Genomic DNA, 57671 nt, shown 5'->3' with positions numbered 1-57671 from the left:
CAACAAGCTCTAATCTGCAATCGGGGAAGATGCCAATTAGCATCTTCCCTGATTTCTACAATACTTCCCGCAAAAAATCCCGTATTTCATCGGCTTCCATTTCCGATTCGTGAAAGACATGCTCGATATGTCCTTTTTCTGACAGCTCTTCTTTTCCCAGGAGGGCAAAGCGGTTCTCCTGCAGATGAATGACAATATATTTGTCCGGCTTTTCTTCACTTTTCATAAATGCAAAATCATAGCGCTTCAGTTTGCTCATGAAGCTAATGTACCTGATTTCTCTTGTCACAACCTCGTTTTTCAGAAACTCAAATTTATTTTCCACTTTTATACCCCCAGAATCTGGATGTTTTTCAAATTTGGGACAGAGTGTCAGACACCATGTCCCCCTAACCCGCAAATGTGGTATGATGTGTATACAAACAGATGGAGGGTTAGCGATGTATTTTGTTGATCGAAAAAAGATTGAAGAAACACTTCAATATATGGATAAGCTGCTGGAAGAAGTCAACAGGCACACATTTGATACGTTTGCGGACAAGCTGTACCTTGAACGCACCGTGCATATGGTGATTGAATCAACACTTGATGTTGGGAATATGATGATTGATGGTTTTATTATGCGCGATCCGGGCAGTTTTGATGACATTATTGATATATTAATCGATGAAAACGTTATTCCTGAACATGAGGAAGCGAATTACAAGGCGATTATTCAGCTTCGGAAAATGGTCGTTAAGGAATACTTGCAGACCGACCATCAATTGTTAGCTGATACGTTCCTGAAACATACAGATACATTAAAACTTTTCAGTTCACATATCAGAAATTATTTGGATAACGAACTGGGCGTTGCCAACGCTTTTACTAATAAATAGAAGGTGACATAGATATATGGATCGTTATTGTGCGTATTTAATCGACTTGGACGGAACAATGTATTGGGGTGATGAGCCAATTGATACTGCCGTCGAATTCGTTGATACATTGGCTTCCAAAGATATTCCATACTTATTTTTAACGAATAATTCCTCCAAAACACAAGTGCAGGTTTCCGATAAATTACAGAAAATGAATATCCCTTCCAGCCCTGAGCATGTTTTCACGTCGAGCATGGCAACTGCCAAGTACATCTCGCAGATGAAAAATAATGCCCGTTGTTTTGTCATTGGCGAAGAGGGGCTGTATGATGCCTTAGGGAAGGAAGGGCACACGATTACAGATGTTAATTGTGATGTTGTCGTGATTGGAATCGACAGGGAAGTCACCTATGAAAAATTGTCCAAAGCCTGCATGGCAGTACGAAACGGGGCGGCATTCATTTCGACTAATGCTGATGTGGCGCTTCCGACCGGGCGTGGACTGGAACCCGGTAACGGAGCTGTTACATCAGTGGTAACAGTCAGCACCGGTATACAGCCAACATTTATCGGAAAACCCGAATCCATTATCATGGAACAAGCGTTGGAGCAGATCGGAACATCAAAGAAGGAGACGCTGATGGTGGGCGATAATTATTATACCGATATTTTGGCTGGTATCAACGCCGGTATTGATACACTGATGGTGTTCACCGGTGTTACGCCGCACGCTCATTTATCAACTTTTGAAAAAATGCCTACCTATCATGCACAAAGCCTAAAAGAATGGATTCGTTAAATTTAAATGGATACGTTATGAGGGGAACACCAAACAAGACTTGGAATTAAACCAAGTCTTGTTTGGTGTTCTACCCGAGGGCAGCACTGCTTTCTCAGTCATCGAGCAACTCATCATCTGCTGCGGCATGTGCAAGCCGGCTTGAGGCTGCCGCTGCAATGGCGCCGACGATGTCATCGAGAAATGTATGGCACTCCTCTGTCGACTTATCATTCAGATGTTTCAAAATACCCGGTTTCTGTTTGTCGATATAGCCATAATTCGTAAAGCCGATTGAGCCATAAACATTGACAATTGAAAACGCAACAATTTCATCGATTCCATATAAGCTTTCATCGACTTCAATCGTTCGTTGAAGCGGCTCATCTAGTTTATTTTCCTCAGCCAATCTGTCCAGTTGAATGCCGGTTAAGATGGCATTTTGCACTTCACGTTTCCCCAGCACCTGTTCAACGTTGAACTGACAGTCTTCCATGCTTAAATCATCATGGTAATCCGCCTGGAGATAATATACAAGATCTCCTATATCTTCTATTGTGACACCGCGTTCAGAGAGCCATTCCCGTGCTTTAATTTCCAGTTTGGTTCTAGTCGTATTATTATCCATTATTATCACCTTTTCTTTTAATTAGTTAAAATGAAGAGCTTCCAAGCATATATATTTTAGTAATAGGACTGAAAGGAGTGACTGTATTGAGGGAATTTCTGGCAGCACATTATGGTATCCACCCGCAGGAAAAAACAGTTTGGGATGGCAGAGAAGGTTTTAAAGATGCGAATTATGTTTATTTTACCATTTCTGCTAAACAGAAGGAAGTAATACATATGGAGCAGGCGGCATTAGCGTACTATTTACAGGAAAGTAATTACAGACACATGTCCATTCCCATTCCAAACACTCAGGGCGAGTGGTATACGCAATATAACGACAGATACCACATGGTATTGCGGGTAAAGAATGCTTCCGCCGAGAGCCAGGCTGCACATGGCGAGCAGCTGGCAGCATTTCATACAACCGGTGCATTATATCAATATGAACCTCAGACCATTTCAAGTTATGGTCAATGGAAAACATTGTGGATTGAAAAGCTGACAGCCTTTGAGGAAGCTATCGGATCGGCGGCAAAAAATCATTCGAATGCCTATTACAGTTTGCTGATGGATTTTTTGCCATATGTCATCGGCTTAAGCGAAAATGCCATCCAGTACATGCAAGAAAGCGAGATTGAACAGCGATTCCATGACACTGACCAGGGCACAATTGTATTCAGTCGATATCGCAGTCAACTGAGAAATCATGTGCTGTGGATGAACGACTTGGCGTTTGACCATCCGACCCGTGACCTGGCAGAGTATATCCGGTTGAAATTACTTGAAGAAAACGATCCGATGAATGATATTCGAACTTTTTTGGATGATTACTTGCGCATACGGCCGTTATCCATCTTTGGCTGGCGTTTATTGTACGCACGCCTGCTGTATCCAATCCATGTATTTGATGTCATTGAACGCGGGTTTTTGACTGAAGATTATGAATCTGTGCACACAGAGCTGTCAGCCATCATTCAGCAGCAGTCTTTGTATGAAGAAAGACTTGGGTTATTTTTTGAAAATGCCGGCATTAATTGTGAAGAACTGCAGATTCCTGTGTTACACTGGCTTTAATGGATTAAGCATATAGACTGGAGTGTTGATGTAATGAAACCTGTTATTTATGTAACCAGGAAAATTCCTGATGAAGTGTTACAGCCATACCGGGATTCGTTTGAATTTCGTATGTGGGAAAAAGAGGATGTGCCGGTACCCCGGGATGTGCTGCTGAAAGAAGCTGCTTCGGCTGATGGTGTGCTGTGTTTGTTGACAGAAACGATTGACCATGAGTTTCTTGCTGCCGCTAAAAATTTAAAAATCGTTGCAAATATGGCAGTCGGATATGACAACATCGATGTGGAAGCCGCCCGTGAACATGACGTTGTGGTGACGAATACGCCCGATGTTTTGACAGAAACAACAGCAGATTTGACATTTGCGTTGCTGATGGCAACCGCACGCCGCCTGGTCGAAGCAGCCGATTATATTCGTGACGGCGAGTGGGAATATTGGACACCTTATCTGTTGGCAGGTTCCGACATTCACGGTAAAACAATCGGTATAGTCGGTATGGGCAGAATAGGTGAGGCGGTGGCCAGGCGCGCCAAGGGATTCGGGATGTCCATTTTGTATCATAACCGCTCAAGGAAGGAAAGTGCGGAACAGGAGCTGGGAGCTGTTTATAGAGAATTCCCGAAACTGCTGCAGGAAGCGGATTTTGTTATTTCACTTATTCCATTAACCGAACAGACGTCAGAAATGTTTAACCGGGATGCATTCAAGACGATGAAATCATCCGCAATCTTTGTCAATGCTTCCCGCGGCGGAACAGTGGATGAACAAGCGTTGTATGATGCTTTGACAAATAACGAAATACGGGCTGCAGGCCTTGATGTTTTCGTAAATGAGCCGATTTCTCCGGAGCATCCGCTTGTGGGGCTCGACAATGTTGTTTGTCTCCCGCATATCGGTTCGGCAAGTGCAGCGACCCGGACAAAAATGCTGGAGCTTTGCCTTGATAATTTGAAAGCTGTGCTTAACGGGGGCGAGTCGGTCACCCCGGTGAAATGAAAAAAATCAAACTCGCATTTTAAGTAGTTCACTTACGGCGGAAAAAATAACTTCTTTTATAAGAGCGAATTTAGCGTATATTGTACAAAGAAAGAGTTTTTAATGCTGAAGGTTTACAAGAACTAAGCCGATTCATTATATTAAGCGTTAACACTGAAATATAATGAAATAAAGAATAGGGAAAAGAGGATTAAAAATGGATGTAAGATACCCGATTGGCAAATTACAAGTTCCCGAAAAAGTAACATTTGAAAATATTCAAGAATGGTTAAACCAAATTGAAACTTACACGATTCGATTAGGAGAAACGGTCGACTCATTAAGCGATGAGGAATTAAGCAAAACTTATCGTGATGGTAGCTGGACAGTTCGCGAGCTTGTTCATCATATTGCTGACTCTCAGTTGAACATGTTTCAACGTTTGAAGCTGGCTTTAACAGATGAGAGTCCAACAGTACCAGCTTTTGATGAAGAGAAGTGGGCTATTCAACCGGATACAAAGCTTCCCGTAGAATGTTCTATAAAAATGTTGGAAGGTATAAATGAGCGCATCGTATCTTTGGGTCATAGTTTAACTGAAGAGCAATTGGATCGAACTTTTGATCATCAGATAAATGGTAAAATAACAGTTGCAACAAAGGTTGCAAAATTAGCATGGCATGAAGAGCATCACTTAGCCCATATAAAAATCGCATTATCAAAATAGCATAATATTTAAGGAATTGGTTTATCAAATCTTGATAAGCCAATTTTTTAAAATGGGGGACGAAAGAACTAAAGTTGTCATAGGTATAAAGCGGTTTAGAATTTGAGGAAGGACGTTTTCGTGCAAGTGTTCTACTTTTCGAAAATGTCTTTTTATTTTCATATGTCACATGTGCATAGATTTTTAAAGTTGTTTATGAATCATCATGTCATTTAAATAGTTATATTTCTGTGAATCTGGCATTTTTGCTATACTAGATGGCATTGAATGAAAACTGAGGTGACTTTGATTGATGAATGCTATGAAAATAGGACTTCATATCGGAGTATTATATGTTATGTATTTAATGGGAACATGGATTCAACAGGTATTTGACCTGTTTATCCCGGGAAGTGTTATCGGTCTGATTTTTCTGTTTATCCTGCTGATGACAGGTATCATGAAAGCTCCTTGGGTGGAGGATGGCGCACGGTTTTTTATCAAGCATCTGGCATTGTTTTTCATTCCTGCAACGGTTGGTGTCATCAATTACCTGGATTTATTTTCAGGGGAAGGCCTATTGCTAGTGTTCATTGGTCTTGTAAGTACATTGATGGTGATGGTATCTGCGGGACGTGTGAGTCAATTACTGATCGAGCACAAAGGAAGGAGTCACAGTAATGAGTAATCTTATCATCGGCTTAGCTTCAGTGATTGGGACAATTGTCTGCTATTTCATTGGGCTGAAGATTTACCAGCAATGGCGCTACACGTTTATGGCTCCTGTTATTATCGCTACATTCATACTGGTTTTGAGTTTGCTCCTCTTTCAGATTCCGTATGAGACCTATATGATTGGCGGGGGATGGATCAATCATCTTCTCGGACCTGCCGTAGTCGCCTTGGCTTATCCTTTGTATGAGCATCGGGATACGATGAAGCAACTGACTTTTCCTATTCTTACAGGAACCGTTATCGGTGCAATAATAGGCATCTCCAGTGGCATTCTATTAAGCAAATGGTGGGGTGTGAGTGAGAAAATCATCTACTCGATTATACCAAAAAATTCAACCACTCCAGTTGCAATGGAAGTGGCATCCGGGATGGGAGGGATCGAGCCATTAGCTGCTGTGTTTGTCATGATTGCGGGAATTGGCGGTTCTATGCTAAGTTCGTTTGTCTTTAAATTCACCCGCATCTATCATTATATCGGTACCGGTGTCGGTATCGGAAGTGCGAGCCATGCTATCGGGACGGCTATAGCCATGGAGCGCGATTCACTGGAGGGTTCGGTGAGTACCATCGCCATGGTAGTAAGTGCGATTGTGGTATCGGTGATTGCGCCATTGGTCGCTGGATGGTGGATGTAGGAGCTGTAATCCGAGTTCCTATCCGAAAGAAGTTTGACTGTCAATAATATCATACGTTTAAAATCTTTTTGTACTTCCAGGTCTTCTTTTCACATTTTGTTTGTAAAGAAACTCTTAGCATCGATATTGCTATCGTTTATACTGTGATTATTGAGGAAATCTTTGTCCTTTGTCAAACTGGGTTGTTTAACAATAAATAGTATAAAATGCGAACTGGCGCGATTGTTGAAAAATCAAATTAAATTAATAAAACAGCCCAGTTCACATTTAACTGAGCTGTTTTTATTATTGACAAAGACCACCACAAACGTCCGGTAAGTGAGCTGCTTACTCGCACTCGTCTGCCATTTTTTCCATATTTTAAAATACTTGTTCGATTTCTGAAACGCCGGGAACTTCAGATCTAAGTGCACGTTCAATTCCGGCTTTCAATGTGATAGTGGAACTTGGACAGTTGCCGCAAGCACCCATGAGACGAATAAGTACAATGCCATCTTCATCCACATCAATCAGTTCTACGTCGCCGCCGTCACGCAATAAAAACGGTCGGAGTTTGGTTAATACTTCCTGCACTTGCTCTTCCATTATCCATCTTCTCCTTTCCGGGTTGTTAAAAAAATTGACCAGCTTTTGAACCCGCTTCTTCTTATTACCATTATAAAATGGATGTCTTAAAAAATCTATCCATTAGTTTTACATTTGTAATTACTTTTATTTTATCTTTAATCAGGCTTTTTGTAAAATGAAATAAGGTGATACTTACTTGTTAGTTGAACAGAATCAGGGATTTAAGCTCAGTTAGCCGCTGTTGTTTTGATGGGTTAATCGACAATATAAGGAGGAAATCCGAAATGGAAAACAATATTAAGATTACGGTTTACGGGGCAGACCAGATCTGTGCCAGCTGTGTCGGTGCACCGGGATCCAAGGATACGTATGAATGGCTGCAGGCGGCAATCGGCAGAAAATATATCGCTGATAATATTTCATATGAATACATTGATATTGAACAACCGCCGGACGATGAAAAACACCGGGCATTGGCAGAACGTATTTTAGATGACGAGTATTTTTATCCGCTTGTCCTCATTAATGACGAAATCGCTGCGGAGGGCATTCCCAGATTGAAATCGATTTACCGGGAACTGGACAAAAACGGGGCAGTTGTTCAGTCTTAGAGGATGAGAATACCATTTACGAAAATGCACGCACTTGGGAATAATTACATTTACGTTAATTTGTTCGATGTTGACCTGGAAGAGGTAGTGTTACCGGATTTAGCCAAAAAGGTCTCCGATATCAATACCGGTGTCGGTGCAGATGGCCTGATACTGATTCACCCGAGTGATGTGGCGGATATACGTATGCAGATTTTTAACAAGGACGGATCAGAAGCTAAAAATTGCGGAAATGGATTACGCTGTGTTGCAAAATTTGCGTTTGAAAATTATCTCGTATCGACGAAGCGCTTTCGGATTGAGACATATGCCAATATCATCGAGGCGGAAGTTTCGGTTGATTCCGGCGTGGTGCATAGTGTGACCGTTAACATGGGTGAGCCGATACTGAGACGTTCACTGATTCCTATGACAGGAAAGGACATTTCTGAGGTGATTAGCGAACCATTTGATGCAGGTCGTTCAGCAATGAAGCTGACAGCTGTGTCGATGGGGAATCCGCATGGAGTATTCTTTGTTGATGATATTGAAAAAGCTCCATTGTATGAGTTGGGTCCCGTTATCGAAACCGACGAGCGTTTTCCTGATCGTGTTAACGTAGAGTTTGTGGAAGTTGTCTCTGGAGGGGAGTTCAATATAAGAGTCTGGGAACGCGGTTCGGGTGTGACCCGGGCTTGTGGAACCGGTGCGTGTGCTTCGGTAGTTGCAGCTGTCCTGAATGGCAAGTCTCAAAAAGACAGACCGGTTATGGTTCATTTGAATGGCGGTGATTTGACGGTTAAATGGTCGGCAGATGGCAGCGTCTGGATGACAGACGAGGCAGAGGTGATCGCAGACGGTGAATTTTACTATTGATACCTGATCCTGATTGACAATGCGCTTATTCAAGTTGTCATCATTGATTCATCGGCCGATAGTTTGTATACTTGATAGTAACAATTAAATTGACTCATCTTAATTAAGAGGAGGACATATAGATGGTTATTTCAATAACAGATGGTGCGGCAAACCAGGTCAAAGAAATGATGCAGGAAGAAGAAGAAGGTGCTCGTCTGCGTTTTGGTATACAAGGTGGCGGCTGTAGCGGACTTTCCTATTCATTGGGATTTGATCATGAAGTTAATGAAGACTTGGACATGGTTGAAGACATAAATGGTATTCCGGTTGTTATGAATAAACAGGATGTACCGATTGTTGAAGGAACGACTATTGACTTTAAGCAGAACATGATGGGTGGCGGGTTTTCGATTGATAACCCGAACGCGATTGTATCATGCGGCTGCGGCTCATCCTTCAGAGCAAAGCAGCGTACAGGCACACCGGAAAATTGTTAAACAGTTAATCATTCATCAGAGGAGTGCCGCATTTGCGATGCAAATGCGGCTTTTTTGTTGAATTTTCCCCTGTTGTGGACAAAGGATCATGCACTTTCAGCTGTATTTTGTGAACTTCGGCATTTGGGTTGTGAACTTCGAGCAGGCTAATTGTGAACTTCAGGCATTTTGCATGTGAACTTCGAGCAGATTAAATGTGAACTTCGGCTTCCAGCAGTTTTTCCAAGTTTATTTTATACCTTCTGCCACTGGTCGAACCATATTGCTCAAATCCTTCTTGTTGCAATAATCGTTTAGCCGTGTAGACTGACTTAAGCTGTGAAAACTCTCTCATTTCCCGGTTATTAATATAAATCTTCACCAATAAAGCATAGTCTGCCAAGGTTGACAGGTGCGCTTTTTTTGAAGTCGTACCACAAACGTGACATCGCCATAATCCATTTTTCCACATAATCGGAAACGTGCCGCATTTTGTACAAAATACACCTTTTACCAGATCATTATATGAAATATTGAACTTATTCATCCCATCATCCGCCTCATCTTTTTGTTCTTTCAACAATTGATAGGACAACTCCATTAGTTCGGTTTCGGAAATAAGTGGGGATTGATACTTTTTCATAAACGATTTAATTTTGGGGATTACTTTGTCACGATGCATGACAATAGCAGAAATAACTTTATCGTTTGCAATGTTTCGCAAGTAAGTGTCGTCACGGCTGTAGACAACAATTTTTTCAATAGGAACAGGAGGGAAGTTGTATTTACGAAGCCAATTCAGCAACCTTATATGCTGAAGATTAACCTGTTCAACAGGGTTTTCGAATAATTCCACTTCTCCGTCTCTGTTACGGAAGGCTTGACCCATGTTATCAAAATTCATGTTAAGATGGATGTTTTTCACTTCCATAATCAGAAAAAAATGATGTGACAGCAATAGAAAATCCAATTGAAAATAACCGTATTCGTCGGGAAGCCTCACATAATGAAAAATGAAAAAATAGTCTTCCGGAAGAAATTGAAGGTGAAAATCCATGGACTGCTCCCCTTTGTAACCGGAGAGCCGGTTCATTGCCCTTTTACTGATTTTGTCTTTAAAAGGGTGATTGCCCGAGCTTCGCCTATCTAGCGCTTGTGCCTGAAGGATATGTTTGGGGATGGTTAGAGGTTTGATATACAAAAGCGCACAACCTTTCTTATTCTATTTTATAATTTAATTCGACATGTTTGCTTAAATTCCTGCTTATTTTTTCGCTTCATTTTGAAAATGTGAACTCCGGCATTTAGGTTGTGAACTTCGAGCAGGCTAATTGTGAACTTCAGGCATTTTGCATGTGAACTTCGAGCAGATTAAATGTGAACTTCGGCTTCCAGCAGCTCAACCAACTCCCACTGATCCAAATACAGAAAGCCTGGGATATGTCCCAGGCTTTCAAGTTAAAACATCGCGGTTGAGTGTCTTGGCTGGATACGAGCTTTTGGATCAATATATTGTTTGGCATTGTTAATCGCTGTCGGGCCTTCCCCGAATCCGGTGGCGATCAGATTTACTTTCCCCGGATAGGTCGTAATGTCACCGGCTGCGTATATACCAGGGATATTGGTTTCCATTCGCGTATTGACCACGATACTGTTTTTATCGATGTTAAGTCCCCAGTCTTTAATTGAACCAAGCGTTGAAACGAAGCCATAATTACAAAGCACTGAATCGACATTGACGTCGATAGTTGAATCGCCTTTAGCCTCATTTAACGTAACATTTTCAATCTTTCCATTACCGCTGATGGCAGCAGGTATATAAGGCGTTACAATTTCGACACTGGAATTCATTAGTTGTTCGACACTGTGTTCATGTGCCCTGAATTTGTCCCGGCGGTGTACCAGTGTTACTTTTTCGGCAATCGGTTCCAGCATTAATGCCCAGTCCACTGCTGAATCACCGCCGCCCAGCAGCATAACGTGCTGACCCTGATAGGCGTTCATATCTTTCACATGATAATGTAAATTAACCCCTTCAAATTGATCACAGTCCTCAACATTCAAGCGGCGCGGCTGAAACGCACCGTTGCCAGCGGTTATGATCATTGTCCTGGTATAATGTTCCTCGCCGTTGTTGGACGTTAATTTAAATGTATCATCCTCAAGACGTTCCACCTTTTCAACCGATTGTCCGAGAACAATTGTCGGATCAAAAATATTTGCCTGTTCTTCCAGGTTGTCCACTAAATCCTGGGCACGAACTTTCGGAAATCCGGCAACATCGTATATATATTTCTCTGGATACAGGGCAGTCAATTGCCCGCCAGTATGCGGTAGGCTTTCCATTATTTTAACGCTTGCCTGGCGCATTCCACCATAAAAAGCGGTGAATAAGCCTGTGGGACCGGCTCCAATAATGGTTATGTCGAATAGTTTATCTGACATGGATGTCCCCCCATTGAATTGTTTTCAAAATACACCATGCCCATCGTACCACAAACACGGCGTATATGTGTATTGATTCAACTGGCTGATTGGAAACCTCTGAAAAATCGATTTACCCAACAGCCAAAATTTATCTTGAAATATGTCCTGAAAAGGAATAATATATTAAATGGTTTACAATTGTGTTACAAATATTTTTCATGTTAACTGCAAATATAGATATATAAAGAATTGTAAAGGTGGAAGTGATTTCATAATGAAGAAACCGGACATTGTCATTTTAGGTGCCGGCTATGGGGGAATAATGACTGCAGTCAAGCTGCAGAAAATGTTAAACATGAATGAAGCAGTGATAACGCTTGTTAATAAATACGACTACCATTATCAGACCACTTGGCTGCACGAAAATGCAGCTGGTACACTGCATCATGACCGGACAAGAATCCCCATCAAGGATGTCGTCAATTTGGATAGAGTCAATTTTGTAATGGATACGGTCATTTCAATAAAACCTGATAAAAAGAAGATTAAGCTGGAGAATGGGGAGCTGTATTACGATATACTTGTCATTGGCTTAGGTTTCGAGACAGCTACGTTTGGCATACCAGGACTGAAAGAAAATGCATTTACGATTGAAAATATTAATAGCGCCCGGCTTATCAGGGATCATCTGGAATATAACTTTGCCATGTATCAACATGAAGATGAAAAAAATCCTGGCAGACTTAATATCGTTGTCGGCGGCGGGGGGATTACCGGAGTTGAGTATCTCGGTGAATTGGCAAACCGGATCCCGGAGCTTTGTGAAGAATACGACATTTATAAAACAATGGTACGAATTATTAATATTGAAGGAGAATCTGCTGTTTTACCAGGATTCGATCCGCAGCTGACGGAATATGCGATGAGCTCGCTCGAATCACGCGGGGTTGAATTTATTACCGGGGGAATTGTAAAAGAATGCAAGCCTGATTGTATTGTATATGAAAAAGAGGGCAAAGAAACGGCAATTCCGACATATACGACAGTCTGGACTGGAGGCGTGCGCGCTAATTCCATTGTAGAAGAATCCGGATTTGAGCATAACCACGGCAAAATCGAAGTGCGTCCTGATTTGCGTGCGCCCGGTTATGATGATGTATTTGCAATCGGTGATTGTGCATTGATTATGGATGGAAAAACAAACATACCTTATCCGTCAACGGCGCAAATTGCCGTTCAGCAATCCGAAACGGCTGCTCACAATATTAAAGCACTTGTACAGGGAACCGAGGAACTGGGTGAATTTAAACCGAGTCTGCTTGGAACAGTTGCCTCGCTTGGCAATAGCGATGCCATTGGTGATATTTTTAATAATCGGAAACTGTTCGGATGGAAAGCTGTCATTATGAAAAAAATCATCGATAACCGCTATCTGCTGAAACTGGGTGGATTTAGCCTTTTAATGCGGAAAGGAAAATTCAACATTTTCTACTAAGGCGGTAAAGTGAGTTTGCTGTCTTTGCTTTTTCTATTATTTATTATAAAATGATGGCTGTATGCATTGGTGAAGGGAGATACAACGTTGATACAGTTTGTTGTTTCCATAATATTGTTCTTCATTATCTTTTTTGGACTGGCCTTTATATTAAATATGCTGCTGCGCCGCACATGGCTCATGGCATTTATTTATCCGTTTATTGTTCTGATGATTGTCGATGACATATCTACAGCAGAGTATTTCACAGCACCCGGCGAGTCATTTGCAACAGCTTTTTCTGGATTGGCTGAGATAACGATTGCTGATGTAAGCATTTTAGTTGCAGGTTTTGCCGGGACTATCGTTTCCGGATTCGTGATTAAATTTTTGCGTAAGAGCGGGTATCAGATGTTTTAGTTTAATAGGAGGCAAAAAAGCGTTGATGCTAAAGTATAAAAATCAACGCTTTTTATTTTCACAGGCGAGGAGCCCCACTTCAAACAAATCGGGGTTGTTAAGTGACGGGTCATTCAATATTCTGATTACTTTTTATATTTAATCGTATATAAATTTACTTTTTGGTAACACTGTCCAAGTAGGCAGTTATTTAAGGGTAATAGTCTGTTGGAATAACTTTTCTGACAGTACCAGCAAAATAATGCTGCCGGAAAGGTGTTATCATTGAATAGAATAACTTTATTACGAAGGTTTGTGATGTCTCTGTTATTTTTGGGGGCGTTATACGTAACTTCTTCGTCCATCTCAAATGTTACCATGACAGATGTGAACGCCTGGGTGACTGAGGATAAGACAGCATCAATCGTTAAGTCTGCCGGTCAAGCTGAAGATAAAGAGGTTACGCTAACTAAAAAGCGATTGAATGTAGAAGAGCAGCCGGAAAGGTATACATCGAGTGAGCGTATTGAGGGACCTAAATCATTGGAGGAGTATGTGAATACAAAACAATATCCGAGCACGACCGTAATGGCAACCGGTTATACCGCCGGAGCGGAATCGACCGGAAAAACCCCGGACCACCCGGAATATGGGGTAACGTATTCAGGTGTAAAAGTAAAACGAGACTTGTATTCTACGATAGCAGCGGACTTGGATGTTTTTCCGATTGGAACAATCATGTATATCCCTGGTTACGGGTATGGTGTTGTTGCGGATAAAGGCAGCGCCATTAACGGCAACAAAATCGATTTGTATTATGAGACTGTTGAAGATGTGTATTCCGAGTGGGGCAAGAAAGAGGTTGAAGTTTATATCATTAAAAAAGGTGACGGCAAGCTGACCGAAGAGGTACTGACTGACCTGAACGAAAACGAGGCAATGCAAGTCTTCCGGAACCAAATCAATGAAAGTTAAATGCAAAAGCCGCTTCACAAACAGAGTGAGGCGGCTTTTAAGCTTACAATTTTTTGCTAATAAAACTGATAAAGAAAAAAAGCAATAGCAATGCCGGATAATCCGCCAAAGAATACCTCAATCGGCTGATGACCGAGCAACTCCTTCAGTTCTTTGCGTTTTTGATATAATTCTTTTCGATTCCAGTCTTTTGCACCTTCCATAAAATATTGGAAATCCTCGACCAGCTGATTGATGACAATCGCCTGTTCACCCGCCTGTCTGCGAACACCGGAAGCATCGAACATAATAATCACACTGAATACGGTGGAGATGGCAAACATGACCGAATCAGCACCTTCTACAATACCGACGCCGGTTGTCAGTGCGGCGACTGCGGCGGAATGGCTGCTTGGCATACCGCCTGTTGAAAAGGCGAGACCGGGTTTAAACTCTCTTGTTGCCATCAGCCGGATCGGAATTTTAATCACTTGGGCGAAGATAATTGCAGATAATGCTGCCCATAATGGGAAGTTTGCAAAATAATCCATGAATGCAGGTACATCCTCTCTGTTGCTCTTCTACTGTAAGTAGCTAGATATATTTTAGCATAACCAACACTTGTTTGAACAAAGAAAGGATGAGTGCATTTGCATCACTTCAAGCTTTGGCGGTTGAAAGCCACCTCGATGGGACGCGCTTTGCCAAGCTGACCATGAACAGGACGGCCAGAAAGGCGAGTCCTGTATCTTTTATTAAAAATGGTATCATGCTCACCCAGGCAACGCCGTAGGAAATGTTTAATTCAAGCCAGGTGTTCATTGCAACATACATGTAGGTTACCCCGATTCCATAGTTGAACATCAGTCCGACAATCGATGCCAGTCCGTACATTGGCACTGATGGTTTATTGCTTCGTTCAGCAACTAAACCGGCAAAAAAGGCTACGAAAATAAAAGAGATAATGAATCCGCCGGTCGGGGAGATGAGCTGCATCGGTCCTGCTTTCATTTGGGCAAACACCGGAACACCTGCCATACCGACTAAAATATATGTAATCATCGAAATGGCCCCAATCCTTTTACCGAGCATTAAACCGGCAATGGTGGCGAAAAATGTCTGCAGGGATAATGGGACAGCCGCCCCTCCAATTGGTACGGCGAGCATTGGAAACCATACCGTGATGTTTGCCCCGATGGCCATCAGACAGACAAAGACTGCACCAAATGTCAAATCAACTGTGCGTAGTTTTTTCAATTTTAACCCTCCTTGTATAAATGATAATAAAAAGAATTACGACGAATGTCAACCTCATTTATAATTGGTTAACATAATAAAAAAACAGCCTTTGGAAACAAAAGGCTGTTCTATTCATAATCTTGGATATAAGAAAAGTATCGAACTCCGTTGCACCTTATTTTATAGCTGTATCAAGGGAAACTTCCATCATGTCATGGAAGGTGGTCTGCCGTTCCCCGGCTGTTGTTTCTTCACCGGTCAGAATATGGTCGGACACTGTCAGGACGGTGAGTGCCTGGCGGTTGAATTTTGCTGCAAGTGTATACAATGCTGTGGTTTCCATTTCAATAGCAAGTACATTATATTTAGCTAATAATTCATTCACTTCTTTTGCATTGTCACGGTAAAATGTATCACTTGTAAACACGTTTCCAACCCGTAAATTCAGACCCTGTTCTTTGCCGGTGTCATACGCATTTTTCAGCAGTTCGAAATCGGCCAGCGGTGCATAGTCAATTCCGTTGAAAATCATCCGGTTCATCTGCGAATCAGTTGTTGCACCCTGAGCCAGTATAACGTCACGCACTTTGACATCATTTTGTATGGCTCCGCATGTACCCACACGGATCAATTTTTGCACATCATATTCCTGAATTAATTCATTGGCGTAAATCGAAATCGATGGCACACCCATGCCTGTTCCCTGGACGGAAATCCGCTCACCTTTATAAGTACCGGTAAAACCGTACATGCCGCGAACTTGGTTATATTGCGTCACATCTTCCAAAAAGGTCTCCGCAATGAACTTTGCTCTAAGCGGATCCCCGGGCAGCAAAATTTTATCGGCAATATCGCCTTTATTGGCACCTATATGTACACTCATAATTTCGCCTCCTGCATACATTTTCATTCAAAGTTAGGGTACCACTTCGGCTGTTTAAAGACAAATTTCACGAAAATGACACATAATTCACTGCATTTTTATTTCAAAAATCACGATTATTGTTTATAATGATACTGATGTATAGTATTTCATCATAGCGGAATACATACGTTAGGAATTTATTTTTGGAAGGATGAAAAGCAATGCAGGAAAAAACGTTCACAATTACAGCGGATACTGGGGTTCATGCGCGTCCGGCAACTTTACTCGTAAATAAAGCAGGACAATTCGAATCAGAAATTGAAATTTCATATAATGGCAAAGATGTTAACCTTAAATCGATTATGGGTGTCATGTCATTAGGAATCCCAAAAGGCGCAGAAGTGAAAATAACCGCAAACGGCGGGGATGAAGAAGAAGCAATCAAAGGGGTTACCGAGGTTGTAAACGAACATCTGGGCGAGTAATAATCTCCAGCACCTGTTTATGAAATCATGGAGCTAGGGAGGATGATCCGCTAGCTCCGTTTTCATTATCCAGTATGTGCTTTATCTATAATAACTTTTCGTATAGGTGTGCTGTTCCAGGTCTTCAATCTGTTTCAGGGACTGTTTGTTGAACACGGTATCTTTTTTGGAAAGTTTTTCCTTTATTGCAGCGACGGCTTCCTGCAGTGAGGTCTGATAGTCCGGAATTTTGCCGTCATAGCTTTTGACGGCTGATTTGACGACATTCATTTTTTCATAGTGGGCAAGAGCTTTCCGCACCTGGAAAAAGACACCCTCCGTTTCACCGGGATTGTGCAGGTCACCCTGGGTCGGATGCTTCACAACAGCATGAACTTTCACTAAATAGCGTTCACCGCGATCCTCGAGCACTTCACCTATGTATTTACCTGAATTATATTTTACTTCTACAATATCTTCAACGGAAACTGCCATTTCTTGTAACCTCCTTTAATACTATTATGCCAAATTTGGTATAGGCTCGGCAATTGTCAGGTTTCTGTTGACATTGATTTTCTGGGATGCTGCAATAATGACAAAGGAAGTGATCAACTATGATGGAGTTTTTGTATTTCCCGGAGGATAAAACGGAATATATCCCGGCTGTCATCACACTCGTTATTTTTATGATTGGAGCGGTACTGGCTACGTATTTTTTTGTAAAACATTCCAAAAAAGAAGCGAAAAAAACTGAAGAACAATACCAGGAAAAAAAAGAAGAGGATCAGGATTAAAAACAGGTTTATTACATTAATAAGCCTGTTTATTTTTTGTCTCACTTGCAGATACTGAAAATAAAGTAACTGCAAAGGAGCAGCATTCATGAAGAAGGTACTATGGGTTATTTTACTGATGGCGTTTATGGCCGCCTGTCAGGGAAATGATGAAACATCACGGACTGTTGACATGTATAACTCATCAGGTGATATGATTGGGACTGTCAAATTGACAGAGGGGGATAGCGGTGTTGATTTTAAAGTGAAGCTTGAGGGGCTTGAGCCAGGCTATCACGGTATTCATGTTCATGAGTATCCAAAATGTGATCAGCCGGATTTCACGACTGCCGGCAGCCATTTTAATCCGTCCGGCAATGAGCATGGACTGATGCATCCTGAAGGGTCGCATCTTGGTGATTTGCCGAATATCGAAGCTGATTCCGGCGGGCTTGTGAACGCTGAATTGATGCTTCCGGAAGCTACCTTAATGGAAGGTAAAAAATCATTGCTTGCCGGTGAAGGCACGTCGCTTGTCATCCATGAAAAAAAGGATGATGGTGTCAGTCAGCCAGGTGGCGAATCCGGTGCCAGAATAGCATGCGGGCTCATCGCCAAGGATGAAAAGCAATCATCGGAAACCCCGACAGATCCGACAGATTTAAATGAAGAACAACAGGAAAAGTAGGTGATTATCCGAAAAAGTTTCCCGTCGAATTGGCTGGGGAATCTGCAGAAGGGGACAAGTATCTGCAGAACAAAAAACATATCAACAGAACAGCGGAAGTATCAGCAGAAGAACAAGAATATCAACGGAAGAATGGAAATATCGACAGAAGAATATAAATACTGCAGATGAGCTAAAGTATCTGCAGAATACTAAAAAAGGGTGGTCCAACAATATTTGGATCACCCTTTTCCAATTTTACTATCGGTTATTGACCGCATCTATAAGCCGTTTGACGCCTTCTTCCAATGTTTCGCGGGGACAGGCGATGTTCATTCGCATAAACAGTTCACCTTCATCACCGTAATCTGCACCGGCGTTAAGGCCGACTTTAGCCGCCTCGTTCATAAATTTCTTTAAAGCTGCCCTGTCGAGCTGCAGTTTGCTGCAATCGATCCATAATAGATAAGTGCCTTCCGGGCGAGTGACAGAAAATACATCTGTTTTTTCTTCCAGCATGCTAATGACGTAATCTTTATGTTCCTGCAACACTTCCAGCAGTTCATCAAGCCACTCTTCACCATAACGATAGGCGGCTTCCAATGCTGTATTTCCCATAGTGTTAAGCATATTATGGCCTTGTTTAAGCAACTGCGCATTCAATGTTTCTCTTGTCGCTTTGTCAGATGTGATGATATAGGACGCCTGCAGTCCGGCCAGGTTAAATGTTTTTGACGGTGACATAAAAGTAATGGTTTTGGCAGCAATTTCCTCCGACAAAGAAGCGAGCGGAATATGTGTTTCACCCGGATATATCAGATCGGCGTGGATTTCATCGGATAAAATCAGCACATCATATTTCAGGCAGAGCCGCGCCATCTCCTGAAGTTCTTCTTTTTTCCAGACACGTCCGATTGGATTATGCGGTGAGCACAGAATGAAAGCTGATACACCTTGCTTCAATTTTTCTTCAAAATCTTCAAAGTCAATATGATAATAGTTATTTTTTTGTTGGAGCGGGTTTTTCACAACGTTCCGGTCATGTGATTCAATCACACTGTAAAAAGGGGTGTAGACGGGTGTCTGAACCAGGATATTATCGCCAGGTTCAGTGAAAGCCTGAACAGCCATATGTAAACTGGCCACCACACCGGGGCTGAATGATAACCAATCTTTGTCGATTTCCCAATTGTGGCGTTTGGAGACCCAATTGATAATCGGATTTTTGACATCATCATCAATGATCGTATATCCGTATATCCCGTGTTTTGCACGTTCAATCAAAGCATCATTAACTGCCTGTGGTGCCTTAAAGTCCATATCAGCTACCCACATCGGCAGCACTTCCTCGGATTGAAACATGGTACTGCGCATATCCCATTTAACCGACCGTGTGTTCATGCGGTTATGAATTTTTTCAAAAGTTCCCATTGTCGACCTCCTAGTTAATTAAATATAAAAGCAAGACCTAGAATCCATTATAATGCATAGCTTGGCAGTTGTCTGTCAGCAGGTACTAAAATACAGCGAAAAAAAAAAGCAAGGCATTTATACGCCTTGCTTACAGGGGGAATACGAGAAAGTCTTACAGTTATAGTATTACCCCATCATTAAAAATATAAACATAATCTGACAAAAAAATTAAAGAAATTGGGATATTTTTCTTGGAGCGGAAGACTTATCCGCTTAACCTTTCGTGGGATGCACTGATGATTATTTCAGTCGTTTCTCCAACTTTTCTTTTTCTTCTTCATAACCGGGCTTGCCTAAGAGGGCAAACATATTTTTCTTATAAGCTTCAACACCGGGCTGGTCGAATGGGTTAACACCCAGCAAATAACCGCTCATCGCACACGCTTTTTCGAAAAAGTAAACGAGGTAGCCAAACGTATAAGCATCAAGTGCGGGCACTTCGACGGTAAGATTCGGGACGCCGCCGTCATTATGGGCCAGCAGGGTGCCCTGATAGGCTTTATCATTAATTTCATCCAGCGTTTTTCCCGCGAGATAATTGAGACCATCGGCGTTCTCATCATCAGTTTCCAGCCTCATATCTTTTTTCGGGTTGGAAACATGCAAGACCGTTTCAAACAGGTCGCGCCGCCCGTCCTGGATGTACTGTCCCAATGAGTGCAAGTCGGTCGTAAAGTTGGCTGCGGCCGGGAAGATGCCTTTCTGATCTTTTCCTTCACTCTCGCCGAAAAGCTGTTTCCACCATTCACTGAAATATTGCAGAAGCGGTTCATAATTGATCATCATTTCAATTGTCTTGCCTTTGTTATATAAAATATTCCGGATAGATGCATATTGATAAGCCGGATTATCCTCAAGCGATGGTTCAGCCAGATCATTCATAGCCGTTTTTGCGCCTTGCATCATGTTGTCGATGGGTATACCGCTAACGGCAATCGGCAGCAGACCGACTGCTGTCAGGACCGAATAGCGTCCGCCGACATCATCCGGAATCACAAACGTTTCGTATCCTTCCTTGTCGGCAGCGGTTTTCAACGCGCCTTTTTTCTTGTCAGTTGTGGCATAAATTCGTTCTTTGGCTTCGTCTTTTCCGTATTTATCTTCGAGGAACTTCCGGAAAATGCGGAAAGCTATCGCTGGTTCGGTTGTCGTCCCGCTTTTGGAAATAACGTTAATGGAGATATCCTTATGTTCAAGAACGGCGAATAACTCATTAATATAGGTTGAACTCAGATGGTTCCCGGCGAATAATACTTGCGGTGCATCGCGATGCTCACCGGAAAGCAGGTTTTGAAATGAGTGATTCAGCATTTCGATTGCCGCTCGTGCGCCAAGGTATGATCCGCCAATGCCTATGACGAGCAGTACATCCGAGTCTTTTCTGATTTTTTCAGCGGCTGACTTGATCCGGCTGAATTCTTCCCGGTCATAGTTTGCCGGCAAATCCACCCAGCCTAAAAAATCGTTCCCCTGACCGGTTTTTTGGTGGAGTTTATGGTGTGCAGTTTCAACGTATTCTGAAAGATAATCAAGTTCTGTTTGATTAAAAAAATCCAGTGCCTTATTATAGGAAAAATTGATATATGTCATGATATCCTCCTTCGTTCAACATTCTATTTTACTTTACCCGAAGTAAAGCATCTGAATCAAGAGTAAGCATTCTATAAAAAAAGAAGCTTTTCCACAATTTTTTAATGAAAAAAGCTTCCCTCCAAATAACTATTTTTTAAAGTTTCCTTCCCGCTCTTCAGACTGTTTGATCCATTCGTCGAGTTTGTCTTTTAGCGTATTGAAACCTGAGTTTGCATCGTCCTGTTGTTTAGGTGCACGATTGTTTTGGTTGTTTTCCGGACTTTTTGGCGGTTCCTGGGTTGCGCGAATTGATAATGACACTTTATTATTTTCTGCATCAACATTCAATATTTTTACCTTAACGTCATTGCCGACTGCCAGGTAGTCATTGATGTCTTTTACAAATCCGTGTGTCACCTCGGAAATATGGACTAATCCCTGTGTTTCTTCATCCAGGGCGACAAATGCACCGTACGACTGAATTCCGGTGACTTTGCCTTCTAAAATCTGACCAGTTTCAAAATTGTCTATCATGCTGAACACTCCTATTATTTTTTCGATTCTTTTCACACAATAAAACATTGTAGCATAACTATCGAATCTGGGCAAAAATAAAAAGCCGGCCAAAAGAAAGGCCCGGCGGAAGAAGGGAAAAGGGGAAAAACGGTGCAGATTTTACTCCCAAGCGGATATAATAATCAGTGTATCTTCATTGTTCAGGCTGATCTCCTGAGACGGGTTCATCATCCAGTCACCATCCCGGATAATACCAAGCAGCAGCTCATGGTTATCCAAAAAGAAAGTGACGGCTTCTTTGTAGGAACTATCTTCCAGTTCACTAGGAAGTGGAATATGGGAAAATTGCTGCTCGTTCAAAAGATTCAGGACAGTTTCGAACGGACGTGTGTGTTTTTTATGAAATAGCTCATGGTAAAACAATGTGCTCATAAAATCATTGGAGCTGATGACGGTATCAGCACCGGCACGAATAGCATTTTCGACCTGGCTGATGGTCAGGATTTCAGCATTGATTGGTATGTCCTGATTATTTCCGCGAACGGCAATGGTTGTCAGGATGGTATCTATATCGGCTTTACGCTCATTTTCAATAATATCGGAACTTATAAGGACAGAATTCGCTTTGTCAATGTTTGCCTGGACCAGTACGGCATCCTCGCTCGGGTCACCATGGATGAAATGAACCGGAAAATGCCGATATGGGAGCTTATTGAGTGTGCGGTCAATCATTACAATTTCCTGTTTGATATCTTTTTTCGCAATCATATCTATCAGTTGTCTTGTCCGTTCATTCCAGCCGATGATAACGATATGATTATTGCCATGAAAAGAAACCTTTCCCTGTGATAAATCACTTTCATGATTAATCGTTGATGCTGCCAGCGTTGTGATATAAAAGGTCAGCATTCCGCCGCCGGAAAGAATGAGTAAAATGCCAACAACTCTGCCTGTAACTGTCAACGGGACATAATCTCCGTAGCCAATTGTAGCCCCTGTAACAAAAGCCCACCATACCCCATCAAAAACTGACGGGAATTCATGAGGTTCTATCAGATGGATGACTGCCCCAAAAAACAGCATGATGACAAGTACGGAAAGCAGGAGCCTGACAGCCATCGGCATCCGATAAAAGACATGTTTAAACGATTCGAGATTCATGTTTGTCACCTTTGCCTATAAGTTTGTGTTCAAAAAAGCGATAAAAGATGTGTCATTTTTACTGAACTTTTTGAACAGCCTGTATAACAAATTTCATATAATTAGTATTGGCAAAGGGGGTAACCACTTATACGCACTCGCTGTCTAAAGGTCGCTGTTAGCTTCAATAGTTGACTTTATGCTTGCATAAACATCCTGCCAGAAATCCGTATTATCCCTGAACGTTTTTGACATGAAAAGGTACATTTGTTTTGCTTTTGCTTTGTAGTCTTCCTCCCCTTTGGATGGCAGTTTTTTGGTTGATTCATCTACAAATTGTTGTATTTTCCCGGTTCTTGGTCCCCATCTGGCAACCTCATTTCCATCTTTATCAATAAAAATGAAAATGGGAATGGAACGCGATTTGCCATTGGTCAGATACTGATCCATTAATTCAAGGTTTTGATCGCGCAGCAAAAACTTAACCGGCATATCCGCCTGTTCCGACATATGAAGCAATATAGGAATGTTCAGCATGGCATCACCGCACCAATCTTCTGTCAGAACGATAACGCGCAAGTCTTTTTTCGCCAGCTGCTGTATAAAGTCTTCATTTTCGGGCGGTGTAAAGTTATCATATATATGTAGCAGATTTTCTTTGTTTTCATCCATGGATTCAATGTACGCATCAGGATCTATTCCTTTTTCAAACCATTGATTCAAGTCCATAGAGATATTCACTCCTTTTATACTTTTTAGTAAAGTGTACCCAAATACCGAAACCCCGTAAACAAAATTGCTTTGTTTAACGATGTGTGTTGTGTTTGAGAGGTAGGACAAAGTGTCAGTCACTCTGTCCATGCTTTTTCAAATCTGCTATGATTGACATGGTTATGCTCGATTCTGTTGAACTAACATTCTGCGGAAATCGTCCCGTTGAATGAAGACTTTATAAGGAGGTATTTACCATGGAACAGGGAAACAGGCAATTTTTGATGGAGCTTTTAAATACGCCCTCGCCTTCCAGCAGGGAGATGGTGATTCAGAAAAAATGGATCGATTATGTTAAAGACTTTGCAGATGAAATCAGAACAGACAATGCAGGAAATGCCATTGGTGTGCTGAATCCTGATGCACCATTCAAAGTGCTGCTCGCGGGTCATTGTGACGAGATCGCCCTTGTCATAAACCGCATTGATGATACCGGATTTTTGCATTTTGAGAAAATGGGCGGCATCAACCCGAAAGCAGCAGTTGGCATGAAGGTTACAATACTCGGGTTCAACAATCAGGCAACGGGTGTGATTGGTGTTAATGCCCAGCATCATGGTGGTCTGAAAGATGATTTTGATTTGGAAGATTTGTTCATTGACTGCGGCTATAAAACAAAAGAGGAAGCCGAAAAACATGTGCAGATAGGGGATCTTGCTGTTTATAAAACGGATCCGGAAGTAATGATGGATCGTTATGTGTCCGGTCGTGGTCTTGACAACCGGACAGGGGCGTTCATTGTCGCCGAAGTCTTGAAGCAGCTTTCTGAAAAAGGCTGCAATGTCGGCGTTTATGCAGCAAGTACTGTTAATGAAGAAACAAATATGGGCGGCGCTTATTTTGCAGCAGCAGGTCAGGAACCGACCATGGCGATTGCCTGTGATGTTACATTTGCAACAGACTATCCTGCCGTTAATAAAAACAAGCATGGTGACGTCAGGCTTGACGGTGGTCCGGTACTGGCAAAAGGTGCACCGGTTAATATAAAGATCAATCAATTACTGGAAAAAACCGCCCGTCAATTAAATATGAAAGTGCAGTATGAACTGACTCCACGGATGACCGGAACAGATGCAGACCGCATGCGGCTAACCGGGGCAGGTGTGCCCGTATCACTTGTATCGCTTCCGTTAAGGTACATGCACTCCCCGGTTGAAACATCCAGCCTGAAAGATATTGATGAAGAAATAGAGTTGCTGGTAACGATGTTAAGCAGCCTCTCGGGAGAAGAAAGCCTGAACCCGCTCGATTAAATAAAACATATGGCGGCCTCAAACCAAATCCGGGTTTGAGGCTTTTTAGTCTGTAAGTACCTGTGTTAACCAGATTATTTCTAGGTTTTTATACCCAAAATCTAAATTTTTTTGCCATAAATAGGCATGAATTACTGGTAATTTAAGAAAGATTTAACTGAATATATATTCAGTTAACCTGTTACAGGACGATTTAGCTATTTTTTTTGCCTGTATTACAAAAAGTGCCGATGGGTGAAATGAACCTGTAATATTATAAGTACTGTTATATAAAGGTTTTCGGATGATTGTGAAAAAATATATGTTACAAAATTTGGTACTTTTGTCGATGGTAACCAAAGATCCAAGCAATACTTTACTATCAATTCCGAAAATTCAGATTTAATTCGACATAATGTGACACAAATTTCCTTTTAAATCTATTATAGTGACATTAACAGCATAGATTCTTTGCCCGATGAAGGCATCAGTGACGAACACATTCACTTTATCTCAGAAAGGAGGGCGGCTTGCAGATTATTGTTTTATAAAGGCTGTTTTTGCTCGGATTCGAAATTTAAACATCGACAACCGTCAGGAAAACAGCCTCCATAAAAAATTAAAGGGGAGGAATAAGTGTGCCGAGGAAAAAGCGTCAGACGAGAGCTTTTAGTATTGTAGCGTCCATGCTGATGATCTTTTCATTGATGGCCCCGGGAACGGCCCTTGCCGAATCTGCCGAGAATAACAACAAGCCGCATGAAGCATTCAAAGACTCCCAGGAAATTGCTGCTAATAAGGTGAATGAACGACTTCAGAAGCAGTTCAAAGACAATGATAAAGTGACATTTTTAGTCAAGTTTAAGGAAAAGGCGGATTCCATGAAGGTAGCGGAAGAAGCCAGAAAAAATGCTGAATCTGCTGACTTGACTACACAAAAAACAGAATTCGTGCAGCGCTCAGCTGTCATTTCTGAACTGAAATCGACCGCATTGGAATCACAGCAGCATGTCAAATCATTCCTGCAAAAAGAAGCTGATAAAGGCAATGCAAAGAATATCCATTCCTATCACATTGTCAATGGCATGGCTGTGACAGCAACGAAAGAAGTTGCTGAAAAAATAGCCGGTTTTGAAGAAGTTGAGAAGATTTTGCCGAACGAAACACGGACACTATTTAAACCTGAGACAAAAGATGCCAAAACACCAGAATCCGAGATTGCTAATGTTGAATGGAATGTGGAGCGCGTCAACGCACCCGAAACATGGGAGATGGGCATCGATGGTTCAGGAACGGTCGTTGCGAGCATTGATACGGGTGTTCAATGGGACCATCCGGCACTCAAGGAAAATTATCGCGGGTATGATGCAGCAAATAATGAAGTCGATCATGATTTTAATTGGTTTGATGCGACTGCCGGTGAATCAGAGCCGTATGATGACCTGGGACACGGGACGCACGTAACTGGCACGATGGTTGGCAGTGAAACGGACGGCTCCAACCAGGTAGGTGTTGCACCGGGTGCCGAATTTATTTCGGTTAAGGCTTTTACAGCGGCGGGTGGTACAGATGCAGACCTCCTGGAAGCTGCTGAATGGATTTTAGCACCGACAGATTCGGAAGGAAATGCCCGTGCCGATCTTGCTCCGGATGTAGTCAACAACTCGTGGGGCGGCGGACCAGGTCTTGATGAATGGTATCGCGATGTTGTCATTAATTGGCGGGCTGCGGAAATATTCCCTGAGTTTTCGGCTGGTAATACTGGTCTTGGTAATCCAGGCGGACCAGGGTCTGTTGCTACACCGGCAAACTATCCGGAATCATTCGCAACAGGTGCGACAGACAGTGACGACAATTTAGCCGACTTTTCATTGGAAGGCCCTTCACCATATGATGAAATTAAACCGGATATTTCTGCTCCCGGAGTAGGTATTCGCTCCTCATTACCGGGTGACGGGTATGGCGCTATGAGCGGAACATCGATGGCAGGACCTGCTGTAGCTGGGGTAGCTGCATTGCTTCGCCAGGTCGACAGCAGTATTAGCGTTGATGAGATGGAGCAAGTCCTGATGGATACGGCCATTCCATTAACCAATGATACGTATCCGGAATCCCCGAATAACGGGTTTGGACACGGCTTGGTAAATGCCTATGACGCTGTCTCTGCACTGCAGGACGGTATTGGTACGATTGAAGGCCAAGTGACGAAGCAGGGTGAAGACAACGAAGCACCTGCCTTTGATCATAGTGCACCGGCAGAAACATATGCTGGAATGAATCTTGAATTGAATGTCCAGGCAAGTGATAATGTCAGCGTGGCATCAGTGGAATTGCAGTACCAGGATACGAATGGCGAGTGGCAGACAGTTGAAGCTGATCGTGTATCCGGTGATTTTGAAGAAGGTGAATATGCTGCCACTATCCCGGGTGAGGAAATTACTGAAGATTCACTGACGTATAAATGGGTTATTCGTGACTTCGGTGACAATGATGTGACGAGCGAAGAGTATGTTATCGATGTGAGGGCAGGCATTTCGACGGGTTATTCGGAGGACTTTGAAAATAACCCCGCAGGCTGGACATCATTTGGTGAAAATAACAGCTGGGAGCTTGGAACACCAACATCCGGTCCTGAAAATGCTTCTTCTGGTGAGAATGTTTATGCAACCAACCTTGATGGTGAGTATGATAGTGACATGAATGCAACACTTGTTATGCCGCCAATTGATATGCCGGAAGGAGAAGCATATCTGCAGTTCGAACAATGGCATAACCTTGAAAAATACGATTCAGGCAGTGCCTATGATTTTGGTCATGTGTTTGTTTCAACCGACCAGGAGGAATGGACACAGCTGATGCAAGTGGAAGGTGAGTCAGACGGATGGGAAAGTGCTGAAGTTGATTTATCGGAATACAGCGGTCAGCGCATCTATATCGGCTTTAACGTGACAAGTGATGTAAGTGTTACGCGAGATGGCTGGTATATTGATGACGTCGCTTTATCTGATACATCACAGAGCAGCAAAGCTTCTAAAAACAAGAATGGTAAAGCGAATGGCAATAACGGCAGCAATAACCGCTTGTTTAGTGGAATTCACAATGGAAATGGCCTTGGATTAGGCGTTATTAAAGCAAATGAAAAAGCAGGATTGAAAGAGAAAGTGGATCCAGATAAAATCAAGCCGGCTTTACCGAAAAAAGAAGATCCACCTGCAGAAGAGGGAGATGTGAATCCTAACTTGTTGCCGATGAGTGCTGAAGTCAGTGTGCTGGAAAGCGGTCGGTCAGTCACGACTGATCCATCCACAGGTGAATATTCAATGACGCATGCTGCCGGCACATTTACGGTGAAAGCTGAGTCATACGGGTTCGAGTCGAAAGAACAAAGTGTTACGCTTGAGGCCGATGGCACAGCTCAGGCGGATTTCACACTTGATGAAATCCCGCAGGCGACAGTATCTGGAACCGTTACGGATGAACAAACAGGTGAACCGGTTGAAGGAGCTACTGTCCTGTTCGTGGAAGATGCCAACGTGACACCGGTTGAATCTGATGAAAATGGTAACTATTCGATTACGGGGTACGAAGGAACCTATACCCTAAAAGTGATGGCAGCCGATTACCACGGTAAAGAGATAGAAGTGACGCTTGATGGTGATGTTGAGCAGGACATCGAACTGGAGCCGTTCTACACGTACCCAGGCGGCGAGGTCGGCTATGATGATGGAACTGCTGAAAATGCACGTGCATATTATGATGCCGGCAACAAATGGGCAGTCAAAATGTCTCTTCCTGAGGGTGAAGATTCAGCAGTCGTGACAGACGGTGTTTTCCAATTCCATGGCACTGACTGGCCGAGCCCGGGCGGCACCGAGTTCGCTGTTGAAGTATGGGATGCATCCGGCACAGACGGCATGCCTGGTGAGAAAATCGCGGGCCCTGTCGAAGCTGAAGCAATCAGAGATCTTGAGGAGTGGACTGTTGTTGACTTGAGCGAGCATAACATCACAGTAGATGGCGATTTCTATATGGTCTACGTTCAAACAGGCAATAACCCGAACGTGCCAGGGCTTGCAACCGATGAAAGCAGTACAAATGCCGGCCGCAGTTACCAGCAGGTCAGCGGTACATGGTCACAGTCACCGGCTGCTGAAGGGAACTATATGATCCGCTCACGTGTCAGCTATGAAGTGGAAGCACCGGTTATTACTGCACCGGAAGCCGGACTGATCACGAACGACTCGGAGATTACGATTGAAGGAACGGCTTCACCAACTACAACCATCCAATTGCTGAATAACGGTGAAGAAGCTGCTGCAGCCGAGGTCGGTGACAGTGGTGAATTTGAAATCCCGGCAGAGCTTACTGAGGGCAAAAATGAACTGAAGGCAGTATCAATGCTGGACGGAGCGCAAACAGGTGAATCAGAGCCCGTTAGCGTAACATTGGATACAGCCAGCCCTGAGATAACGATCGACAGTCCGCAAGATGGGGATAAAACAAATCGTGAAACTGTAACAGTCGAAGGGACAGTTGAAGATGCAAACCTTGACACGGTTGAAGTCAATGGTCGGGAAACTAATGTAGCTGACGATGGTTCCTATTCACAGCGGATCCTGCTTGACAATGGCGAAAATAAAATCGAAGTTTCTGCAGCAGATCTGGCAGGAAATACAGCAGCAGAATCAGTTATGATTGATGTCGATTTTGTTGCACCAACAATCGATAACCTGCTGCCGACTGAAGATAAGAACCTGGAAGCAGGTGAAAGTGTACGGATTGAATTTGACAGTGAGCCGGGACAGGATGCAACATTCTTTATCCATATGCCACTGACAAATTCAACTTCTCAGGCTGATAATGCGACTGAGTTGCCGATGATGGAGACTTCAGAAGGCCATTATGTGGGCTACTGGACAGCAACAAAGGATGTTGTAGCAGAAGGTGCCGTCATTGAAGTGAAAGTTGTCGATGATTTTGACAATGAAACTCGCAAAACGGCTGATGGCAAATTATTCATAAATACTGACGGTGAATAATTTGGGATCTGCATAAGTAAAATCCCCGGAGTGCCCAATGGTGCATTCCGGGGATTTTTTAGCAGTGAAGAAAATACATTCTTACGGCATAAGTGCTACTAGGGGCTGGCAATAGATAAGGATTTCGATGATGATTCTGGCGGTGTGTATATTTTTTAAAAAATAAATCAAGAAATCGAAACATTTCTCTTTTCAAATGCATCATCTCATTGTATAATACATTTAAAATAACATATCGATTCTACATCTTCGGGGCAGGGTGCAATTCCCGACCGACGGTAAGGAGCATCATTAAGTGCTTCAAGTCCGTGACCCGCTTTATCAAGGTACAGCGGTGGATCCGGTGCAAGTCCGGAACCGACAGTTACAGTCTGGATGGGAGAAGATGACAAGCCGAGAAATTGGTGCAGTTCTGTACCTTGATATTTTCTGTTAAATGATACCCTAAAGCCCCGAATAGGTTTTAGGGTTTTTATATTGGCAGTGGTGAAATGCCCGGCCAAATAAGGTATGTTAATTCGGCTTGCGGCAACCCGCCAAAGAAGAGGGCTTATCCTTCATCAACAAAGATGGGAATCGATCAGGATGGGGGAGGATTTAATCTTGCAAAAAAACATTCAATCAACAAGTCTGCTGAAACTTATTATTTTGGCATTATTGGGGACCATTTCACTCGTATTATTTTTCTTGAACTTTCCATTGCCTTTTCTGCCGCCATATTTAAAGATTGATTTCAGTGAAGTACCGGCATTGATCGCAGCACTGATTTTTTCACCAATAGCCGGGGTCGTTGTAGAAGGAATCAAAAATCTGCTGTATCTGATTGTTTCAGGTGCAGGCGATCCGATTGGCGTAGCTTCGAATTTTCTTGCCGGTGTCATGTTTGTTGTGCCTGTAGCCTTTCTTTACCACAGGTATAAAGGGACGAAAAGCGTTATTTCCGGTCTGGTAAGCGGAACAATCATTATGGCCTTTGGTATGAGTGTGCTCAACTACTTTGTGATATTGCCGGCATACGCATGGTTTATCGGGGCGCCTGAAATGGCTGGTGCTACTGCAAAATGGGTTGCAGTAATGGCCGGTATACTGCCATTCAACCTTATCAAAGGCGTTGTCATTGGAGCATTGTTTGTCCCATTGTTTATTAAAATGAAAACATGGATTGAGCAAAAACAAACGAATCTGGCTGCATAGCTTTAAAAAAGAGTGTCTTAGGAATTAAGGCGCTCCTTTTTTATGATTAGATGGTGAACCCGGCATTAGAATGTTCGGAGCATCTGCAGAAGATGAGGAGTATCGGTGGAAGAGCGAAGATATCAGCAGAAGGAGAGGAGTATCAACAGAAGAGCAAGGATATCAATAGAATAGAAAAAGAGAAGCATCAACAGCTAAACCAATCCATCAACCTTAAAAAAACAAATGACTGCCTATTAAGACAGTCATTTCGTTATTGTTCGTCAACGCGGTACCTTGCTGTTGGTTCTGCTTCAAGCCGCTCTTCCGGTATTGGTTTTCCCGATTTTTCGCTTATTCCAAATGTGCCGTTCTCAATGCGTTCAAGTGCAGCATCAACTTCTTCAAGCTGATCGGATCTGACTCTGTCCAGTCCAGCCTCTTTCTCTTGTTCGAATTGTTCAGTCCCCATATCGCCCGGATGGTTATCATAATCGGCCAGCTCGCCGGTCGCATCGTTTGGATTCGATTTTCCTTCTGTCTCTATTTTCGATTCCAAATCCTTTTTCATTTTAAGCAGCATGTTTTTAAAATGCTTTTGTTTTTCCTCATTTAACACTGGAATTACTCCTTTCTGTTTTTGGGAACAATGCCAATTGTACAGCGAGATGTACATATGAGGTTATCATATTCATCCGTTATGCTGATATTCCATACCATGGTCGTTTTGCCTTTGTGAATCGGGTCTGCCGTGGCGGTCACAATGCCTTCTGGCTTGCTTTTGATGTGATTCGCGTTAATTTCCATGCCAAATACAATGAAGTTTTCCTGATCGACGTTCAAAAATGCGCCAATACTGGCAGCTGTTTCTGCCAAAGCGACGTTTGCGCCGCCGTGCAAAAAACCCACTAGCTGATGTGTACGGTGATCAACCGGCATGTTCATGATCACCTGATCCTTTTCAAGTGATACGGCTTCAATCCCGAGTGTTTCCATTAATGTGTTTGCAAAGTTCAATCATTGTCATCTCCTTCAATCAGAAAAAATTGCTGACCAAAAGTGAAACGCCAAGCAGCAATCCGTATAATGTGTTGGTCTTGCCCGTTGCAGCCATGGCAGGCATCATTTCCAAAGGCTTTGTTTTGCCCCGGAATTTCCTGATGACATCCATAGCTTTTATGATGCTTAAAAATGCCAGCACGGACCATATTGGCAAAACGCCTGTAAAAATATATGTTGCGGTTAATAAATAGGCGATGATAAACATTGCTGCCAGGAATCGTACAGCATTTTTTCTGCCTAGGAGGATAGCCACCGTTTTCCGTCCATTTTCCTTATCGCCATCCAGATCACGTATGTTATTGGACAGCATGATGGCGCCAATCAAAATAGCAACCGGGACGGACATCCAAATGACTGATGTTGTCAATACTTCTGTTTGAATATAATAACTGATGCCAATAATGACCGTTCCCATAAAGAAACCGGAAAACAGTTCACCAAATGGTGTATAAGCAATTGGAAACGGTCCGCCTGTATACAAATAACCAAAAAGCATGCAGATTAAACCAATCACAGCAATCCACCAGCTTGATACCATGCAGATGTACACACCGAGCAGTATGGCAATCCCGAAAAATGAAAGGGCCAATCCCAACACTTTTTTAGGGGCAATGCCATCTCGGACAATTGTTCCGCCGATACCGACCGATTGCTCATTGTCCAGTCCGCGGACGAAATCGTAATATTCATTGAACATGTTTGTCGCTGATTGGATCAGGATGGAGGCCAGCAGCATAGCAAAAAATAATAATAGATTTATTTCATGACTGGTAAGCGCGAACATTGTTCCTACAAATACCGGAATGAAGGAAGCGGTCAGCGTATGCGGCCGCAAAAGCCGCCACCAGATCTGGAAACCACTTTTTTCATTAAGTTCTTCTTTTATGGATGTTGTGGTACTCAAAGTTCCCCTCTCCTTTATAGTTGTCACTATAAGTTTAGGCAATTCCATATAGGGTGTCAATCGGGAAAAATCTGCAAAGAGTTACGTTTAAATGGATTTTCTTGAGGAACCTGTTAAAAAAGAATAAAATAGATGTGATACCTTTAAAGGTAGAATCGTACGGAGGTTAATACAGATGATAGAGGTAAAAGAAACATCCCTTAAATCAATACTTGATAGAGCTATAAATGAAGCAAAAAATAATCATACATCACCCTTGTTGAGTATGACGAAAAAAATAAATGATATTGATCCGCTTCGTTTCTTTGAAGCGGCTGAACAGCTTTCGATGAATCGCACGTTTTGGTCCACGACAGCTGATGCGTTCTATATTGTCGGTGCAGGCAATGCATATGACCTGGCAGCCGGAGCGAACGCGATCGAACAAATGGAAGAAAAATGGCAAAAACTGCTTGCCGAATCAATCATTCACAACCCATACGAGACACCTGGTACGGGATTGATGACGCTTGGCGGCATGTCGTTTGATCCAGCAGCACATAAATCGGAACAATGGAAAAACTTTAGTCATCTGTCGTTTATTATCCCGGAGTTTATTTTAACGAAGAACGAAAATATTTGCTATTTAACGATTAATATCCGTGTCAGGGAAGATGACCATCCGGGTCAGCTGACAGGCCGGATAAAACGGATAGAAAACACGCTGTGCGACAGTTCGGTGAATATACCGCGGGGAACCGGTGTCGAATCAACAGAGGACATTGCCCCCGATGAATGGAAGCAGACCGTAAAATTTGCTGCTGATTATATAAAGCAAAGTCACGCAGCTAAAATTGTGCTGGCAAGGGAATTGCGGGTGAAACTGTCAGACAAGGCGCAAATAACACCGGTCCTGGGAAAATTGATTGAAACACAGACAAACAGTTATGTGTTTGCCTTTGAACGTGATGAGGATTGTTTTGTCGGATCTTCCCCTGAACGGCTGGTGAAACAGAACAAGGATGAGCTTTTGTCCACTTGCCTTGCCGGTACTGCTCCGCGCGGGAAAACGCAGAAGGAGGATGCCCGAATCGGCAGTTCGTTGCTGCATGATGAAAAAAACCGCAGTGAACATGACTTTGTTGTGAAAATGATCAGGCAGTCAATGGAACAGTATTGTCATGCTGTAGACGTTCCGGAGAAGCCGGTCATCTATCCGTTTAAAAACCTTCAGCATTTGTATACACCTGTTACGGCAACGCTGGAGGAAGGATACAGTATTTTTGATATTATTGGCAAGTTGCATCCAACGCCTGCTCTCGGCGGTGTTCCGCGGGAAAAATCACTCAAATTCATCCGAAATCATGAACGTCTTGACCGCGGCTGGTATGGTGCTCCGGTCGGCTGGCTTGACAGTAATTCCTGCGGGGAGTTTGCGGTTGCCATCCGCTCAGGACTGATACAGGGCGATAAGGCATCATTATTTGCCGGGTGCGGCATCGTAAGGGACTCGGACCCGGAAGCAGAATACGAAGAAACGAACATTAAATTTATGCCGATGTTGTCTGTATTGGGAGGCTAAAGCGATGAATCACACAGAAGAACTGACACGCTACACGGCAAATTTTGTTGACGAACTTGTCCAAAGCGGGCTGACCGATGTCGTGATTTCGCCCGGGTCCCGCTCAACACCGCTGGCTATGACAATAGCTGAACACCCCGGACTGAGGCAGCGGGTGGTTATTGATGAGCGTTCGGCGGCTTTTTTTGCGTTGGGAATGGCAAAAAAGAAGCAGCATGCTGTTGCCATTGTATGCTCATCAGGAACCGCTGCTGCTAATTATTTGCCGGCGGTTGTTGAGGCGTACTATAGCAGGGTGCCGCTGCTTGTGCTGACAGCTGACCGGCCGCACGAATTGCGCGATACCGGGGCACCACAGGCAATAGACCAAATTAAAATGTATGGCGATTATGCCAAATGGTTTCACGAAATGGCGCTGCCGGAAGCAGACGAAAGGATGTTGGCTTATGCCCGGGGCAAAGCATCAAGAGCGGTCAATACTGCAAATGAGGACAATCCCGGTCCGGTCCATTTGAATTTTCCTTTCCGCGAACCGCTGATTCCAGACTTTTCTTTGGAAAATCTGTGGGGAAAACGAAGCGGTGAACCATTCTATACTAAAGCTGAAGGGAAACGGAGACTCGAACAGACCCAGCTGGAGAAGCTCAGCAGCAAACTGCAGTCATTTCAAAAAGGACTGATTGTCTGTGGTCCGCAAACTGATCAGACCTTTGCCACAGCAGTGACTGAACTCGCGGAAGCATGGCAGATCCCGATTTTGGCTGATCCGTTGTCACAGGTAAGAGCAGGACAGCATCATAAAGATCTGATCATCGAAAGCTATGATGCAATTTTAAGAAGTGAATCGATCAGGGAACACCTGAAACCGGATTTCATCATTCGTTTTGGGGCGATGCCGGTTTCTAAACCATATCTTTTTTATGTCAAAGAACATGACTGCATCCCGCAGCTTGTGGTGGAAAACACGTCCGGATATCGTGAGCCTGCCGGCAATAATACAGAAATGATTTATGCGGATGCGGCATTACTGTGCAAAGATTTAGCAAATATAGCTGATGGAACTGCATTTGATAAGGATTGGCTGCAAACCTGGCAGCAGATGAACCAGACCGCCCAAACCCTTTTACTGGAATCTGATGATACGGATGCAGTCACAGAAGGGGAGGCTGTCCGCTGTCTGTTGGATGTGGTTCCCGATGATAGCAGCATTTATGTCGGCAACAGTATGGCCGTACGGGATTTGGATACATTTTTCATGAACACCCCTAAGCTACTTGACGTGCTGTCAAATCGGGGCGCCAACGGCATCGATGGCATGATTTCAAGTGGCATGGGGGCGGCAGCTGCTGGTGACCCTGTCACACTCTTGCTTGGTGATTTGTCTTTTTTCCATGACATGAACGGGCTTCTGACTGCCAAACACTATGGACTGAATATTACGATTCTGGTCGTGAACAACAATGGCGGAGGGATTTTTTCATTCTTGCCGCAAGTCAACCATGAAATGCATTTTGAAGCGTTATTCGGTACACCGCTTGATATTGAATTTAAGCAGGCGGTCAATATGTACGGCGGAACCTATCAGCAGCCGGTGAATGAAGCCGAACTGAAACAGGCACTGGCTAAAGGCTATCAATATGACGGTTTATCCGTTGTAGAGGTGAAAACAGACCGAACTGGCAATCTGAATTGGCATCGTGACAAATGGCGGCAAATTGAGGAATCACTTTTGCCCCTCATTTAACGGGCAGTAGGGCTGCTACCTCTCAAATAAGGAATGATGATGTGTATTTAACGATAAACGAGACAATGTACTGGTATGAACTGAATGGTAAAGGGGAACCGGTTGTACTTTTGCACGGTTTTACCGGCACGGGTGAAACGTGGAAGGGAATTGTATCTGAGTGGATGCATGATTTTCAGACGCTCACAATTGATCTGCCCGGTCACGGCAGGACGAACACGAGTAATCCCAAAAGCATGGAGTGCTTTTGCCGGGATTTAGCCGCATTACTGGATGATTTGCATTTAGAGCAAGTGCACCTTATCGGTTATTCCATGGGGGGTCGCACTGCACTTTCATTTGCTTTTCTTTATCCTGAACGGGTGAGCTCGCTTACATTGGAAAGTGCCTCGCCGGGTCTGGCTGATGGATATCAGCGTGAAAACCGCCGCCGGCAGGATAAGAAACTGGCTGATTTTATTGAATCCGGCGGTATAAAAGCATTTGTCGATTACTGGGAAAATATCCCGCTTTTCGAATCACAAAAACAATTGTCCGGGTCCGTTCGGGAAAGAATTCGTCATGAACGCCTGTTCCATTCAAAGGAAGGACTTGCCGAGTCGCTGCGCTATATGGGGACCGGGTCACAGCCGTCCTGGCGGGAGGAACTTCCAAATCTGAGTATCCCGATTTTGTTGCTGGCCGGTGAGTACGACAAGAAATTTATTGAAATCAATCAAATGATGGAAAAACTTTTGCCTTCAGTCGAACTCACTATCGTTAAAAATGCTGGTCATGCAATTCATGTGGAACAGCCGTCGATTTTTGGTAAAATAGTAATTGGATTTTTACAATCTGTCTAAAAATGGTGTATAGCCAAAATCAAAGGAGGAAAACAATGACTGTACAATGGGAAGAAGTGAAAAAGTATGAAGAAATTATTTATGAAAAATCAGATGGTATTGCAAAGGTGACCATGAATCGTCCGGAAAAACACAATGCATTTACACCGCTTACCGTTAATGAAATGATTGACGCATTCGCGGATGCACGTGACGATTCCACGATCGGAGTCATTATTTTGGCCGGCGCAGGAGACAAGGCATTTTGTTCCGGCGGCGATCAATCTGTAAGAGGACATGGCGGATATGTTGGCGACGACCAAGTTCCACGCTTAAATGTTCTCGATCTGCAACGTCTTATGCGTACAATTCCAAAACCTGTCGTAGCGATGGTTTCCGGCTATGCAATCGGCGGCGGTCATGTGTTGCATGTCGTTTGTGATTTGACAATTGCTGCTGATAATGCCGTCTTCGGCCAGACCGGTCCGAAAGTGGGAAGTTTTGATGCAGGGTACGGTGCCGGCATGCTGGCACGCATGGTCGGTCATAAACGGGCCCGGGAAATCTGGTATCTGTGCCGACAGTACAGTGCTGAGGAAGCATATGAAATGGGACTGGTCAACACAGTTGTACCGCTTGAAAAACTGGAAGAAGAAACATTGCAATGGTGTGGAGAAATGCTGGAAAAATCACCAACTGCTCTGCGCTTCCTGAAAGCTTCATTCAATGCTGATACAGACGGTCTTGCCGGACTGCAGCAAATGGGCGGCGATGCGACATTGCTTTATTATACGACCGATGAAGCTAAAGAGGGTCGCGATGCGTTTAAAGAAAAACGGAAACCGGACTTCAAACAATTCCCGCGCTTTCCGTAATACTCAATTTGAAAAAACCTTTGCTGCAGTCAGGCAAAGGTTTTTCGAATGCGGGTTCTCGGACACTAAAATGTGGGACAGACGTCTTCTCAGTGCACATCATGCACTTAAAATCCGCTAAAACATCCGAGAGATTACTCCCTGGCTGCACAATACACATAATCTTATCATTTTAATCACGAAAGCAGGTAGTCGTTATGGCCGAAATCATTCCGCATTGGCTGTCAAAACAGGCTGATCTTGCGCCTAAACAAACAGCCATTGAATTGGCAGATGGAACAACATATACGTTTTTGGAGCTAAAGGAAAGAAGCCAGTTATTCGCCAGAAAGTTGCGAATGCTGGGAGTCCGTGCAGGGTCAAAGATTGGCATTCTGTCAACTAATCACATCGATATGGTGATTGCCATTCATGCATTAACCTATCTGAAAGCTGTGGGAGTTTTGCTTAATATCCGGCTGACGAAACAGGAATTGGAATATCAGCTCAGCGATGCCGGTGTAGAATTTGTACTGGTACAGGAGGACGACAGAGAGCTTGACTCAAAAACAGCGTTATTTTCTGATGTCTGGAAGCTCCATGGACAACAAGGCGAACTTAGCTCGGAGATAAATCTGGATGAGACGTTCACGATTATTTACACCTCAGGCACGACCGGTTTTCCCAAAGGTGTCGTCCATACATACGGCAACCACTGGTGGAGTGCTGCCGGATCAATGCTGAACCTCGGACTTAGCAAACAGGATAAATGGCTTGCGGCTGTCCCTATGTTCCATGTCAGCGGTTTATCGATTTTACTGCGGAGTGTCATTTATGGCATCCCGGTTTACATGCTGGAAAACTATGATAAACAACAATTCCATGAGGCACTTATGAATAAAGGTGTCACCATTGCGTCTGTTGTCACAATGATGGTCAAGGATCTCATCAATCAGCTGAGTGATGACCGATATCCTGATACACTCAGATGTTTGCTGCTAGGCGGCGGTCCAGCACCCGAGTCATTGCTTGAGAAGGCGAAAGCCCGTCAAATGCCCGTTTTTCAGTCATACGGGATGACGGAAACATCGTCACAAATCGTGACCCTCAGCCCGGTCAAAGCACTGGAAAAAATAGGTTCATCCGGGAAACCTTTATTTCCGGCTCAATTGAAAATAAATGCACCGGACGGCCGGGTCGGAGAAATTTATGTTAAAGGGCCAATGGTCACTAAGGGTTATTTCAATAATGCAGAGGCGACTAAAAAATCCATTAAAGATGGTTGGCTGGCAACCGGAGATCTGGGCTATACAGATCGGGAAGGTTTTTTATATGTCGTGGACCGGCGAAAGGATTTGATTATTTCCGGGGCTGAAAATATTTACCCGACTGAAATTGAAAAGGTGCTGTCGGCGATGGAAGGTATTCGTGAAGCCGGCGTTATCGGTAAGGCGCATGAGAAATGGGGTCAGATTCCGGTAGCTTTCGTTGCAGTCGAGCATCCGACTATTTCGACGGATGATATTTTGGCGTTTGCTAAAAATCATCTTGCCGGGTATAAAGTGCCAAAAGAAATTTATTTTTTGGATAATCTGCCGCGAAACGCATCAAATAAATTAGTACGGCACAAATTACAGGATTGTCTTATTGATAATGATTTTCAAAGTCATTGACTTACAGCTAAAAACCAAATAGACTGTAATTAGAACATATAAATTTTGCATATGCGTTTATGATATGCTTGTGATATATTAGGGTAAGATTATGTATGACACAGGGAGAGGTTCCGATGCAGACGTTATCAGCGAAGGACTTGACACTCGGATATGGGGACGACATAATAATCGATGACTTAAACATAACCATTCCCAAAGGCGAAATCACCGTCTTTATCGGCAGTAATGGCTGTGGAAAATCCACATTGCTTCGTTCGCTGGCGCGCTTGCTGAAGCCAAAAGGCGGCGGTGTTGTGCTTGATGGGGAAAATATTGCCAGAATGGGCACGAAAGATGTGGCAAAAGAGCTTTCCATTTTGCCGCAAGGTCCGGCAACACCTGATGGCCTGAGCGTTATGGAACTGGTTAAGCAGGGAAGACATCCCTATCGCGGTTTTTTAAAGCAATGGTCAGAAGAAGATGAAAACGCTGTTCATAATGCACTCGATGCAACAAATATGCTGGAATATAAGGATCGCCCGGTTGATTCGTTATCAGGAGGGCAGCGCCAGCGTGCATGGATTGCTATGACGCTTGCCCAGGAAACGGACACCATTCTGCTTGATGAACCGACGACGTATCTGGATATGACACACCAGATTGATGTCCTTGACCTGTTGTTTGATCTGAATGAAAAAGATGGTCGTACGGTTGTCATGGTATTGCACGATTTAAATCTGGCTTGCCGTTATGCACATCACATTGTTGCAATCAAAGATAAAGATATTTTTGCTCAGGGGCGCCCGGAAGAAATTGTAACGTGCAAGCTGGTGCATGAAGTATTTCAAATGAAGTGCGATGTAACATTTGATCCAATGTTCGGAACACCGATGTGCATCCCGCATGGAAGAGGGCGCTGTATATTTGCTGAAAAAACCGGTCTTCAACAGTCCACTGCCAACTGAGAATGATAAATGATTCCCGCTGGTATGAACTGACTGGCGGGATTTGCTTATATAATCCTTCCGTTTGAGGCAAATTAATAGCGGGAGGTGCTTGATAATGAAAAATAAATATTATGTCAATCTGGGAAGCCAGGAAATTTCTCGGATCAAATATGACAATAATGATGAATTTATTATTTACGCGACTGATGATGAGATAAGGATTCTAAGGGGCAAACTGGATGGGATGCATGATTCGGATATGCGGGCTTTTTTCCGTGCCCATGTTCCCATCATGCCATATCATAATGATAAGCCAAATGATGATTATGATGCCGGTGTAACAGAGGCATTTCAAATGATTTATGATCTTGGCGATAAAGAAACAAAACAGCATATTGAGGATATAGGCATATTAACAGATAACCATCTATGATGAAAAACAGGGATAAGAAACCGATCTTATTCCTGTTTTTTTAAGTTTAGGCAGGCTGGCAAAGGAGGAATAATATACCATAAGGAGCTTATAGATTAAACAGAGAGGAGTAACACATATGTTTAAAAACAGCGGTATCAAATATATAAGCTTAGTGACCGGAATTGCCATCACACTTTCCTTATCTGTCATCATGTCATCAACAACACAGCAAACCGTGTCAGCGAATAAGCCTTCTCAAAGTCACGAATCGTCGAAAGCAGCATTGTCAAAAGGAAAGGAAATTGAGAAGCCTGAGCTTAAACAGGAACTTTCCCATGAACAAATTGTCTCACTGACAGGTGCGTTTATGGACAAGCTTTTACAGGAGACGGATGATAGTAATAAAGTGATCCACTATAGTACAAAAAATGCATTACTGAAAGAATTTGAAAAGATAGCCTCCAATGAAGTAGCTGCAGAATATGTCGGGTTTTATTTTAAAGAGCGGACGGATGGTTTATATATTAAACCGACAGAGACCCCGCCATGGTTTCAAGAAAATAATGACTATGATATGATTAAACAAGATAATAACACGGTACTCGTTATCCAAAAGAATAAGTCAGACTTGTACGGAACCTACTCAGTAAAATTTGAATTCACATGGGAAAACAACCAATGGAAAATATCAAATATTAATCATAATTAAAATGAACGAATGATGAAAGCAGTTGAAAAAATGTATCGATTTATAGACTTTTATCGCAATGAGGTAACATTATCATTTGATGATCATCCTTTTTCCCGGAACCCGAAACACGTATGGGTCATATGCCGCTATCAAAATAATTGGCTGTTGACGAAGCACAGGGAACGCGGGCTTGAATTCCCGGGCGGCAAGGTTGAAAAAAATGAAACCGCAAAAGAGGCGGCGATCCGGGAAGTGATGGAAGAGACCGGGGGAACGGTTGAATCCATACGATATGTTGCACAATACATTGTCGCCGGCAAAGGTGGTACAATCATAAAGAACGTCTACTTTGCGGAAATAGACAAACTGACTGCGCGGGAAACATATTACGAGACAGACGGGCCGATTCAGCTCGCCCACATTCCTGTGAACGTTAAGCGAAATATACAATACAGTTTTATTATGAAAGATGACGTTTTGAAACATTGTATAAATTTCATCGGAAGAGAATGCAAGGGGAACAGGTGATAAGACACCCGTTCCCCCTTATCGGTTATCTGCTGTGCTTAATCAGAAATGCCTCAATACGCTCAACAATTTTATACATCACTGCTGCAAAAATGGCGATGAGAATTAAGCTGGACATAACAAGTGAAAAGTCAAATACTTGGAAGCCGTAAACGATTAAATAACCAAGCCCTTCTTTGGACACAAGGAATTCCCCGACGACGACACCTACCCAGGACAGCCCCACATTAACTTTTAACGTCGAAATCATAGACGGAATGGCAGCAGGGAAGACAGCTTCCTTGAAAATCTGACTGCGCTTAGCTTTGAAGCTTTTCAAAACCTTTATATAGTTTGGATCGACTTCCCTGAATGCAGAATAGACAACAAGTGTTGTGATAACAACTGAGATAATTGCGCCCATCGTAATAATCGATAAATAGCCCGGTCCCATGGCAACGATGATGATCGGCCCCAATGCAACTTTGGGCATGGCGTTCATGACGACCAGGTAAGGGTCCATAATGCTGGAGAAACGTTTGGATGACCATAAGACGGTCGCCATGACAATGCCCAGAATAGTCCCGATCAGAAACCCTAAAACCGTTTCAAGCAGTGTCACCTGAAGATGTGTAAACATCGACCCGTCTAAAAATTTATCTGACAGTACACTGTAAATCTCAGAAGGCGAGCTGAATATTAAAGGATCGATCCAATACATGCTGCTGGCCAATTCCCAAAAACCGAAAAATGAAACTAATATGATTATCTGCCAGCTAAAAACGAATTTTTTCTCACGTTTTAAATTGTGCTGGTAATTTTCAAACAGCTGCTGATCGGATTCATGTTTCATTTGGCGATTCCACCACCTTGGATTGCGGCGCGTTCGGCTCGTTTTTATTTAATTCTTCCCAAACTTTATCGAATAAAATTTGATATTTTGGGTGCCGGCGTACTAGAAAGGGCTTTTCATGACGCAGTTCAACAGGTACTTCAAATGTTTTGGCAATCGATCCCGGGTTTGTATCCATCAGCATAATCCGGTCGCTCATTGCAATGGCTTCACCGATATCATGTGTCACAAGAATGGACGTTTTACTGTATAAACGGAGGAGTTCCCAGACCAGATCTTCCAATTTTAATTTTGTTTGATAATCAAGCGCTGAAAAAGGTTCATCCAGTAATAATATTTTGGGATTGGTGATTAAAGTGCGCACGAGAGCGACTCGCTGCCTCATCCCTCCGGAAAGAGAATCCGGATAGGCTTCGGTAATATCTGACAACCCTACCTGGTTCAATAAATCGACTGCGTTCTCTTTCGTTTCTTTCGTCTTATCGTGACTGATTTTCGGTCCGATCAGGACATTATCAATAATCGATTTCCACGGGAATAAATAGTCCTGCTGCAGCATATACCCGATATCCAGTTCAGCTTCATGCAAAAGCTGTTTATTGACATAAATCTTGCCTGTGGTGTGTTCGACAATACCTGCGATGATGGAGAGTATCGTTGATTTACCGCATCCACTCGGACCTAGGAGTGCAATAAACTCACCTTCATTTATCGAAAAGGATATGCTGTCAAGTGCTTTTGTATAATTCTTTTTGGAGAAATAATGATGGGACACATGATCCAAGGTAAGAAATGACATATGTGCTCCTCCTTAGTTGCCTATGACTTCCTCAGCAATTTTAGTGTTGACAAGGTCATCATATGGAATATCCTCCGGTAATTCTCCGGCTTCATCCATAATGTTTTTCAGGTTATTCCATTCCTCTTTATCAAGAATCGGATCAGTGGCGAACGATCCCTGGTTTTTATAGCGTTCTATGGAAGTTGCAAGCATCTCCATTTCTGTGTCTTTAAAATAAGGCTGAATCACTTCAGCGATGTCTTCTGCACTGTTTTCCTGAACCCAGTTTTGTGCTTTATGGACTGCCTTTGTAAAATGCTTGATTGTTTCCGGGCTATTGTTCATAAAGCTTTCTTTTGTCATAAAAGTTGTATATGGAACGTGGCCTGATTCCTTCCCAAAGGAGGCGACTATATGCCCTTTTCCTTCTTTTTCAAATGTGCTTGCCGTTGGTTCAAATAACTGGACATATTCGGCATCACCGGAAGCAAATGCACCCGGGATATTGGCGAAATCAACATTTTGAATTAAGTTTAAATCGGCGTGCGGATCAATGCCATGTTGTTTCAAAACGTATTCTCCGACCATCTGTGGCATGCCGCCGACACGCTGCCCGAGAAATGTACTGTCTTTAAGATTTTCCCATTCGAAATCAGGCTTTGGTTCCTTGGCGACCAGAAATGTCCCGTCTGTCTGGGTTAATTGGGCAAAGTTAATGACTTTGTCTTTTGATCCTTGTGCCTGAACATAAATGGACGTTTCTGATCCGACAAGGGCAACATCTGCGCCATCCGACAGCAATGCTGTCATGGTTTTATCGCCACCCCATGTAGTCTGAAGCTCAATACTGATACCTTCTTCTTCAAAAAAGCCTTTTTCAATCGCTACATATTGCGGCGCATAGAAGATTGAGCGTGTCACTTCAGCTAATTTAATGTTCGATGCTTCACTGCCGGATCCGCAGGCTGATACAGTGATAAGCAGCAGACTTGAAAATAAAGCAATAAAGAAACGCTTTTTCATCAATATTCGTCCCTTTCGCATAATAATAGTGTTATGTCAACATAGTTTATGCGCCCAGAAACAATGTGTGAATGCCCATATAAGTGCGTGTTCAAACAAAAAACCGGCCCCCAATAATGAGACCGGCTGTCAGCATAGAGCTGCCGATATTTTCCTTCATATGTTAAATCCTTTGGGATGAGGAAACTGTAAATTAAGATGGCTTTCAATCAGCCCTTGTAAATCGGACCTGCATTCCGGATTTCTTCACTTGCGTGGTTGAATTTGCTGAAGTTTTCGTGAAATTTCATCGCCAAGGCTTTTGCTTCAGCATCATACGCTTCTTTATCAGCCCAGGTATTCCGGGGTACAAGCACTTCATCCGGGACACCGGGTACATGCATTGGTGCTTCAAGTCCGAAAATATCGTCCGTAACGGTTTCGATATTGTTCAGTTCACCTTCCAATGCGGAATGCACCATGGCACGGGTGTAAGAAAGTTTCATACGCTGCCCGACACCATATGATCCACCGGTCCAGCCGGTGTTGACAAGAAAGACACTGGAATTGTACTGGTCAATTTTTTCACCGAGCATTTCAGCATATGTTGCTGGAGCCAGCGGCAGGAATGGCGAACCAAAACAAGCCGAAAAAGTTGCTTGCGGCTGTGTCACGCCTCGTTCCGTACCGGCAAGTTTGCTCGTATAGCCGCTCAGGAAATGATACATGGCCTGTTCTTTGGTCAGTCTGCTGATTGGCGGCAGTGTACCGGAGGCATCAGCCGTCAGGAAAATAATCGTATTCGGATGACCGGCTATACTCGGCGACACGATATTGTCAATATTTTCGAGCGGATAGGCTGCACGCGTATTCTCTGTCAGTGATGTGTCGTCATAGTCCGGTTCACGGGATGATTCATCAAGGATGACGTTTTCCAGCACAGAGCCAAAGCGGATTGCGTTGTAAATCTGCGGTTCTTTTTTCTGCGACAGGTTGATACACTTGGCATAGCATCCGCCTTCAATGTTGAAGACACCATTTGAACTCCACCCGTGTTCATCGTCACCGATCAGACGGCGATAAGGGTCTGCTGAAAGGGTTGTTTTGCCTGTTCCGGAAAGCCCGAAGAATAATGCAACATCACCTTCCTGACCGACGTTTGCCGAGCAGTGCATAGACAAAATATTGTTTTGCGGCAGAATATAGTTCATGACGGAAAAAATTGATTTTTTGATTTCACCGGCATATTGGGTTCCACCGATCAGGACAATCCGTTTTTTAAATGAAACAAGAATAAATGTTTCGGAATTCGTGCCATCTACTGCCGGATCTGCCTTGTATGTTGGTGCGTAGATAACGGTGAAATCGGATTGATGCGCAGCAAACTCTTCATCTGTAGGTGTGATAAACAGCTGCCGGGCAAATAAATTGTGCCATGCATATTCATTGATCACCTCAATTGGCAGACGATGGTTCGGATCGGCACCAGCGAACCCTCTGAAATGAAAAAGCTCATTTTTGTCGTGCAAATAAGCGGTAACCTTTCTGAAAAGGTTATCGAAGGATTCTTCATCGATAGGGCGGTTGACATCACCCCATTCAATAAAGTCTTCACAAATATCGTCCTGCACAATGAATTTATCCTTTGGCGAACGACCGGTATACATCCCTGTAGAGGCGCAGACTGCACCGGTGGCACTCAAAGTCGCTTCGTTCCGTTCAAGGATTTTCTCGACCAATGTTGGTACTGCAAGGTTCGTCTGTATATTAGAATGAGTCAGCAATTCTTTCGTTACAAGTGCATCTTCTTTTGTTTTCATTTTTGATACCTGCCTTTTAGTAAATTCAATCGAAACTCGACTTGATGACTTAATTTGATATTAGTATAACACATTCCGTAAATTAGTCCATACTATTTTATTAATTAATTATATGAAATTTTCATGTGAATGTTGTCTGTGCTCATGAAAACAGTTGACATCGCATACGCTTTTCGGTACCATTATTTGCGAGCGGATACTCTCTTATTCAGAGTTGGTGGAGGGACAGACCCGATGAAGCCCGGCAACCATCACGCAATGTGAAAAGGTGCTAATCTGGTGCAAGGATCATTCCTTGAACAATAAGAGCGAAAGGCCTCAGGTTCCTTTCCTCTTGATGCAGGAAAGGTTTTTTTGTTTTTAAAGGATGTTCAAAAAGTCCGGTTACAATGGCACATTGAATTTCTCGTTGTTATCCTCCTTTTTGAACACGTACTTTCAGAAGTTAAATGATTGTAAAATACACTGAAAAAGAGTTCCGTACCACAGATTTAAGGGAGGATATGGCCACATGGCTGTAAAACGTCGTTTGTTCACATCTGAATCAGTGACGGAAGGTCATCCTGATAAAATTTGTGATCAGATTTCAGATGCGATACTGGATGAAATACTAGCAAAAGATCCAAATGCAAGGGTTGCGTGTGAAACAACTGTTACGACAGGGATGGTACTTGTAGCGGGAGAGATCACAACAACGACATATGTGGATATTCCATCGATTGTCAGGCAGACCATTAAAGACATCGGCTATACCCGGGCAAAATACGGCTTTGATGCTGAAACATGTGCCGTTCTTACGGCGATTGATGAACAATCACCTGACATTGCCGGCGGAGTTGATACAGCTTTGGAAGAACGTCAGGGAAAAATGAGCGATGAAGAAATTGCTTCGATTGGTGCAGGTGACCAGGGATTGATGTTCGGCTTTGCCTGCAACGAAACAGAAGAGCTGATGCCGCTGCCGATTTCGCTGTCACATAAACTGGCAAAACGGCTTGCAGATGTCCGGAAAGAGGGCGTCTTGGATTATCTGCGGCCTGACGGGAAAACACAAGTGACAGTCGAATATGATGAACATGATATCCCGGTACGCGTTGATACGATCGTTATTTCAACCCAGCATCACCAGGAAGCATCGGCAGAACAAATTGAGAAAGACATGATTGAGCATGTTATTCGACCGACTGTACCGGCAAATCTTCTGGATGAAACAACGAAATACATCATTAATCCGACAGGCAGGTTTGTTATCGGCGGACCACAGGGCGATGCCGGAATGACTGGAAGAAAAGTTATTGTTGACACATATGGCGGCTATGCCCGTCACGGCGGTGGTGCATTCAGCGGCAAGGATTATACAAAAGTCGATCGCTCCGCCGCATATGCAGCACGTTATGTTGCCAAAAATATTGTAGCTGCTGAACTGGCCAAAACATGTGAAGTCCAGCTGGCCTATGCAATTGGCGTAGCTGAACCGGTATCAATTTCCGTTGATACATTCGGTACGGGTAGTGTCAGTGAAGATGAACTCGCAAAGGCAATCCGGAAAGTGTTTGACCTCCGTCCGGCCGGTATTATCCGGATGCTTGATTTGAAAAAGCCAATCTTTAAAAATACTGCTGCATACGGTCATTTTGGCAGAACAGATACGCTGTTCCCGTGGGAAAAGACAGATAAGCTTGAAGAACTTCAGGCATTGGTGCATGAGGGATGATAAGGAATCTAAAAAAGTGCGGGCGAAACCGCATTTTTTTTCGTCATCAGCCAGGAAATTCTTGTCAAAACTGAAACTATAAAGAAGGGGATCGTCAGCTATCTACGACCCGAGGGGTGTCTGAAAATAAGTATATATCAGAAATGATAATTTCTTTAAAAAACAATTCCAACCATCTATATACTATTTAATTATGGTATAATTTTTTAATGGTTCTAAAGAGGTATGAAAGAGAAAGAGGGGGATAAATTATGTGTGGTTTTATCGGTATGCTCCGAAATAATCCCATAGCACCAAATGATCAGCAGCAAAACAATTTTAAAAATCAAAACAATGTGATGTTTCAAAGAGGACCTGATGATGAAGGGTATTACCATGATGAATATGTTTCGTTCGGATTCAGGCGGCTGAGCATCATTGATATTGACAGCGGTGCACAGCCGTTAAGTTATAATGATGATAAAATTTGGCTTATCTTTAATGGTGAAATCTATAATTATATTGAGCTGCGCAATGATTTAATGGAACAGGGCTTCAGTTTTACCATAGAATCGGATGCGGAAGTGATTGCTGCATTATTTGCAAAGCACAAAGAGCAGGCATTTCGACATTTGCGCGGCATGTTCTCTATCCTATTGTGGGACAAACAAGAGGAAACAATGTATGGCGCACGTGATCCGTTTGGCATTAAGCCTTTATTTTACCGGGAAACAAAAGACGGAACAGTGTTCGCCTCAGAAAAAAAGAGTTTGACATTAATGATGGAAAATGAAGCGGTCGCCCCGGAAGCGCTGCAGCATTACCTGAGTTTTCAATATGTTCCGGAGCCTTTGACGATGACAGAGGGAATCAAAAAAGCTGAAGCTGGTCATTATTTTGTGAAAAAACCGGCTCAGCCCATTTCTTTCCACCGCTATTGGCACGCGACGTTCACCCCGGTACTGATGGAAAAGCAGAACTGGATCAACCGCATTCAGGATGTCATGTATGATTCGGTGAAAGTGCATATGCGCAGTGATGTGCCGGTCGGTTCATTTTTATCCGGCGGTATCGATTCGACGCTTATAGTAGCAATGGCCAAAGAATTCAACCCGAATATCAAGACATTTTCGGTCGGGTTTGAACGCGAAGGCTATTCGGAAGTCGATGTCGCAAAAGAAACCGCCGATAAACTGGAAGTCGAAAATATATCATATATTATTTCACCTCAGGAATTTGTAGAGAAACTTCCGAAAATCATGTGGCATATGGACGATCCTCTGGCAGATCCGGCGTGCATCCCGCTGTATTTCGTATCACGCGAGGCGCGTAAACATGTAACGGTCACACTCTCTGGCGAAGGATCTGATGAGTTGTTCGGCGGATACAACATTTATCGTGAACCGGAATCATTGAAAATGTTTCAGTCGATACCGGGTCCGGCGAAAAATCTTCTGGCAAGGGTAGCTGAGACGATCCCTGAAGGTGTTCGCGGCAAAAGCTTTCTTGAACGCGGTACAACCCCATTGCGTGAGCGTTATATCGGGAATGCCAAAATATTTGAGGAGCAGGAGAAAGAGGGTCTGTTGAAAGGCTGGAAGCAGGAATTAGGATATCAGCAAATAACGGCGGGTCTGTTTGACTATGTCAGTGATTATCCGCTTGTAGGCCAGATGCAGTATGTTGATATCCACACATGGCTTCGCGGCGATATTTTATTAAAAGCGGATCGAATGACAATGGCAAATTCGCTTGAACTTCGTGTTCCATTTTTGGATAAGGAAGTATTCCGGGTAGCCAGTGGCATACCTGTTGATATGAAGATTGCCAATGGCACTACGAAAAGTATTTTGCGTGAAGCTTCCCGCGGGATTATTCCGGACCACGTGCTGGACCGGAAAAAACTTGGCTTCCCTGTGCCAATCCGTCACTGGCTGAAGAGTGAGCTGCACGACTGGGCGAAAAAGCTGATTCATGAAAGCGAGACCGATCATCTGCTGTACAAGTCATATGTTCTGGATTTGCTTGAAGCCCATTGTCAGGGTAAAGGAGATTATAGCCGTAAACTATGGACGGTTCTCATGTTTATGCTGTGGCATCAAATTTTTGTGGAGAAGAAATTTGATACGAATGAATTGAGCCAGCCCGATCCGGGGGTTGCATCAGTTATACCGGAAGCGTAAAAATCATAAAGTTTAAAAGCAGGCGATGGCGGCGTTGAGCCGTTATCGCCTGCTTTTCGAGCACTAAGATCAATCAGTCAAACCGGCGGCTGCTGATTCATTTTATAGTACTGGCCTTTTTCCATATATGTTTTATAGACGCGCTCCATCTCCTGATAGTCTTCGTCGGTCAATTCCCTGACCACTTTGGCGGGTCTGCCTAATGCGAGCGAGCGCGGCGGAATTTTCTTGCCCGGCGGTACAAGGCTTCCGGCGCCGATAAACGCATGCTCCCCGACTTCGGCACCATCGAGGATGATGGAACCCATGCCGATCAGGGCGTGCTCGCGGACCGTGCATCCATGGAGTGTCACCTGATGGCCGGCGGTGACATAATCTTCTACCGTTACCGGCAAGTCCGGGCTTTGGTGAACAAGGGATAAATCCTGAATGTTGACACCTTTACCGATTTTTGTCGGTGCCACATCTCCCCGGATGACGGTTTTGAACCATATGCTTGATTGTTCACCGATTGTCACATCACCAATGACATCGGCGTCATCTGCTATAAAAGCGGAGCGATGAATGTCGGGCTGTTTGTTTTTATATGGCTGAATCATTTGAATCCCCCTTTAAAATATGGTGATATATACAGTATAGCAAATTTTTCTGATTTGAAGTGTTTGTTCAAAAAGAGGATAAAAAGACCGAGAAGTTCGAGGCGGCGTAGTTTTGGCGGGCGGAATGTATGCATTTAAATTCATGAGCAGCACAAAAACAAGCCAACAAAGAATTTCGACGTGTCATTTTTACCGGACTATTTGAACAATTTCTTGAATCGATTGATCGGAGGAATGGGTGTTGGCATACAGCATACCCAAAACACCATTTACATTAATGGCGGAAGTTTACCGTAAAATCTTTCCATTGGTTAATGCGGAACTCGACTTTTGGCAGAAACGTGCTGGTGAAATACCTGATGAAGAATTGCGGCAGCAGGCACTGGCAAGTATTGATTCAAAGCGATTCCATTGTCTGGGCGGAGCAGTATATGCCTTGCTGGCCGGCTGCAGATGGCAGGAGGCAATCCGTTTTATTGTCGCCTACCAGACAATCAGTGACTATTTGGACAACCTGTGCGACCGGAGCACGTCGCTGGATCCGAATGATTTTCGACTGCTCCACGAAGCAATGTCCGATGCGCTCAGCAGGAAAAAACCAATTCAGCATTATTACGCGCTGCGTTCAGAACAGAGGGATGGTGAATATTTAGCCGATCTGGTCCGGACATGCCAAAAAACAATGCGGCATTTGGATGCCTTTGGTATTATCCGGGAACATTTACAGGAACTCGAGAACCTGTATGGGGATTTGCAGGTACATAAACATGTGAAATTGGAAGAGCGGGTCCCAAGGCTCGTTGGCTGGTATGAGGCCAATACCGATGACTCGCCGCTGTATTGGTATGAATATTCTGCGGCTTCAGGATCGACACTGGGGATATTTTGTCTTGTCTCTTATGCATTAGGCGGAAAAATGACGGTTGCACTGGCTAATAAAATTACTGACAGCTACTTTCCGTTTATGCAGGGATTGCATATACTGTTGGATTATTATATTGATCAGGAAGAGGACAGACGTGAAGATGATTTAAATTTCTGCAGTTTCTATGATAGCCTGGAACTGATGAGAAAACGACTTATTTACTTTATCAAACAGGCGGATTCGCATGTGCAGCAGCTGCCGAACCGCCGTTTTCATGAGATGATACATCATGGCCTTGTCGGACTTTATCTTGGGGATCCAAAAGTGAAAGAGCTTGAAAACGGACTGGAAACAACCGATGAATTATTGCGGATAAGCGGATACAAAGCGCGCTTTTTTCATTGGAATACAAAACTTTATCACCGAATGACTAAAACCCGGACCTAAAATCCGGGTTTGATTGTATTAGTGCGTGTTCAAAGCCAACGAAGATATTCGAAGTCTCATTTTTATCGGACTTTTTGAACAACTTCTCTATTAATTCTTTTTTTGAATGGCCAGTATGAACGGCGGATCATTCTTCTGGTTGATAAAACCATAGTACAGGACGTGGTACTGTTTTTGGTCTAAAAGGCGCACATAGCGCATCAGCTGTTCTCGCTCCAGATCCCCGCCTTCGTGCCCGTGGTACACCACGAGGACAACAATGCCGTTTTGCTTAAGGTGTGAGAGGATGCCTTCGATCGCTAATATTGTTGTCTCACTCCGGGTAATGACGGATTTGTCGCTGCCCGGGAGATAACCCAGGTTAAAAATTGCGCCGCCCAGCCTGGTTAATTTATCAATCGGTATATGATGCACGAAATTGCTGTGGCTATCCTTAATAACCGTTGTGTTCGTTCTGTTGTTTTGGTCAAGGCGGTACTTGGTATTGGCTATTGCCTGCTCCTGAATATCAAATCCGAATACGTGCCCGCTCTCACCGACAAGCCGGCTGAGGAAAAGCGTGTCGTGTCCGTTTCCGCAAGTTGCGTCAATAACCGTATCACCTTGGTTGACGGCCTCTTTCATTAAATGATGTGCGTAATGTATGATACCCTTTATCATGATTGTCAGTGCTCCTTAATAAGCAGTAGCTTTCATAATAGTTTAGCATGAAAGCAAAACATTGGAAAGGATGGGCACTGTCATATCTTGACAAAGCCTTTCACATTGGTTAAACTGCAAATTATACAGAAATGAACGACTAAGAAAAGGCTCAGTAATAAACTCCCACAGGTAAAGCGAGGCAGTGGTTGGTGTAAACTGTCCCTGAGAGTTTGTGAACTCACCTTTAAGTTGCAGGGATGAACGTCAGTAGTCTTTTGCCGTCAGATCCGCGTTAAGGAATCAAGTGAGTGCAATCAGTGCACTAATTTGGGTGGTACCGCGGGAGATAAACTTCTCGTCCCTTGTTTTTGGGATGAGGAGTTTTTTTATCAAAAAAGTTATAATTTGTTACTGTATATATCAGTTAAAAGCGAATAACAACCTGCTCTGGCATGTTTGACTTAAGGCACTTGCAACTTTGATTTTACAAATAAATAGGAGGAAATTTTCATGAGTTTTAACCATCAGGAAATCGAGAAAAAATGGCAGAATCATTGGGCTGAACATAAAACATTTAAAACAGATACCTTCTCAGAAAAAGAAAAAGTGTATGCGCTGGATATGTTCCCGTATCCGTCAGGCGCCGGTCTGCATGTCGGGCATCCTGAAGGCTATACGGCAACGGATATTTATTCCCGGATGAAGCGGATGCAGGGATATGAAGTGCTGCATCCGATGGGCTGGGATGCATTTGGGCTGCCGGCGGAACAATATGCGATCGATACCGGCAACAGTCCGGCTGAATTTACCGAGCACAACATCGCGACATTTAAACGGCAAATTAAGGAGCTTGGTTTTTCTTACGACTGGAATCGTGAAATCAATACAACCGATCCGAGCTATTATAAATGGACACAATGGATTTTCACGAAACTTTACGAAAAAGGTCTTGCCTATATGGATGAGATTCCGGTTAACTGGTGCCCGGCACTTGGTACCGTCCTGGCAAATGAGGAAGTGATTGACGGTAAAAGTGAACGGGGCGGTCATCCGGTTGTCCGAAAACCGATGAAACAATGGATACTGAGGATTACAGCGTATGCTGATCGTCTACTGGAAGATCTGGAGGATTTGGATTGGCCGGAAAGTATTAAAGATATGCAGCGCAATTGGATTGGCCGTTCTGAGGGCGCTGAAATTACGTTTGATATCGCTGGATATGATGAGCAATTCACTGCGTTCACAACACGACCGGATACATTGTTCGGCGCGACGTATGCCGTATTTGCACCGGAACATCCGCTTGTCGAAAAAATTGTAACTCCTGAACAGCAGGAAAAAGTTAATGCATACTGGAAGGGAATCGAAACAAAATCGGATTTGGAACGCACAGATTTGGCAAAGGAAAAAACGGGTGCATTTACCGGTGCATACGCGATTAATCCGGCAAACAATGAGAAAATGCCGATCTGGATTGCTGATTACGTCCTGATGAGCTACGGCAGCGGGGCAATTATGGCAGTTCCCGGTCATGATCAGCGTGACTATGAGTTTGCGCAAAAATTCGAACTGCCGATTACAGAAGTGGTTGCCGGCGGGGACCTTTCCAAAGAAGCTTACGTTGATGATGGGGAACATGTGAATTCCGGTTTTCTGAACGGGCTGAAGACAGATGAAGCCATAGCCAAGATGATTGAGTGGCTTGAGGAGAGCGGAAAAGGATCAGGAAAAGTAACGTATCGTCTCCGTGACTGGCTTTTCTCCAGGCAGCGTTATTGGGGAGAGCCAATCCCGATTATCCATTGGGAAGACGGTTCAATGAGTGCTGTTCCGGAAGAGGATTTGCCGCTTGAACTGCCGGAATTGGATGAAGTCAAACCATCCGGTACGGGCGAATCACCGCTTGCCACCAGTGATTGGGTAAATGTGACTGATTCGGAAACCGGCATGAAGGGCCGCCGCGAAACGAATACAATGCCGCAGTGGGCCGGAAGCTGCTGGTATTTCCTGAGGTTCATCGACTCAAATAATCCTGACGAGCTGGCAGATCCGGAGGCGCTTAAAGAATGGCTTCCGGTTGACATTTATATCGGCGGCGCTGAGCATGCTGTCCTTCATTTGTTGTATGCGCGGTTCTGGCACAAATTTTTGTATGACATTGGTGTCGTGCCAACAAAAGAACCATTCAAGAAACTGTTTAATCAGGGCATGATTCTTGGGGAAGGCAATGAAAAAATGAGTAAATCAAAAGGGAATGTAGTCAACCCTGACGATATCATGAGATCACATGGTGCAGATACACTGCGTTTGTACGAAATGTTTATGGGACCGCTTGATGCGGATGTTGCCTGGTCAACCAATGGTCTTGATGGTGCACGGCGCTTTTTGGACCGGGTATGGCGTCTGGTTGTAAATGAACAAAGGGAAGTTTCCGATAAAATTGTGGACACAGATGAGGCAACGTCGCTTGAAAAGGTTTATCATGAAACAGTGAAAAAGGTAACCGAAGACTTTGAAAATCTGCACTTTAATACAGGAATTTCACAATTAATGGTGTTCATAAATGAATGCTATAAAGCTGAAAAAATTCCTAAGGTGCACATTGAAGGGTTTGCCAAAATGCTTTCCCCGGTCGCCCCGCATTTATCTGAAGAAATGTGGAAGCTGCTAGGTCACGAGGGTACAATCACTTATGAGAAGTGGCCGGAATACGATGAATCCAAACTCGTTGAGGACGAAGTGGAAATCGTCGTACAAATCATGGGCAAGGTCCGTGCTAAAATTAATGTTGCCAAAGACATTTCAAAAGAAGAACTTGAAAAGCAAGCTATGGAAAATGAACGGATCCAGGAACTGGTTGAAGGCAAAACAGTGCGCAAGGTGATAGTGGTTCCCGGGAAATTAGTGAATATCGTAGCAAACTAAATTTCAAAAAGGATCTCGCCGTTTCGTATGGCGGAGATCCTTTTGAATTTCTTATTCTGACGGAACCCACTCTGTTTTTAAGATAATCCATTCACCTTTTTCGTAATACCATAATGTTTCGACAGTACCTAATTGATCTGCCTGATATGCACCGCTGACATGCTGGCGGCTTCTCAGCCCATAGCCCTTATCTTCACTGATTTCAACAGGCTCAAAAAATGAAATCGGTGCAATCATCGGTGAGGTGTTCTCAGTAACCCTGCCATTTTCATCATAGATGCCTAATTCCACATATTCCGAAGATCGATCCTTTACATCGACGATACTTGGTTCCTGTTCGTAGTCAATTTGTATTTTAACTTTAAAGTTATCTTTAAAATTGGCTTTAATGAACTCCTGTTTTGGAAGTGATATTTCTTCTAATCGATCATTTTTTAACGTATGTAAGTGATAATGGTACAAATCACCGCTTCCACCAGCCGCACTCTGATAAAATAGATCATTCACTCCGTCATGATTAAGATCATAAAATTCTAATTCGGGCTCATAGCCGCCTTCATAAGGGATTTTCCATTCCTGTCCATCTTTGTTTGAAACAGACACCCATATTTCAGCATAGTAATCGGAGTCAGGTGCCAGGCGTTTCCCTTTCAATTCAATCAGTTCTTTTGTGGAATCTCCTGTCAACTTCTGATCATATTCTGCAAACTGCTGTGCAGCTGGTTCATTGTTTTCCTCCGCAGCTATGACAACAGGTAATAGCAGTGCAAATAAACCAGCCAGAATCATGTTGCGCATATACATTCACCTCAAATCATCGCTTGCTCTATTTTGTGCCGGACAGTTGTACACTATTCATTTAAGACGTTATGATGGATGCAGTGAAAATACTTGCCGAGGAGGAAGACATATGGAACATATTAATGAAGTAACGCCTGATGAAGTGAAAAAACTGATGAAGGAAGACGATAATACGGTAGTAGTGGATGTTCGCGAGGATGCAGAAGTTGCCCAAGGTATGATTGAGGATGCCAAACATATTCCACTGGAAAAAATACCGCATTCCACAAATGATTTAGATAAAAGCAAGCATTACGTTTTTGTATGCGGATCAGGCAAGCGGAGTATGACAGCAGCATCATTTTTGGATGAACATGGCTTTAATGTCTCAAGCATGGAAGGCGGCATGAAAAACTGGAATGGAGAAATAATTATCTAGCAACTGGACTCGGGAATGATTTACCATAATTAAATTTAAATTTTGTTTTAATATACCGTTGACTTTTATCATCTTGAATAGTAATATAAATCGTGCTGTTGAAAAACAGCCCACAAAAAATAATCATCATTAAAGATCATCATTAAGGCGAAAAGACGAAAGAAAAGTTATTGACAGCCGGTGTTGGTGATGATATAATATTTATGCCGTCGTGAGAGATGGCGTTAATTTGCTCCTTGAAAACTGAACAAAACAACCAGTATGACAAAGATGTCAGAGGTAGAGGTCAGACGTCGGAATCTGTTTTTGACGGAAGACCAAAAACCCTGTATCAATTTGAAAGCAAGCCATGAAAGAGATTGATCGGTGTCAATCTTATTTCAAACTTTATTGGAGAGTTTGATCTTGGCTCAGGACGAACGCTGGCGGCGTGCCTA

57 protein-coding genes, 2 riboswitches and 1 other annotated feature are annotated in these 57671 nt (G+C 43.3%); of the genes, 33 read left to right on the top strand and 24 right to left on the bottom strand.

Annotation, left to right across the window (positions count from 1 at the left end; all coding sequences use genetic code 11):
• Nucleotides 1–55 precede the first annotated feature (55 nt).
• Nucleotides 56–325: an SAV0927 family protein gene (locus tag VK097_RS09980; RefSeq protein WP_324211656.1), complete on the bottom strand. Its 270-nt coding sequence runs from the start codon at nucleotides 323–325 to the stop codon at nucleotides 56–58.
• 115 nt (nucleotides 326–440) lie between these two features.
• Here VK097_RS09980 and VK097_RS09975 point away from each other — a divergent pair, with 115 nt between their 5' ends.
• Together VK097_RS09975 and VK097_RS09970 are read left to right on the top strand one after the other, a co-directional pair.
• Nucleotides 441–878, top strand: coding sequence for a DUF86 domain-containing protein (locus tag VK097_RS09975; protein WP_324211655.1), 438 nt, complete (start codon nucleotides 441–443; stop codon nucleotides 876–878).
• A 16-nt stretch (nucleotides 879–894) separates the two neighbouring features.
• A complete protein-coding gene (locus VK097_RS09970) occupies nucleotides 895–1659 on the top strand; it encodes a TIGR01457 family HAD-type hydrolase (protein WP_324211654.1) in 765 nt (254 codons plus the stop codon).
• A gap of 94 nt (nucleotides 1660–1753) precedes the next feature.
• Here VK097_RS09970 and VK097_RS09965 read toward each other — a convergent pair whose 3' ends face one another.
• Nucleotides 1754–2266 (bottom strand): phosphatidylglycerophosphatase A family protein, encoded by a 513-nt coding sequence (locus VK097_RS09965; RefSeq protein WP_324211653.1) that lies wholly within the window; start codon nucleotides 2264–2266, stop codon nucleotides 1754–1756.
• A gap of 86 nt (nucleotides 2267–2352) precedes the next feature.
• Here VK097_RS09965 and VK097_RS09960 point away from each other — a divergent pair, with 86 nt between their 5' ends.
• From VK097_RS09960 to VK097_RS09940, 5 genes are all read left to right on the top strand, one after another.
• Complete coding sequence (locus VK097_RS09960) at nucleotides 2353–3324, top strand: protein kinase family protein (RefSeq protein ID WP_324211652.1); 972 nt, start codon at nucleotides 2353–2355, stop codon at nucleotides 3322–3324.
• A 33-nt stretch (nucleotides 3325–3357) separates the two neighbouring features.
• A complete protein-coding gene (locus VK097_RS09955; protein WP_324211651.1) occupies nucleotides 3358–4320 on the top strand; it encodes a 2-hydroxyacid dehydrogenase in 963 nt (320 codons plus the stop codon).
• Nucleotides 4321–4516: 196 nt separating this feature from the next.
• The gene (locus VK097_RS09950; protein WP_324211650.1) at nucleotides 4517–5026 is read left to right on the top strand and encodes a YfiT family bacillithiol transferase; all 510 of its coding nucleotides are present in this window, start codon (nucleotides 4517–4519) and stop codon (nucleotides 5024–5026) included.
• A gap of 292 nt (nucleotides 5027–5318) precedes the next feature.
• On the top strand, nucleotides 5319–5693 hold the full coding sequence (locus VK097_RS09945; protein WP_324211649.1) for a CidA/LrgA family protein: 375 nt from the start codon (nucleotides 5319–5321) through the stop codon (nucleotides 5691–5693).
• Nucleotides 5686–6375, top strand: a complete 690-nt coding sequence (locus VK097_RS09940) for an LrgB family protein (protein WP_324211648.1) — start codon at nucleotides 5686–5688, stop codon at nucleotides 6373–6375. The genes VK097_RS09945 and VK097_RS09940 overlap by 8 nt, the downstream gene beginning before the upstream one ends.
• 360 nt (nucleotides 6376–6735) lie before the next feature.
• On the opposite strand, the gene VK097_RS09935 is transcribed toward VK097_RS09940, so the two are convergent.
• The gene (locus VK097_RS09935; protein ID WP_414672175.1) at nucleotides 6736–6960 is read right to left on the bottom strand and encodes a NifU family protein; all 225 of its coding nucleotides are present in this window, start codon (nucleotides 6958–6960) and stop codon (nucleotides 6736–6738) included.
• Nucleotides 6961–7226: 266 nt separating this feature from the next.
• Here VK097_RS09935 and VK097_RS09930 point away from each other — a divergent pair, with 266 nt between their 5' ends.
• From VK097_RS09930 to VK097_RS09920, 3 genes are all read left to right on the top strand, one after another.
• Nucleotides 7227–7553, top strand: a complete 327-nt coding sequence (locus VK097_RS09930; RefSeq protein WP_324211647.1) for a YuzD family protein — start codon at nucleotides 7227–7229, stop codon at nucleotides 7551–7553.
• Between the two features lie 3 nt (nucleotides 7554–7556).
• Nucleotides 7557–8408, top strand: a complete 852-nt coding sequence (gene dapF / locus VK097_RS09925) for a diaminopimelate epimerase (RefSeq protein ID WP_324211646.1) — start codon at nucleotides 7557–7559, stop codon at nucleotides 8406–8408.
• 122 nt (nucleotides 8409–8530) lie between these two features.
• A complete protein-coding gene (locus VK097_RS09920; RefSeq protein WP_324211645.1) occupies nucleotides 8531–8887 on the top strand; it encodes a HesB/IscA family protein in 357 nt (118 codons plus the stop codon).
• A gap of 190 nt (nucleotides 8888–9077) precedes the next feature.
• Here VK097_RS09920 and VK097_RS09915 read toward each other — a convergent pair whose 3' ends face one another.
• Both VK097_RS09915 and VK097_RS09910 read right to left on the bottom strand, forming a co-directional pair.
• Nucleotides 9078–9959, bottom strand: a complete 882-nt coding sequence (locus VK097_RS09915) for a nuclease-related domain-containing protein (protein WP_324211665.1) — start codon at nucleotides 9957–9959, stop codon at nucleotides 9078–9080.
• A gap of 365 nt (nucleotides 9960–10324) precedes the next feature.
• The gene (locus tag VK097_RS09910; protein WP_324211644.1) at nucleotides 10325–11311 is read right to left on the bottom strand and encodes an NAD(P)/FAD-dependent oxidoreductase; all 987 of its coding nucleotides are present in this window, start codon (nucleotides 11309–11311) and stop codon (nucleotides 10325–10327) included.
• 256 nt (nucleotides 11312–11567) lie between these two features.
• On the opposite strand from VK097_RS09910, the gene VK097_RS09905 reads away from it, so the two are divergent.
• From VK097_RS09905 to spsC, 3 genes are all read left to right on the top strand, one after another.
• Entirely contained in the window at nucleotides 11568–12788 is a 1221-nt protein-coding gene (locus VK097_RS09905; RefSeq protein ID WP_324211643.1) for an NAD(P)/FAD-dependent oxidoreductase, read from the top strand.
• Between the two features lie 87 nt (nucleotides 12789–12875).
• The gene (locus VK097_RS09900; RefSeq protein WP_324211642.1) at nucleotides 12876–13187 is read left to right on the top strand and encodes a YuiB family protein; all 312 of its coding nucleotides are present in this window, start codon (nucleotides 12876–12878) and stop codon (nucleotides 13185–13187) included.
• 297 nt (nucleotides 13188–13484) lie between these two features.
• The gene (gene spsC, locus VK097_RS09895) at nucleotides 13485–14141 is read left to right on the top strand and encodes a stationary phase survival protein SpsC (RefSeq protein ID WP_324211641.1); all 657 of its coding nucleotides are present in this window, start codon (nucleotides 13485–13487) and stop codon (nucleotides 14139–14141) included.
• Nucleotides 14142–14197: 56 nt separating this feature from the next.
• Here the strand turns inward: spsC and VK097_RS09890 are convergent, their stop codons facing one another.
• The 3 genes from VK097_RS09890 to deoD form a co-directional block, all read right to left on the bottom strand.
• The gene (locus VK097_RS09890; RefSeq protein ID WP_324211640.1) at nucleotides 14198–14671 is read right to left on the bottom strand and encodes a divergent PAP2 family protein; all 474 of its coding nucleotides are present in this window, start codon (nucleotides 14669–14671) and stop codon (nucleotides 14198–14200) included.
• Nucleotides 14672–14780: 109 nt separating this feature from the next.
• Entirely contained in the window at nucleotides 14781–15377 is a 597-nt protein-coding gene (locus VK097_RS09885) for a biotin transporter BioY (RefSeq protein WP_324211639.1), read from the bottom strand.
• Nucleotides 15378–15534: 157 nt separating this feature from the next.
• A complete protein-coding gene (gene deoD, locus VK097_RS09880) occupies nucleotides 15535–16242 on the bottom strand; it encodes a purine-nucleoside phosphorylase (RefSeq protein ID WP_324211638.1) in 708 nt (235 codons plus the stop codon).
• 203 nt (nucleotides 16243–16445) lie between these two features.
• On the opposite strand from deoD, the gene VK097_RS09875 reads away from it, so the two are divergent.
• A complete protein-coding gene (locus tag VK097_RS09875) occupies nucleotides 16446–16709 on the top strand; it encodes a phosphocarrier protein HPr (protein WP_010532294.1) in 264 nt (87 codons plus the stop codon).
• A gap of 81 nt (nucleotides 16710–16790) precedes the next feature.
• On the opposite strand, the gene kapB is transcribed toward VK097_RS09875, so the two are convergent.
• Nucleotides 16791–17183 carry a kinase-associated lipoprotein KapB gene (kapB, locus tag VK097_RS09870; RefSeq protein WP_324211637.1) on the bottom strand — a complete coding sequence of 131 codons (393 nt, stop codon included), beginning with the start codon at nucleotides 17181–17183 and terminating at the stop codon, nucleotides 16791–16793.
• Between the two features lie 119 nt (nucleotides 17184–17302).
• On the opposite strand from kapB, the gene VK097_RS09865 reads away from it, so the two are divergent.
• Both VK097_RS09865 and VK097_RS09860 read left to right on the top strand, forming a co-directional pair.
• On the top strand, nucleotides 17303–17482 hold the full coding sequence (locus tag VK097_RS09865) for a hypothetical protein (RefSeq protein WP_324211636.1): 180 nt from the start codon (nucleotides 17303–17305) through the stop codon (nucleotides 17480–17482).
• An 88-nt stretch (nucleotides 17483–17570) separates the two neighbouring features.
• The gene (locus VK097_RS09860) at nucleotides 17571–18149 is read left to right on the top strand and encodes a superoxide dismutase family protein (protein ID WP_324211635.1); all 579 of its coding nucleotides are present in this window, start codon (nucleotides 17571–17573) and stop codon (nucleotides 18147–18149) included.
• A gap of 240 nt (nucleotides 18150–18389) precedes the next feature.
• On the opposite strand, the gene VK097_RS09855 is transcribed toward VK097_RS09860, so the two are convergent.
• The 5 genes from VK097_RS09855 to VK097_RS09835 form a co-directional block, all read right to left on the bottom strand.
• Nucleotides 18390–19559 carry a MalY/PatB family protein gene (locus VK097_RS09855; protein ID WP_324211634.1) on the bottom strand — a complete coding sequence of 390 codons (1170 nt, stop codon included), beginning with the start codon at nucleotides 19557–19559 and terminating at the stop codon, nucleotides 18390–18392.
• A gap of 282 nt (nucleotides 19560–19841) precedes the next feature.
• On the bottom strand, nucleotides 19842–21191 hold the full coding sequence (locus VK097_RS09850; RefSeq protein ID WP_324211633.1) for a glucose-6-phosphate isomerase: 1350 nt from the start codon (nucleotides 21189–21191) through the stop codon (nucleotides 19842–19844).
• Between the two features lie 129 nt (nucleotides 21192–21320).
• Nucleotides 21321–21707 carry a S1 domain-containing post-transcriptional regulator GSP13 gene (yugI, locus tag VK097_RS09845; protein WP_324211632.1) on the bottom strand — a complete coding sequence of 129 codons (387 nt, stop codon included), beginning with the start codon at nucleotides 21705–21707 and terminating at the stop codon, nucleotides 21321–21323.
• Between the two features lie 141 nt (nucleotides 21708–21848).
• Entirely contained in the window at nucleotides 21849–22850 is a 1002-nt protein-coding gene (locus tag VK097_RS09840) for a potassium channel family protein (protein WP_324211631.1), read from the bottom strand.
• A gap of 144 nt (nucleotides 22851–22994) precedes the next feature.
• Nucleotides 22995–23558, bottom strand: coding sequence for a thioredoxin family protein (locus VK097_RS09835; protein ID WP_324211630.1), 564 nt, complete (start codon nucleotides 23556–23558; stop codon nucleotides 22995–22997).
• A gap of 239 nt (nucleotides 23559–23797) precedes the next feature.
• On the opposite strand from VK097_RS09835, the gene VK097_RS09830 reads away from it, so the two are divergent.
• The 3 genes from VK097_RS09830 (at nucleotide 23798) to VK097_RS09820 (ending at nucleotide 31065) form a co-directional block, all read left to right on the top strand.
• Nucleotides 23798–24853 carry a M20/M25/M40 family metallo-hydrolase gene (locus VK097_RS09830; protein WP_324211629.1) on the top strand — a complete coding sequence of 352 codons (1056 nt, stop codon included), beginning with the start codon at nucleotides 23798–23800 and terminating at the stop codon, nucleotides 24851–24853.
• 665 nt (nucleotides 24854–25518) lie between these two features.
• Nucleotides 25519–29871 (top strand): S8 family serine peptidase, encoded by a 4353-nt coding sequence (locus VK097_RS09825; RefSeq protein ID WP_324211664.1) that lies wholly within the window; start codon nucleotides 25519–25521, stop codon nucleotides 29869–29871.
• 241 nt (nucleotides 29872–30112) lie between these two features.
• Nucleotides 30113–30262: riboswitch (FMN riboswitch) on the top strand.
• Between the two features lie 194 nt (nucleotides 30263–30456).
• Nucleotides 30457–31065 (top strand): ECF transporter S component, encoded by a 609-nt coding sequence (locus VK097_RS09820; RefSeq protein WP_414672174.1) that lies wholly within the window; start codon nucleotides 30457–30459, stop codon nucleotides 31063–31065.
• A 253-nt stretch (nucleotides 31066–31318) separates the two neighbouring features.
• On the opposite strand, the gene VK097_RS09815 is transcribed toward VK097_RS09820, so the two are convergent.
• From VK097_RS09815 to VK097_RS09805, 3 genes are read right to left on the bottom strand one after another with little or no spacing between them, the layout of a single operon-like run.
• Complete coding sequence (locus VK097_RS09815) at nucleotides 31319–31663, bottom strand: TraR/DksA C4-type zinc finger protein (protein WP_324211627.1); 345 nt, start codon at nucleotides 31661–31663, stop codon at nucleotides 31319–31321.
• A gap of 5 nt (nucleotides 31664–31668) precedes the next feature.
• Complete coding sequence (locus VK097_RS09810) at nucleotides 31669–32040, bottom strand: hotdog fold thioesterase (RefSeq protein ID WP_324211663.1); 372 nt, start codon at nucleotides 32038–32040, stop codon at nucleotides 31669–31671.
• A 40-nt stretch (nucleotides 32041–32080) separates the two neighbouring features.
• Nucleotides 32081–33010, bottom strand: a complete 930-nt coding sequence (locus VK097_RS09805) for a 1,4-dihydroxy-2-naphthoate polyprenyltransferase (RefSeq protein WP_324211626.1) — start codon at nucleotides 33008–33010, stop codon at nucleotides 32081–32083.
• 175 nt (nucleotides 33011–33185) lie between these two features.
• Here VK097_RS09805 and VK097_RS09800 point away from each other — a divergent pair, with 175 nt between their 5' ends.
• The 9 genes from VK097_RS09800 (at nucleotide 33186) to ytkD (ending at nucleotide 42226) form a co-directional block, all read left to right on the top strand.
• Complete coding sequence (locus VK097_RS09800) at nucleotides 33186–34571, top strand: isochorismate synthase (RefSeq protein WP_324211625.1); 1386 nt, start codon at nucleotides 33186–33188, stop codon at nucleotides 34569–34571.
• Between the two features lie 4 nt (nucleotides 34572–34575).
• A complete protein-coding gene (gene menD, locus VK097_RS09795) occupies nucleotides 34576–36315 on the top strand; it encodes a 2-succinyl-5-enolpyruvyl-6-hydroxy-3-cyclohexene-1-carboxylic-acid synthase (protein WP_324211624.1) in 1740 nt (579 codons plus the stop codon).
• Nucleotides 36316–36356: 41 nt separating this feature from the next.
• Nucleotides 36357–37157 (top strand): 2-succinyl-6-hydroxy-2,4-cyclohexadiene-1-carboxylate synthase, encoded by an 801-nt coding sequence (gene menH, locus VK097_RS09790; protein ID WP_324211623.1) that lies wholly within the window; start codon nucleotides 36357–36359, stop codon nucleotides 37155–37157.
• Between the two features lie 35 nt (nucleotides 37158–37192).
• The gene (menB, locus tag VK097_RS09785; protein WP_324211622.1) at nucleotides 37193–38011 is read left to right on the top strand and encodes a 1,4-dihydroxy-2-naphthoyl-CoA synthase; all 819 of its coding nucleotides are present in this window, start codon (nucleotides 37193–37195) and stop codon (nucleotides 38009–38011) included.
• A gap of 197 nt (nucleotides 38012–38208) precedes the next feature.
• Nucleotides 38209–39663: an o-succinylbenzoate--CoA ligase gene (locus VK097_RS09780; RefSeq protein WP_324211621.1), complete on the top strand. Its 1455-nt coding sequence runs from the start codon at nucleotides 38209–38211 to the stop codon at nucleotides 39661–39663.
• A 116-nt stretch (nucleotides 39664–39779) separates the two neighbouring features.
• Nucleotides 39780–40610 (top strand): ABC transporter ATP-binding protein, encoded by an 831-nt coding sequence (locus tag VK097_RS09775; RefSeq protein ID WP_324211620.1) that lies wholly within the window; start codon nucleotides 39780–39782, stop codon nucleotides 40608–40610.
• A gap of 97 nt (nucleotides 40611–40707) precedes the next feature.
• Nucleotides 40708–41025 carry a hydrolase gene (locus VK097_RS09770; RefSeq protein ID WP_414672173.1) on the top strand — a complete coding sequence of 106 codons (318 nt, stop codon included), beginning with the start codon at nucleotides 40708–40710 and terminating at the stop codon, nucleotides 41023–41025.
• 118 nt (nucleotides 41026–41143) lie between these two features.
• On the top strand, nucleotides 41144–41716 hold the full coding sequence (locus VK097_RS09765) for a hypothetical protein (protein WP_324211619.1): 573 nt from the start codon (nucleotides 41144–41146) through the stop codon (nucleotides 41714–41716).
• A gap of 30 nt (nucleotides 41717–41746) precedes the next feature.
• Nucleotides 41747–42226 (top strand): RNA deprotection pyrophosphohydrolase, encoded by a 480-nt coding sequence (gene ytkD / locus VK097_RS09760; protein WP_324211618.1) that lies wholly within the window; start codon nucleotides 41747–41749, stop codon nucleotides 42224–42226.
• Between the two features lie 25 nt (nucleotides 42227–42251).
• Here ytkD and VK097_RS09755 read toward each other — a convergent pair whose 3' ends face one another.
• The 4 genes from VK097_RS09755 to pckA form a co-directional block, all read right to left on the bottom strand.
• Nucleotides 42252–43058 (bottom strand): ABC transporter permease, encoded by an 807-nt coding sequence (locus tag VK097_RS09755; RefSeq protein ID WP_324211617.1) that lies wholly within the window; start codon nucleotides 43056–43058, stop codon nucleotides 42252–42254.
• Nucleotides 43048–43857, bottom strand: coding sequence for an ABC transporter ATP-binding protein (locus tag VK097_RS09750; protein ID WP_324211616.1), 810 nt, complete (start codon nucleotides 43855–43857; stop codon nucleotides 43048–43050). The genes VK097_RS09755 and VK097_RS09750 overlap by 11 nt, the downstream gene beginning before the upstream one ends.
• A gap of 12 nt (nucleotides 43858–43869) precedes the next feature.
• Complete coding sequence (locus VK097_RS09745; RefSeq protein ID WP_324211615.1) at nucleotides 43870–44862, bottom strand: ABC transporter substrate-binding protein; 993 nt, start codon at nucleotides 44860–44862, stop codon at nucleotides 43870–43872.
• Between the two features lie 209 nt (nucleotides 44863–45071).
• Entirely contained in the window at nucleotides 45072–46661 is a 1590-nt protein-coding gene (gene pckA / locus VK097_RS09740) for a phosphoenolpyruvate carboxykinase (ATP) (protein ID WP_324211614.1), read from the bottom strand.
• Between the two features lie 201 nt (nucleotides 46662–46862).
• A riboswitch (SAM riboswitch) is annotated at nucleotides 46863–46970 on the top strand.
• Nucleotides 46971–47172: 202 nt separating this feature from the next.
• On the opposite strand from pckA, the gene metK reads away from it, so the two are divergent.
• Nucleotides 47173–48375: a methionine adenosyltransferase gene (gene metK, locus VK097_RS09735; RefSeq protein ID WP_324211613.1), complete on the top strand. Its 1203-nt coding sequence runs from the start codon at nucleotides 47173–47175 to the stop codon at nucleotides 48373–48375.
• A gap of 251 nt (nucleotides 48376–48626) precedes the next feature.
• Entirely contained in the window at nucleotides 48627–50537 is a 1911-nt protein-coding gene (gene asnB / locus VK097_RS09730) for an asparagine synthase (glutamine-hydrolyzing) (RefSeq protein WP_324211612.1), read from the top strand.
• A 77-nt stretch (nucleotides 50538–50614) separates the two neighbouring features.
• Here asnB and VK097_RS09725 read toward each other — a convergent pair whose 3' ends face one another.
• Entirely contained in the window at nucleotides 50615–51136 is a 522-nt protein-coding gene (locus tag VK097_RS09725; RefSeq protein ID WP_324211611.1) for a gamma carbonic anhydrase, read from the bottom strand.
• A gap of 241 nt (nucleotides 51137–51377) precedes the next feature.
• Between VK097_RS09725 and VK097_RS09720 the strand changes: the two genes are divergently transcribed.
• Entirely contained in the window at nucleotides 51378–52448 is a 1071-nt protein-coding gene (locus VK097_RS09720; protein ID WP_324211610.1) for a tetraprenyl-beta-curcumene synthase family protein, read from the top strand.
• 90 nt (nucleotides 52449–52538) lie between these two features.
• Here VK097_RS09720 and mnmM read toward each other — a convergent pair whose 3' ends face one another.
• Nucleotides 52539–53108 (bottom strand): tRNA 5-(aminomethyl)-2-thiouridylate-methyltransferase MnmM, encoded by a 570-nt coding sequence (mnmM, locus tag VK097_RS09715; protein WP_324211609.1) that lies wholly within the window; start codon nucleotides 53106–53108, stop codon nucleotides 52539–52541.
• A gap of 132 nt (nucleotides 53109–53240) precedes the next feature.
• Nucleotides 53241–53456 (top strand) — a binding site (T-box leader).
• Between the two features lie 144 nt (nucleotides 53457–53600).
• Between mnmM and leuS the strand changes: the two genes are divergently transcribed.
• Entirely contained in the window at nucleotides 53601–56015 is a 2415-nt protein-coding gene (gene leuS, locus VK097_RS09710) for a leucine--tRNA ligase (protein ID WP_324211608.1), read from the top strand.
• Nucleotides 56016–56066: 51 nt separating this feature from the next.
• Here leuS and VK097_RS09705 read toward each other — a convergent pair whose 3' ends face one another.
• On the bottom strand, nucleotides 56067–56813 hold the full coding sequence (locus VK097_RS09705) for a YybI family spore inner coat protein (protein ID WP_324211607.1): 747 nt from the start codon (nucleotides 56811–56813) through the stop codon (nucleotides 56067–56069).
• Nucleotides 56814–56925: 112 nt separating this feature from the next.
• Here VK097_RS09705 and VK097_RS09700 point away from each other — a divergent pair, with 112 nt between their 5' ends.
• Nucleotides 56926–57234 carry a rhodanese-like domain-containing protein gene (locus tag VK097_RS09700; RefSeq protein ID WP_324211606.1) on the top strand — a complete coding sequence of 103 codons (309 nt, stop codon included), beginning with the start codon at nucleotides 56926–56928 and terminating at the stop codon, nucleotides 57232–57234.
• The last annotated feature ends 437 nt before the right edge of the window (nucleotides 57235–57671 follow it).

Source organism: Lentibacillus sp., assembly GCF_035301675.1.
Lineage (GTDB): Bacteria > Bacillota > Bacilli > Bacillales > Amphibacillaceae > Lentibacillus.
Note: the sequence above shows the minus strand (reverse complement) of the source record. Positions and strands in the feature narration are given on the sequence as shown.

Bases quoted from the DNA above. Each gene is read 5' to 3' on its own strand.
- VK097_RS09965 (WP_324211653.1), bottom strand. From the start codon at position 2,266: ATGGATAATAATACGACTAGAACCAAACTGGAAATTAAAGCACGGGAA.
- VK097_RS09810 (WP_324211663.1), bottom strand. From the start codon at position 32,040: ATGGAAACACTCGGGATTGAAGCCGTATCACTTGAAAAGGATCAGGTG.
- VK097_RS09890 (WP_324211640.1), bottom strand. From the start codon at position 14,671: ATGGATTATTTTGCAAACTTCCCATTATGGGCAGCATTATCTGCAATT.
- VK097_RS09800 (WP_324211625.1), top strand. From the start codon at position 33,186: ATGATAGAGGTAAAAGAAACATCCCTTAAATCAATACTTGATAGAGCT.
- spsC (WP_324211641.1), top strand. From the start codon at position 13,485: ATGTCTCTGTTATTTTTGGGGGCGTTATACGTAACTTCTTCGTCCATC.
- VK097_RS09935 (WP_414672175.1), bottom strand. From the start codon at position 6,960: ATGGAAGAGCAAGTGCAGGAAGTATTAACCAAACTCCGACCGTTTTTA.
- metK (WP_324211613.1), top strand. From the start codon at position 47,173: ATGGCTGTAAAACGTCGTTTGTTCACATCTGAATCAGTGACGGAAGGT.
- VK097_RS09825 (WP_324211664.1), top strand. From the start codon at position 25,519: ATGCTGATGATCTTTTCATTGATGGCCCCGGGAACGGCCCTTGCCGAA.
- VK097_RS09865 (WP_324211636.1), top strand. From the start codon at position 17,303: ATGATGGAGTTTTTGTATTTCCCGGAGGATAAAACGGAATATATCCCG.
- dapF (WP_324211646.1), top strand. From the start codon at position 7,557: ATGAGAATACCATTTACGAAAATGCACGCACTTGGGAATAATTACATT.
- VK097_RS09905 (WP_324211643.1), top strand. From the start codon at position 11,568: ATGAAGAAACCGGACATTGTCATTTTAGGTGCCGGCTATGGGGGAATA.
- VK097_RS09755 (WP_324211617.1), bottom strand. From the start codon at position 43,058: ATGAAACATGAATCCGATCAGCAGCTGTTTGAAAATTACCAGCACAAT.
- VK097_RS09770 (WP_414672173.1), top strand. From the start codon at position 40,708: ATGAAAAATAAATATTATGTCAATCTGGGAAGCCAGGAAATTTCTCGG.
- VK097_RS09875 (WP_010532294.1), top strand. From the start codon at position 16,446: ATGCAGGAAAAAACGTTCACAATTACAGCGGATACTGGGGTTCATGCG.
- VK097_RS09950 (WP_324211650.1), top strand. From the start codon at position 4,517: ATGGATGTAAGATACCCGATTGGCAAATTACAAGTTCCCGAAAAAGTA.
- VK097_RS09860 (WP_324211635.1), top strand. From the start codon at position 17,571: ATGAAGAAGGTACTATGGGTTATTTTACTGATGGCGTTTATGGCCGCC.
- VK097_RS09705 (WP_324211607.1), bottom strand. From the start codon at position 56,813: ATGCGCAACATGATTCTGGCTGGTTTATTTGCACTGCTATTACCTGTT.
- VK097_RS09765 (WP_324211619.1), top strand. From the start codon at position 41,144: ATGTTTAAAAACAGCGGTATCAAATATATAAGCTTAGTGACCGGAATT.
- VK097_RS09820 (WP_414672174.1), top strand. From the start codon at position 30,457: ATGGGGGAGGATTTAATCTTGCAAAAAAACATTCAATCAACAAGTCTG.
- VK097_RS09855 (WP_324211634.1), bottom strand. From the start codon at position 19,559: ATGGGAACTTTTGAAAAAATTCATAACCGCATGAACACACGGTCGGTT.
- deoD (WP_324211638.1), bottom strand. From the start codon at position 16,242: ATGAGTGTACATATAGGTGCCAATAAAGGCGATATTGCCGATAAAATT.
- VK097_RS09745 (WP_324211615.1), bottom strand. From the start codon at position 44,862: ATGAAAAAGCGTTTCTTTATTGCTTTATTTTCAAGTCTGCTGCTTATC.
- menD (WP_324211624.1), top strand. From the start codon at position 34,576: ATGAATCACACAGAAGAACTGACACGCTACACGGCAAATTTTGTTGAC.
- VK097_RS09940 (WP_324211648.1), top strand. From the start codon at position 5,686: ATGAGTAATCTTATCATCGGCTTAGCTTCAGTGATTGGGACAATTGTC.
- VK097_RS09970 (WP_324211654.1), top strand. From the start codon at position 895: ATGGATCGTTATTGTGCGTATTTAATCGACTTGGACGGAACAATGTAT.
- menB (WP_324211622.1), top strand. From the start codon at position 37,193: ATGACTGTACAATGGGAAGAAGTGAAAAAGTATGAAGAAATTATTTAT.
- VK097_RS09700 (WP_324211606.1), top strand. From the start codon at position 56,926: ATGGAACATATTAATGAAGTAACGCCTGATGAAGTGAAAAAACTGATG.
- pckA (WP_324211614.1), bottom strand. From the start codon at position 46,661: ATGAAAACAAAAGAAGATGCACTTGTAACGAAAGAATTGCTGACTCAT.
- mnmM (WP_324211609.1), bottom strand. From the start codon at position 53,108: ATGATAAAGGGTATCATACATTACGCACATCATTTAATGAAAGAGGCC.
- ytkD (WP_324211618.1), top strand. From the start codon at position 41,747: ATGTATCGATTTATAGACTTTTATCGCAATGAGGTAACATTATCATTT.
- VK097_RS09750 (WP_324211616.1), bottom strand. From the start codon at position 43,857: ATGTCATTTCTTACCTTGGATCATGTGTCCCATCATTATTTCTCCAAA.
- VK097_RS09835 (WP_324211630.1), bottom strand. From the start codon at position 23,558: ATGGACTTGAATCAATGGTTTGAAAAAGGAATAGATCCTGATGCGTAC.
- VK097_RS09780 (WP_324211621.1), top strand. From the start codon at position 38,209: ATGGCCGAAATCATTCCGCATTGGCTGTCAAAACAGGCTGATCTTGCG.
- VK097_RS09920 (WP_324211645.1), top strand. From the start codon at position 8,531: ATGGTTATTTCAATAACAGATGGTGCGGCAAACCAGGTCAAAGAAATG.
- VK097_RS09725 (WP_324211611.1), bottom strand. From the start codon at position 51,136: ATGATTCAGCCATATAAAAACAAACAGCCCGACATTCATCGCTCCGCT.
- VK097_RS09775 (WP_324211620.1), top strand. From the start codon at position 39,780: ATGCAGACGTTATCAGCGAAGGACTTGACACTCGGATATGGGGACGAC.
- yugI (WP_324211632.1), bottom strand. From the start codon at position 21,707: ATGATAGACAATTTTGAAACTGGTCAGATTTTAGAAGGCAAAGTCACC.
- VK097_RS09930 (WP_324211647.1), top strand. From the start codon at position 7,227: ATGGAAAACAATATTAAGATTACGGTTTACGGGGCAGACCAGATCTGT.
- VK097_RS09955 (WP_324211651.1), top strand. From the start codon at position 3,358: ATGAAACCTGTTATTTATGTAACCAGGAAAATTCCTGATGAAGTGTTA.
- VK097_RS09975 (WP_324211655.1), top strand. From the start codon at position 441: ATGTATTTTGTTGATCGAAAAAAGATTGAAGAAACACTTCAATATATG.
- VK097_RS09915 (WP_324211665.1), bottom strand. From the start codon at position 9,959: ATGAACCGGCTCTCCGGTTACAAAGGGGAGCAGTCCATGGATTTTCAC.
- kapB (WP_324211637.1), bottom strand. From the start codon at position 17,183: ATGGCAGTTTCCGTTGAAGATATTGTAGAAGTAAAATATAATTCAGGT.
- VK097_RS09945 (WP_324211649.1), top strand. From the start codon at position 5,319: ATGAATGCTATGAAAATAGGACTTCATATCGGAGTATTATATGTTATG.
- VK097_RS09910 (WP_324211644.1), bottom strand. From the start codon at position 11,311: ATGTCAGATAAACTATTCGACATAACCATTATTGGAGCCGGTCCCACA.
- leuS (WP_324211608.1), top strand. From the start codon at position 53,601: ATGAGTTTTAACCATCAGGAAATCGAGAAAAAATGGCAGAATCATTGG.
- asnB (WP_324211612.1), top strand. From the start codon at position 48,627: ATGTGTGGTTTTATCGGTATGCTCCGAAATAATCCCATAGCACCAAAT.
- VK097_RS09850 (WP_324211633.1), bottom strand. From the start codon at position 21,191: ATGACATATATCAATTTTTCCTATAATAAGGCACTGGATTTTTTTAAT.
- VK097_RS09840 (WP_324211631.1), bottom strand. From the start codon at position 22,850: ATGAATCTCGAATCGTTTAAACATGTCTTTTATCGGATGCCGATGGCT.
- VK097_RS09830 (WP_324211629.1), top strand. From the start codon at position 23,798: ATGGAACAGGGAAACAGGCAATTTTTGATGGAGCTTTTAAATACGCCC.